57 protein-coding genes (2 of these 57 running past the window's edge) are annotated in these 56532 nt (G+C 64.0%); 14 read left to right on the top strand and 43 right to left on the bottom strand.

Annotated features, from left to right (window positions below):
• A protein-coding gene (locus tag AC1C2N_RS04750) for an aminoglycoside phosphotransferase family protein (RefSeq protein ID WP_495433052.1) crosses the window boundary here: on the bottom strand, positions 1–526 show its 5' portion. The gene continues 380 nt to the left of window position 1, outside the view; 526 of the gene's 906 nt are visible here — the first part of the coding sequence; its start codon is at positions 524–526; its stop codon lies off the left edge, out of view.
• Positions 527–1026: 500 nt separating this feature from the next.
• Between AC1C2N_RS04750 and AC1C2N_RS04745 the strand changes: the two genes are divergently transcribed.
• Positions 1027–1413 carry a tautomerase family protein gene (locus tag AC1C2N_RS04745; RefSeq protein WP_483405860.1) on the top strand — a complete coding sequence of 129 codons (387 nt, stop codon included), beginning with the start codon at positions 1027–1029 and terminating at the stop codon, positions 1411–1413.
• A 102-nt stretch (positions 1414–1515) separates the two neighbouring features.
• The gene (gene zapE / locus AC1C2N_RS04740; RefSeq protein ID WP_495433050.1) at positions 1516–2553 is read left to right on the top strand and encodes a cell division protein ZapE; all 1038 of its coding nucleotides are present in this window, start codon (positions 1516–1518) and stop codon (positions 2551–2553) included.
• Between the two features lie 185 nt (positions 2554–2738).
• Here the strand turns inward: zapE and AC1C2N_RS04735 are convergent, their stop codons facing one another.
• Together AC1C2N_RS04735 and AC1C2N_RS04730 are read right to left on the bottom strand one after the other, a co-directional pair.
• On the bottom strand, positions 2739–2978 hold the full coding sequence (locus tag AC1C2N_RS04735) for a hypothetical protein (RefSeq protein ID WP_495433049.1): 240 nt from the start codon (positions 2976–2978) through the stop codon (positions 2739–2741).
• Positions 2979–3921: 943 nt separating this feature from the next.
• On the bottom strand, positions 3922–4302 hold the full coding sequence (locus AC1C2N_RS04730) for a hypothetical protein (protein ID WP_495433048.1): 381 nt from the start codon (positions 4300–4302) through the stop codon (positions 3922–3924).
• 292 nt (positions 4303–4594) lie between these two features.
• On the opposite strand from AC1C2N_RS04730, the gene AC1C2N_RS04725 reads away from it, so the two are divergent.
• The gene (locus tag AC1C2N_RS04725; protein WP_483405856.1) at positions 4595–5083 is read left to right on the top strand and encodes a GNAT family N-acetyltransferase; all 489 of its coding nucleotides are present in this window, start codon (positions 4595–4597) and stop codon (positions 5081–5083) included.
• A 354-nt stretch (positions 5084–5437) separates the two neighbouring features.
• On the opposite strand, the gene AC1C2N_RS04720 is transcribed toward AC1C2N_RS04725, so the two are convergent.
• The 3 genes from AC1C2N_RS04720 to gad all read right to left on the bottom strand — a co-directional run bounded on the left by AC1C2N_RS04720 (position 5438) and on the right by gad (position 9300).
• Positions 5438–5944 carry a GNAT family N-acetyltransferase gene (locus AC1C2N_RS04720; protein ID WP_495433047.1) on the bottom strand — a complete coding sequence of 169 codons (507 nt, stop codon included), beginning with the start codon at positions 5942–5944 and terminating at the stop codon, positions 5438–5440.
• A gap of 434 nt (positions 5945–6378) precedes the next feature.
• Positions 6379–7914, bottom strand: coding sequence for a glutamate/gamma-aminobutyrate antiporter GadC (gadC, locus tag AC1C2N_RS04715; protein ID WP_483405854.1), 1536 nt, complete (start codon positions 7912–7914; stop codon positions 6379–6381).
• Between the two features lie 9 nt (positions 7915–7923).
• Positions 7924–9300 carry a glutamate decarboxylase gene (gene gad, locus AC1C2N_RS04710; protein ID WP_495433046.1) on the bottom strand — a complete coding sequence of 459 codons (1377 nt, stop codon included), beginning with the start codon at positions 9298–9300 and terminating at the stop codon, positions 7924–7926.
• Positions 9301–9671: 371 nt separating this feature from the next.
• Between gad and AC1C2N_RS04705 the strand changes: the two genes are divergently transcribed.
• The 7 genes from AC1C2N_RS04705 to AC1C2N_RS04675 all read left to right on the top strand — a co-directional run bounded on the left by AC1C2N_RS04705 (position 9672) and on the right by AC1C2N_RS04675 (position 13789).
• On the top strand, positions 9672–10166 hold the full coding sequence (locus AC1C2N_RS04705) for a WapI family immunity protein (protein WP_495433045.1): 495 nt from the start codon (positions 9672–9674) through the stop codon (positions 10164–10166).
• Positions 10167–10261: 95 nt separating this feature from the next.
• Complete coding sequence (locus tag AC1C2N_RS04700) at positions 10262–11068, top strand: alpha/beta fold hydrolase (protein WP_495433044.1); 807 nt, start codon at positions 10262–10264, stop codon at positions 11066–11068.
• Between the two features lie 422 nt (positions 11069–11490).
• Positions 11491–12252, top strand: a complete 762-nt coding sequence (locus AC1C2N_RS04695; protein WP_495433043.1) for an SDR family oxidoreductase — start codon at positions 11491–11493, stop codon at positions 12250–12252.
• 100 nt (positions 12253–12352) lie between these two features.
• Complete coding sequence (locus AC1C2N_RS04690) at positions 12353–12766, top strand: hypothetical protein (RefSeq protein ID WP_495433042.1); 414 nt, start codon at positions 12353–12355, stop codon at positions 12764–12766.
• Positions 12763–12906 carry a hypothetical protein gene (locus tag AC1C2N_RS04685; RefSeq protein WP_495433040.1) on the top strand — a complete coding sequence of 48 codons (144 nt, stop codon included), beginning with the start codon at positions 12763–12765 and terminating at the stop codon, positions 12904–12906. Before AC1C2N_RS04690 ends, AC1C2N_RS04685 begins: the two co-directional genes overlap by 4 nt.
• 56 nt (positions 12907–12962) lie before the next feature.
• Positions 12963–13466 (top strand): hypothetical protein, encoded by a 504-nt coding sequence (locus tag AC1C2N_RS04680; RefSeq protein ID WP_495433039.1) that lies wholly within the window; start codon positions 12963–12965, stop codon positions 13464–13466.
• Positions 13463–13789 carry a transcriptional regulator gene (locus AC1C2N_RS04675; RefSeq protein ID WP_483405846.1) on the top strand — a complete coding sequence of 109 codons (327 nt, stop codon included), beginning with the start codon at positions 13463–13465 and terminating at the stop codon, positions 13787–13789. Before AC1C2N_RS04680 ends, AC1C2N_RS04675 begins: the two co-directional genes overlap by 4 nt.
• 12 nt (positions 13790–13801) lie before the next feature.
• On the opposite strand, the gene AC1C2N_RS04670 is transcribed toward AC1C2N_RS04675, so the two are convergent.
• The 4 genes from AC1C2N_RS04670 to AC1C2N_RS04655 all read right to left on the bottom strand — a co-directional run bounded on the left by AC1C2N_RS04670 (position 13802) and on the right by AC1C2N_RS04655 (position 20806).
• Entirely contained in the window at positions 13802–14362 is a 561-nt protein-coding gene (locus AC1C2N_RS04670; protein WP_495433038.1) for a dihydrofolate reductase family protein, read from the bottom strand.
• Between the two features lie 101 nt (positions 14363–14463).
• Positions 14464–15309: an alpha/beta fold hydrolase gene (locus AC1C2N_RS04665; protein ID WP_495433037.1), complete on the bottom strand. Its 846-nt coding sequence runs from the start codon at positions 15307–15309 to the stop codon at positions 14464–14466.
• Positions 15310–15427: 118 nt separating this feature from the next.
• Positions 15428–18415 (bottom strand): LAVTG motif-containing sortase-dependent surface protein, encoded by a 2988-nt coding sequence (locus tag AC1C2N_RS04660; RefSeq protein ID WP_495433036.1) that lies wholly within the window; start codon positions 18413–18415, stop codon positions 15428–15430.
• 174 nt (positions 18416–18589) lie between these two features.
• Positions 18590–20806: a glycoside hydrolase family 3 C-terminal domain-containing protein gene (locus tag AC1C2N_RS04655; RefSeq protein ID WP_495433035.1), complete on the bottom strand. Its 2217-nt coding sequence runs from the start codon at positions 20804–20806 to the stop codon at positions 18590–18592.
• Between the two features lie 160 nt (positions 20807–20966).
• Between AC1C2N_RS04655 and AC1C2N_RS04650 the strand changes: the two genes are divergently transcribed.
• Positions 20967–22301: an MFS transporter gene (locus AC1C2N_RS04650; protein WP_495433034.1), complete on the top strand. Its 1335-nt coding sequence runs from the start codon at positions 20967–20969 to the stop codon at positions 22299–22301.
• 100 nt (positions 22302–22401) lie between these two features.
• Here the strand turns inward: AC1C2N_RS04650 and pheT are convergent, their stop codons facing one another.
• The 10 genes from pheT to infC all read right to left on the bottom strand — a co-directional run bounded on the left by pheT (position 22402) and on the right by infC (position 31603).
• Positions 22402–24927, bottom strand: coding sequence for a phenylalanine--tRNA ligase subunit beta (gene pheT / locus AC1C2N_RS04645; protein ID WP_495433033.1), 2526 nt, complete (start codon positions 24925–24927; stop codon positions 22402–22404).
• Between the two features lies 1 nt (position 24928).
• On the bottom strand, positions 24929–25969 hold the full coding sequence (pheS, locus tag AC1C2N_RS04640; protein WP_483405836.1) for a phenylalanine--tRNA ligase subunit alpha: 1041 nt from the start codon (positions 25967–25969) through the stop codon (positions 24929–24931).
• A 27-nt stretch (positions 25970–25996) separates the two neighbouring features.
• The gene (locus tag AC1C2N_RS04635) at positions 25997–26926 is read right to left on the bottom strand and encodes an amino acid ABC transporter permease (protein ID WP_483405835.1); all 930 of its coding nucleotides are present in this window, start codon (positions 26924–26926) and stop codon (positions 25997–25999) included.
• Complete coding sequence (locus AC1C2N_RS04630) at positions 26923–27570, bottom strand: amino acid ABC transporter permease (protein WP_483405834.1); 648 nt, start codon at positions 27568–27570, stop codon at positions 26923–26925. The genes AC1C2N_RS04635 and AC1C2N_RS04630 overlap by 4 nt, the downstream gene beginning before the upstream one ends.
• A 79-nt stretch (positions 27571–27649) precedes the next feature.
• Complete coding sequence (locus AC1C2N_RS04625; protein ID WP_483405833.1) at positions 27650–28513, bottom strand: glutamate ABC transporter substrate-binding protein; 864 nt, start codon at positions 28511–28513, stop codon at positions 27650–27652.
• An 89-nt stretch (positions 28514–28602) separates the two neighbouring features.
• Complete coding sequence (locus tag AC1C2N_RS04620) at positions 28603–29358, bottom strand: amino acid ABC transporter ATP-binding protein (RefSeq protein WP_483405911.1); 756 nt, start codon at positions 29356–29358, stop codon at positions 28603–28605.
• Between the two features lie 140 nt (positions 29359–29498).
• On the bottom strand, positions 29499–30308 hold the full coding sequence (locus tag AC1C2N_RS04615; protein WP_483405832.1) for a TrmH family RNA methyltransferase: 810 nt from the start codon (positions 30306–30308) through the stop codon (positions 29499–29501).
• Positions 30309–30410: 102 nt separating this feature from the next.
• Entirely contained in the window at positions 30411–30803 is a 393-nt protein-coding gene (gene rplT / locus AC1C2N_RS04610) for a 50S ribosomal protein L20 (protein WP_108390635.1), read from the bottom strand.
• A gap of 28 nt (positions 30804–30831) precedes the next feature.
• Entirely contained in the window at positions 30832–31026 is a 195-nt protein-coding gene (gene rpmI, locus AC1C2N_RS04605) for a 50S ribosomal protein L35 (protein ID WP_108390634.1), read from the bottom strand.
• On the bottom strand, positions 31019–31603 hold the full coding sequence (gene infC, locus AC1C2N_RS04600; protein ID WP_108390633.1) for a translation initiation factor IF-3: 585 nt from the start codon (positions 31601–31603) through the stop codon (positions 31019–31021). Before infC ends, rpmI begins: the two co-directional genes overlap by 8 nt.
• A 269-nt stretch (positions 31604–31872) precedes the next feature.
• On the opposite strand from infC, the gene AC1C2N_RS04595 reads away from it, so the two are divergent.
• Positions 31873–32238 carry a DUF1844 domain-containing protein gene (locus AC1C2N_RS04595; protein ID WP_198410458.1) on the top strand — a complete coding sequence of 122 codons (366 nt, stop codon included), beginning with the start codon at positions 31873–31875 and terminating at the stop codon, positions 32236–32238.
• A gap of 261 nt (positions 32239–32499) precedes the next feature.
• Here the strand turns inward: AC1C2N_RS04595 and AC1C2N_RS04590 are convergent, their stop codons facing one another.
• Genes AC1C2N_RS04590 through AC1C2N_RS04565 form a run of 6 tightly spaced genes read right to left on the bottom strand, consistent with a single transcriptional unit; the run spans position 32500 to position 36877 of the window.
• Positions 32500–33267: an SseB family protein gene (locus AC1C2N_RS04590; RefSeq protein WP_495433032.1), complete on the bottom strand. Its 768-nt coding sequence runs from the start codon at positions 33265–33267 to the stop codon at positions 32500–32502.
• Positions 33251–33997, bottom strand: coding sequence for a bifunctional 1-(5-phosphoribosyl)-5-((5-phosphoribosylamino)methylideneamino)imidazole-4-carboxamide isomerase/phosphoribosylanthranilate isomerase PriA (priA, locus tag AC1C2N_RS04585; protein ID WP_483405830.1), 747 nt, complete (start codon positions 33995–33997; stop codon positions 33251–33253). Before priA ends, AC1C2N_RS04590 begins: the two co-directional genes overlap by 17 nt.
• A 58-nt stretch (positions 33998–34055) precedes the next feature.
• The gene (hisH, locus tag AC1C2N_RS04580; RefSeq protein WP_483405829.1) at positions 34056–34706 is read right to left on the bottom strand and encodes an imidazole glycerol phosphate synthase subunit HisH; all 651 of its coding nucleotides are present in this window, start codon (positions 34704–34706) and stop codon (positions 34056–34058) included.
• On the bottom strand, positions 34703–35311 hold the full coding sequence (gene hisB, locus AC1C2N_RS04575; protein WP_483405828.1) for an imidazoleglycerol-phosphate dehydratase HisB: 609 nt from the start codon (positions 35309–35311) through the stop codon (positions 34703–34705). The genes hisH and hisB overlap by 4 nt, the downstream gene beginning before the upstream one ends.
• Positions 35308–36390, bottom strand: coding sequence for a histidinol-phosphate transaminase (locus AC1C2N_RS04570; protein WP_495433031.1), 1083 nt, complete (start codon positions 36388–36390; stop codon positions 35308–35310). The genes hisB and AC1C2N_RS04570 overlap by 4 nt, the downstream gene beginning before the upstream one ends.
• A 40-nt stretch (positions 36391–36430) precedes the next feature.
• The gene (locus tag AC1C2N_RS04565; protein ID WP_495433029.1) at positions 36431–36877 is read right to left on the bottom strand and encodes a LysM peptidoglycan-binding domain-containing protein; all 447 of its coding nucleotides are present in this window, start codon (positions 36875–36877) and stop codon (positions 36431–36433) included.
• Positions 36878–37111: 234 nt separating this feature from the next.
• Here AC1C2N_RS04565 and lexA point away from each other — a divergent pair, with 234 nt between their 5' ends.
• Complete coding sequence (gene lexA, locus AC1C2N_RS04560) at positions 37112–37915, top strand: transcriptional repressor LexA (RefSeq protein ID WP_483405825.1); 804 nt, start codon at positions 37112–37114, stop codon at positions 37913–37915.
• Positions 37916–38024: 109 nt separating this feature from the next.
• Here the strand turns inward: lexA and hflX are convergent, their stop codons facing one another.
• A complete protein-coding gene (gene hflX, locus AC1C2N_RS04555; RefSeq protein ID WP_483405824.1) occupies positions 38025–39575 on the bottom strand; it encodes a GTPase HflX in 1551 nt (516 codons plus the stop codon).
• 36 nt (positions 39576–39611) lie between these two features.
• Between hflX and AC1C2N_RS04550 the strand changes: the two genes are divergently transcribed.
• Positions 39612–40229: a class I SAM-dependent methyltransferase gene (locus tag AC1C2N_RS04550; RefSeq protein ID WP_495433028.1), complete on the top strand. Its 618-nt coding sequence runs from the start codon at positions 39612–39614 to the stop codon at positions 40227–40229.
• A gap of 22 nt (positions 40230–40251) precedes the next feature.
• Here AC1C2N_RS04550 and dapF read toward each other — a convergent pair whose 3' ends face one another.
• From dapF to AC1C2N_RS04470, 16 genes are all read right to left on the bottom strand, one after another.
• Positions 40252–41133 (bottom strand): diaminopimelate epimerase, encoded by an 882-nt coding sequence (gene dapF, locus AC1C2N_RS04545; protein ID WP_495433027.1) that lies wholly within the window; start codon positions 41131–41133, stop codon positions 40252–40254.
• A gap of 16 nt (positions 41134–41149) precedes the next feature.
• Complete coding sequence (gene miaA, locus AC1C2N_RS04540) at positions 41150–42103, bottom strand: tRNA (adenosine(37)-N6)-dimethylallyltransferase MiaA (protein WP_495433083.1); 954 nt, start codon at positions 42101–42103, stop codon at positions 41150–41152.
• The gene (gene miaB / locus AC1C2N_RS04535) at positions 42100–43749 is read right to left on the bottom strand and encodes a tRNA (N6-isopentenyl adenosine(37)-C2)-methylthiotransferase MiaB (RefSeq protein ID WP_495433026.1); all 1650 of its coding nucleotides are present in this window, start codon (positions 43747–43749) and stop codon (positions 42100–42102) included. Before miaB ends, miaA begins: the two co-directional genes overlap by 4 nt.
• 152 nt (positions 43750–43901) lie before the next feature.
• Positions 43902–44795 (bottom strand): regulatory protein RecX, encoded by an 894-nt coding sequence (locus tag AC1C2N_RS04530; protein ID WP_495433025.1) that lies wholly within the window; start codon positions 44793–44795, stop codon positions 43902–43904.
• Between the two features lie 9 nt (positions 44796–44804).
• On the bottom strand, positions 44805–45890 hold the full coding sequence (gene recA, locus AC1C2N_RS04525) for a recombinase RecA (protein ID WP_483405819.1): 1086 nt from the start codon (positions 45888–45890) through the stop codon (positions 44805–44807).
• A 240-nt stretch (positions 45891–46130) separates the two neighbouring features.
• A complete protein-coding gene (locus AC1C2N_RS04520) occupies positions 46131–46355 on the bottom strand; it encodes a DUF3046 domain-containing protein (protein ID WP_483405818.1) in 225 nt (74 codons plus the stop codon).
• Between the two features lie 105 nt (positions 46356–46460).
• Positions 46461–46769: a helix-turn-helix domain-containing protein gene (locus tag AC1C2N_RS04515; protein WP_108390619.1), complete on the bottom strand. Its 309-nt coding sequence runs from the start codon at positions 46767–46769 to the stop codon at positions 46461–46463.
• A 187-nt stretch (positions 46770–46956) separates the two neighbouring features.
• Positions 46957–47499 carry a CinA family protein gene (locus tag AC1C2N_RS04510; protein WP_495433024.1) on the bottom strand — a complete coding sequence of 181 codons (543 nt, stop codon included), beginning with the start codon at positions 47497–47499 and terminating at the stop codon, positions 46957–46959.
• On the bottom strand, positions 47496–48101 hold the full coding sequence (gene pgsA / locus AC1C2N_RS04505) for a CDP-diacylglycerol--glycerol-3-phosphate 3-phosphatidyltransferase (protein WP_495433023.1): 606 nt from the start codon (positions 48099–48101) through the stop codon (positions 47496–47498). Before pgsA ends, AC1C2N_RS04510 begins: the two co-directional genes overlap by 4 nt.
• 3 nt (positions 48102–48104) lie before the next feature.
• Positions 48105–50969: an FtsK/SpoIIIE family DNA translocase gene (locus AC1C2N_RS04500; RefSeq protein ID WP_495433022.1), complete on the bottom strand. Its 2865-nt coding sequence runs from the start codon at positions 50967–50969 to the stop codon at positions 48105–48107.
• Positions 50970–51039: 70 nt separating this feature from the next.
• Positions 51040–51531, bottom strand: a complete 492-nt coding sequence (locus AC1C2N_RS04495; RefSeq protein WP_483405814.1) for a GNAT family N-acetyltransferase — start codon at positions 51529–51531, stop codon at positions 51040–51042.
• Between the two features lie 102 nt (positions 51532–51633).
• On the bottom strand, positions 51634–52851 hold the full coding sequence (locus AC1C2N_RS04490) for an ABC transporter permease (RefSeq protein WP_483405813.1): 1218 nt from the start codon (positions 52849–52851) through the stop codon (positions 51634–51636).
• Entirely contained in the window at positions 52851–53555 is a 705-nt protein-coding gene (locus tag AC1C2N_RS04485) for an ABC transporter ATP-binding protein (protein WP_495433021.1), read from the bottom strand. Before AC1C2N_RS04485 ends, AC1C2N_RS04490 begins: the two co-directional genes overlap by 1 nt.
• A complete protein-coding gene (locus AC1C2N_RS04480) occupies positions 53552–54601 on the bottom strand; it encodes an efflux RND transporter periplasmic adaptor subunit (protein WP_495433020.1) in 1050 nt (349 codons plus the stop codon). Before AC1C2N_RS04480 ends, AC1C2N_RS04485 begins: the two co-directional genes overlap by 4 nt.
• 85 nt (positions 54602–54686) lie before the next feature.
• Positions 54687–55226 (bottom strand): HEAT repeat domain-containing protein, encoded by a 540-nt coding sequence (locus tag AC1C2N_RS04475; RefSeq protein WP_495433019.1) that lies wholly within the window; start codon positions 55224–55226, stop codon positions 54687–54689.
• A 108-nt stretch (positions 55227–55334) separates the two neighbouring features.
• On the bottom strand, positions 55335–56532 hold the 3' portion of the coding sequence (locus tag AC1C2N_RS04470; RefSeq protein ID WP_483405809.1) for a ribonuclease J. 479 nt of this gene lie beyond the right edge of the window; only the last 1198 of its 1677 coding nucleotides appear in the window; its start codon lies beyond the right edge, outside the window; it ends in the stop codon at positions 55335–55337.

Here is a 56532-nt window from a genome sequence, read left to right as displayed (position 1 = left end):
CTAGTCGGTCGAGATTCAAGACCTCCCAATTGCTCAGATCGCGTACGGTGAGCATGTCGCGGGATCTACCCTCGCGTAACAATCTCCACGTGTTGGAACGCCCCTGCATCCGGTCCGCGACAGTAGGGAGCTGGGTGACCGGGCTGGGGGTGAGTGCGGCGGTCATGGCATCCACAGACCGCAAAACCACCTTGAGCTGCGCCGGGTGCCATGGCTCCTCCGGCATCACTCCGGAGGCGAGTTCAAACACCAAGATTGACCATCCGTCGATGACTCCTCCGAAGCACAACGTGGGCGTTGTCACAATCCCCTTCAACGCAGTCGCAACTTTGGCTTCTATGGAGAAGTCGCTCGAAACTGGGTCGCTCACCGGGATCGCTTTCGCGAAGAGGAATTCTCCGAGGAAACCGGTGATGGCACCGCTGTAACCACCACTAACAGACCTGAATCTGCCCTCACCCCCTGACAATGACCGAAGGTTCGTCCGGACCGTGAGCGGCAGATCCTCCCAATTGAGCGAGCCCATAAATTCCTCGGTATCTTAAGCACCGACGGCCTCGACAGTTGCAACCTGTCCATGAAGAGTGGAACGGAGCAAGAACCGGTTCACCGACGTGATTGACCAACCGTGGCGCACCAAGACGGTCCAGTCAACCGACCACAACGGTCGAGTTGGGCTGGTGCGTCCCTGTTCCGTCCGAACGGTTTCCCTAACGTCCCTCCGGGGGTGGCTGTAACGCGAGGATCTGTATGCGACGTGTCGCAAAACCCCAGTGTCTCGAAAGCCATGAGATACGAGACATACGGATCGCTACTCGAGCCATACGAGGTAGCTCGTGAGACATCTCGTGTCACGTAGGAGGTTCCTGAGCGGGAAATCTCACGTGGGCGGGGCTTGCGCCACTTGCGGCCTGGAAACTTCATCGTCGGCAGCGAACAGCGGGAAAGAGTCCGTTGAACATCCGTCTTTCGAGCTTCAGATTCAGGCCCGGGCGACGCGTATCGCGTGGGCTACGAAACTAGAGCATGGCTCAAATCATTGTCTACGGACATAAAGCGGCGCTTGCCCCTCGCATCTCTTCGCTGTCCGACGCGATCCACACAGCGGCGGTATCGGCGCTCCAACTGCCGGTCGAGAAGCGATTCCACCGCTTCATCACTCTGGACCCCGAACAATTCATAACGCCTACAGATCGTTCGATCGACTACACCATCGTCGAGGTGAGCATGTTCGAGGGTCGCTCGACGGACACAAAGAAGGACTTCCTCCGCGAACTCATCAAAAATATTGCGGCGGTCGGCGTCACCCCCAACGACCTTGAGATCACCATCACCGAGACGCCTCGTGCGAACTGGGGAATCCGGGGAGTGCCCGCTGACGAATTGCAGCTCAACTACTCCGTGGAAGTCTGAGCACGCAGGGCGAACGCGGAGACGAGTCCGTTGAACGTCCGGTCTGGGGGGGGGTAGTCGATAGGACGCTTCCGCCACTCCTTATCCCCTAGAGTTCGACCTGTGGCCAGTGTTGGGATCGTGAAAGAAGGGCAACGACTGTCCGCTGCGCTGGATGCCGCAGCAATCCGCGCTGGCATCGCTCTCGACCCTGCACAATTGCTTCTCGTCGACCGGCTCGCAGTCCTCAGCGCCGATATTGAACGCCGAAACTTGCGCCGGTCAACGACGCAGAGCCTCTACATCCATGGACCAGCCGGCCGCGGTAAGTCTTGGCTGGCCGACGCATTCTTCGTCGCCCTCCCGACTGTTCGCAAGACCCGGGTTCACTTCCACAGGTTCTTCGATGATCTTCATCGGAGCATCGAGGACCACCGCTCGGAGCGCGACGCCGTAGAGCGCGCCATCGACGATCTGACCGGCAATAATCAACTGCTTTTCTTTGACGAGCTGCATGTCCACGACTCAGGCGATGCCCGTCTACTTACACGGCTACTTGAGCACGTGTTCCGCCGCAAGCTCACAGTTCTTGCGACATCGAACTATGCCCCCGACGATCTGCTCCCCAACCCCATTTGGCACCACATCTTCGAACCGGGTATCGACCTCATCAAGAACAACATGGAGGTCTACAAACTCGGCGGTGCCACCGACTATCGAACCACTCGCGAGGATCACTCCACCGGGTTCGCGGCCGGCGTTTGGGCGCGCGAATCGCCGACGCCTGAACCGCGTCCGGAGGAGGCAACGAGCGTTGCTGTGCGAGGCCGCCAATTTCCGGTATTAGCGGCACGGCCCGGCGAACTGCGAGCGACGTTCGCCCAGCTCTGTGGATCGCCCACATCCACGATCGAGTATCTCGCATGGGCGCGATCATTCCCTCGATGGGTCGTCAACGACGTCCCAAACTTCGAAGATGCCGATCCAGAGGCGCAACAGAGATTTATCAACCTGATCGATATTCTCGTGGATGCTGACGTGTGCGCCACATTTGTCTCCTCCCACAGCCTCAGCTCGTTTCTCAGCATCGCGTCGCGTCGCCCTGACGCTTTCCGCATGGCGAGCCGGCTGCAACTCCTCCGCGACTCCGACGATTTGTGATCGAGAGGCATTCTGTTCAGAATGCCTCTCGATCAGGGTTCCTGACTGTCTCGAAACCCATGGGATACGAGACGTGTGCCAGGCATCGAGACATGCAGAAAACAGAGCGAGACGTCTCGGATCCTCTATGCATGTGCGACATGTGGCAGGTCCCCGGTTCTTGCGCGGCGGACTGAGTGCTGGGACTATCGGGTGTGGCGATACTCGCTAGCCCCCGCCGCTTCTGGCCAGGATTTGTCGGTGTCGGAATAGCAGCCGCGTTCGTTGCTTTCGTTCTGGTGGCACCGCCCCTCGGCGGCGGTGCCTGTATGGAGTCGTATCCGCTGCAATGCCCGGTAGTAGAGGTCGTGGGAAGCGGCCTTGCCGCAACCGGTGTCGGGCTGATCGCGTGCGTGCTGGTGCTCTTTTTCGCGAGCAAGAGTCATACCCCTAGAGTGCGCGTCTCCAGCATCGTGTTGGGATTCGTGGCTCTCTTCATCGTCATAATTGTGGGCATGAATTTGTCGTTGGCGCACACGGTTGAGCTCCGCTACTACTAATCTGCCTCCCGGCTTCGATCCTTCGAACGTTCGCGTTGCGCGACACTCCTTGCGGCGTAGATGCGTTGGCGCGATGATCACCTGGTGCACTGTCAAGCGAGAGAAGCCGATGGGAGTTGACTCGGACCGATCTGCGGATCGCGTTGTCGTCCCCGACGTGGTCGGCACGATTTTCAGTATCGGTCGGGCTTTGGCGACCGAAGCCGGCGTCACGCTGGCGAACCCCGACCCCGACGGCCTCCCGATCGGTGCTTTGGCGTGGCCGAGCATCTTCATCATCACGCGTCAGGAGCCGGAACCGGGCACCATCCTTCATCGTTGGGCCTCGGTGCAGGTGTGGGTGCGTGCCGATGAGGCATCGAGCAGCGTCACACTTCTCCCCCGCATCGACGCCGCCTTGGCTTTCTGCTCGGCTCGGGCCGCCGCCGGATTCGACGTTCCCAAGCCAGGTCACGTCGCTCGGAAGCTCCGCCATGGATATGAGACCACGGGTCAAACACTAGGGTTCCGAGACAGGAGACGACGAGCTCGAGCTCGTGCGCGTGACCCCGTCATCGGGCTGAATGTCGGGACAGCCAAACGGGTACCGTCACAACTGGGGAGTGGCGGAACATCCAGCCTCCGCGCGAGTACCCGTTGGAGGTGTCCGTCCTGCGGGGCCCATTGTGCATGGTTCTCGGCGGCTTCCTCCCAGCGGCAGAGACGCGAGTTCGCTTGCGCTTGGAGTTTGACGCTCCTCGCTACGCCCCGCAGCCGAAGGCTGCAGCTATCGGTCCGGCGTCAGGGCGTCGTGAAATGATGCGTTCTGGGATGACGGCTGTCTGAGCCTTCACTCGTCGCCCTGCCCGTAACGCTCCCATGCCATGTCGCGTTCATCGCCGGTGAGAAACTCGACCCTCAAAATGACAGGCGCTTTATCGAAGGACTCTTCTGATGCGCGAGGATCGGTGTTCAAACGCCAGGGACTCACCGGCCATTTCTCTGGGTGCGCATCCTCTGCGGTCGGGGCGCTGAGCGGCCCCTCATCTACCCGCTCTTCGGGAGTGTCGGGGTAAAGCCATTCCAAGTACCAGACAATGTCGTACGGATCGGAGTACCTACGCCACCAAAGCGCTCCACCCGTCTGCGTAACAGCCTGCTCCAACGAGAACGACACATAGCCCACCGGTGTTCCGTCGCGCCAAAGACGCCCGACAGTGTTGTCGAACACCGCAAGATGCGACGGATACATGCGATTCTCGGGCAACGAAGGATTCCAGGGCACGTTGGGTCATCTTTCTGAGAGTCCGCATTGGAGCGGGCTTTCGCCTCCCTGAGTCAACATACCGGGCCTCTGGGCGAAGCCGCCGATGTGATCCCTCGCAGCGACTTGCGTCCCACCGAAGATCCCGCCTAGGAGGTTCGCGGAACACCTGACTGTCTTGCAGAGATGACACCCCTGCGAGCATCTTCAGCGGGCGGGGTATCCGGGCATCTCGGGTTCTCAATAGGAGAATGAAGCGGTGCAAACCGAACTGGATTCGATCAACATCCGTCCGGCCGACCTCACCGGGCCTGACAACGACGCGGTGAGTCGCCTCGTTGAGGCGTACTTGAGGCAGACCGAAATCGAGAAAGTCTTGTATTTGGGCGAAGCCCACGTTGGTGCAGGCCTTCCCGATCGGTACCGAGCCGAAGTCGACGATCCTGCGCGCGCGTACGAGAACGCCGTCGTCTACGTCGCGGAGTTGGGTTCGCTGGTGGGAGTCGTCGTCCTCCAGCAGAACATGACAACATCCGAGATCAAGCGCGTTTGGGTCGATCCAAGCGCGCGCGGCCTGAGGGTTGGCTCAGCCTTGATCGATGCCGTTCTCAACCAGCAAACTCGTCCTCTCCGGCTAACCGTCTGGGATTGGCGAGACGATGCAGTGAGGCTCTACCGCACCCGCGGCTTTATCCCGGTCGAGTCCTGGGAAGACAGGCCCCGGCTCCTCTGCATGGAGCTTCGTTAGATTTCAGCCAATAGTGCCCGATGATTGAGCGTCAAACAGGCGCCGGCGCGGTAACGCTCGTGGCACCTTGAGCGCAAAGGTCGGACGGGTTTCGCACTGAGGGTTCTGTCTAAGGGACCCGCAGCGTCGCCGTGCCGCTAAAGACAACGGCGTTGGACCCACACTTTTGAGACACCGGTTCTGGCGAGTCTGGGTGGAGGTCCGTCTATTGCGGATGCCGACCAACGCGGTCACGGACGGAACTCCAGACCGTAATGAGCAAACCCGGCTCTAACCTCCGGAAGGACTGAGTATTCGGGAAAGCTTATGGATCGAGAAGTGCATCCGCCGCGCGGGGGAAATGTCTCAGTCCGGCTAGTGACCCAGTGTGTATCGCCGCTCGGGTCGTCCCGAGGAATTGCGCACCTCCACGTTCGCCGTTCTGGTCCACCCCGCCCGCTCGTAGGAGCTGATGGCCCGATCGTTGTCAGCGATAACCCAGAGTTCGAGTGGTGTCCCGGCTGTCTCGCTTCGCCGCCGGATGAAGTCGAGCAGCTGTCCGGCGACACCCTGCCCCCAAGCTTGAGGATCCACGGCCAGATAAATGAGTTCCACTACCCCGACGCGTGGGATGAGGATTGCGAACGCGATCGGCGCCTCCTCGTTGCGGGCGACAAGGAGCTGTGCTCCTTCCTGTGACAGTGCGCCCTCAACGCCGGGCAGTTTGTCATCAGCGGAAGGAGTGACGGGGAGTTGATCACGGCGTGCTATAGCGCGGGCCCAGATACCCGCGGCCGCGAGCGCTGCATCATGGCCGTGCTGCTCAGGACCGATGCGGAGCGTGTGTGCGAGGGACTGATCCATCGAGCTGCTGCCGGTCATCCCTCAATCGTTTCACATGCTCGAGGCGACCTCACCGAACGCCGTTCGAGGTTCCGCTTCCGGGACCCGCCGCCCCGTTATAGACAGCTGTGCTGAACCGCCACTTCGAGGGAACCGTCACGAAGTCCCTGTGTCTCGTAACCTAACTGCCTCGAAACCCATGAGGTTTGAAAGGGCGCAGCACGAGAAAGGTTCGGGCGAGCACGTCATGGAGTCGTCACTGTGTGTACCGAAATGATGGGCAACTCGTTCTAGGGGCGACGAGCGGCGTGACGTTTGCGCTGACTCAGCAATAATCCGAGGAGAACAGCTACGAGGATGCGAAGGTCTGACAATGCGAGATGCGCCCAGTCCGGCGCCGTGAGCCCCAGAAGGCCCTCGGCGTGCAGAGAGCTCTGCACGCCGAGGGCCTTCCTCGAGCGGTCTCGATGACGTCAGGTGGTGGTGGCTCCCGCCTGTGGCGCGGGAGCATCGTTGTCATCCTCCTCGTGCGCTCCACTCGCGGCCTTCTCTGCCTCGGTCCGCTGATCCCACTTCGGCTTCCGAAGAGCATAGAAGACGAGTGGGGGTGCACCGAGTAGCACGATGACCAGCCCGACGATCCATGGATACGACGCAGCAGGGAAAGCGTTGAATCCTGACGGGGGGATGAACGCCAGGATGAATGCCAGGAGGCACCCGACGAATCCCACCCCGGCGATGAGGTTCATCGCCGGTACCCGGTAGGTGCGCTTGACGTTCGGTCGTTTACGCCGAAGGACGATCGCCGCGGCGAACATCAGCATGTACATGATCAGGTACAGCGCCGCTGCCATGTCTACGAGCGCGACGAATGCCGAACTCACGTTGGGTACGACAACGAAGATCGCCGCGAGGATCGTGACGATGGTGCCTTGGAGCATCAGGATGCCCGACTGGACGCCAGCCTTGTTCCGCTTCTGCAGCGCCGGAGGCAGAAGACCGGACTGGGCAGCGATGAGGAGGCCCTTCGACGGGCCGGCGATCCAGGTGATCACCGACGCCAGCGCACCGGCAGCGATGAGCGCCGACACGATGGCCGTCGCCCAGCTCACTCCCCAGTGATCGAAGTACTCCTGGAAGGCCAGCATGATGCCATTGGTGAGGCCCAGTTCCTTCTCCGGTACCGCGATCGAGATTGCGAGCGTCGGAAGGATGAATACCAGCAGGATCAGGATGGATGCCAGCAGGATCGATTTGGGGTATCCCTTCCCGGGGTCCTTCATCTGGTTCACGTGCACCGCATTGACCTCCATGCCGGCGTAGGCGAGGATGTTCGACACGATCAGCACGATGGAAGCGATACCGGTGAACGGCGGGATGATCGCCGACGCGTCAAGCGGGACCTCGCTTTTCTCCCCGGTTCCCAACCAGATGAACCCGAACACGATGAGCAGTGCGGCCGGGAGCAGCGTGCCGAGGATTCCTCCCCACGAACCCAGTTTGGCGAACAGGTTTCCACCGCGCAGGGTGATCAGTGTTGAACCCCAATACAGCACGAGGATCACGATCGCGGTGTACAAACCTGAGCTGGACAGCGTCGGGTCGAAGAAGACGAATGCGAGGGCCGCCGCGATAAACGCGATCTGTGTTGGGTACCACACCACGTTCTGGATCCATTGCAGCCAGACGGCGGTGAACCCCCACCGATCTCCGAAAGCCTCTCGCACCCAGACGAAGACGCCGCCCTTCCATCCTGTCGCGAGCTCCGCTGCCACCAGTGCGGTCGGGATGAGGAAGAAGATCGCCGGGATGATGTAGAGCGTGACGCTGCCGAGCCCGTAGACCGCCATCGCGGGCAGCGAGCGCAGGCTCGCCACCACAACGACCGTGAGCATTGCGAGCTGGCCGACGCCGAGGAAGGTCGTCACGGCCTTCCGTGAGGTGAGTGGATGGTTGGATGCGGCGTGAGCCGCGGCATCCGGCGTTTGTGCAGACGCGTTGGTTGACATGTTCGACTCCTAGTGGTGGAACGCGGGACGCGGGCCCTCAACGGGCATCGGCGACTCGAGTGCGTCGAGGTAAGCGGTCTCGGTTTCGATGCCTTCAAGCAACTCTTCGGCGAGATCCATGCTGAGCCCGTTGCGCACCACGATGCGCTGCACGGTGAGGTCGGTCAGGTCGTCTGGCATGGGATAGGCGGGAACCAGCCAGCCCTTCATGCGCAGCCTGTCCTGAAGGTGGTAGAGATTCCAGTTCGAGGTATGTCCTTCTTTCAGTCGCCACGCAAAGACCGGGATGTCGCTGCCGTCATTCCACAGTTCAAAAGCGTCCAGTTTCGCGATACCCGCCGAAAGGAACTTCGCGACGTTTTGCGATGCCTGCTGAACGGCGCGGTACCCTTCGAACCCGAGCCGGAGGAACATGTAGTACTGCAGGAGAACCTGGGCGCCGGGGCGCGAGAAGTTGAGCGCAAACGTTGGCATCTTGCCACCCAAATAGCTCACCTGGAAGATGAGGTCCTCTGGGAGCCACTTTGACTCGCGCCACACCACCCAGCCCAGACCTGGGAAGACCAGTCCGTATTTGTGGCCTGACGTGCTGATCGAGTGCACCCTCTCGAGTCGGAAGTCCCAGAGGAGGTCCGGCTGAAGGAACGGTGCAATCATGGCTCCGGAAGCGCCGTCGACGTGGATGGGGATGTCGAGTCCGGTTTTGGCCTGAATGTCGTCCAGCGCCTTGGCGATCTCGGCGACCGGCTCGTACATACCGGTGTAGGTGACACCCATGATGGCGACGACTCCGATGGTGTTCTCGTCGATGTATTTTTCAAGGTCATGCCCGTCGAGTGTCTTGTGTTCCTCGGTGATGGGCACAAATCGGGGTTCGACGTCGAAGTAGTTGCAGAACTTCTCCCAACAGACCTGTACCGCGGAGGACATGACGAGATTCGGCTTCGCGGTGTCTTTACCCGCTGCGCGCCGTGCCTGCTGCCAGCGTCGTTTGAAGGCGAGACCCCCGAGCATGCATGCCTCTGACGATCCGATGGTGGAGGTGCCAATACTCTGGGACGCGTCAGGCGCGTTCCACAGGTTGGCGATCATGTGCCAGCAGTTGTCCTCGATGGCCGCCGTCTGCGGGTACTCGTCCTTGTCGATCATGTTCTTATCGAAGGATGCTTCGTAGACCTGCTTGGCGTCGTCATCCATCCAGGTGCTGACGAATGTGGCGAGATTCAATCGGGAGTTTCCGTCGAGCATTGTTTCGTCGTCGACGATTTGTTTCGCTGTTCCGGGCAGAGATTCCTGCTGCGGGATAACGTGTCGGGCGGCGATTGTGGCTTCTCCCGGTCGGGCGAATTGTGGGATCAGATTGTCGTCAGCCTGGGATGTGCTCATTGGTCCGGCTCCATTTCCTTGTGTTGCAGCGGTCCAGATGGATCGCTGACATACGGTTTTGTGCGCATCGAATCCGATGGAGAAATCCTTTCTTGCCATAGGAAACCCAAACAGTGCCATTCGCCCCCCTCTCGTCGTCAATTAGCTCACGAGCGAGTAGCCGGCCTCCCCCAGCCGCGGGTTCCACTCCTTGACTAAAGCCCTGTGGGGCGCGAAGTGCTCACCGTGCTGATCGGGTCACGAGTTCGTCCGCGATCGGGGCCCTGCCCGAGTCCGGACAATCCTTTCGCCGAACAAGGACTGGTTACAGCTCGACCGTTGCGGCTACAGGGTCGTGCGCCTGGTCCCGAGCGCAATGGGATGATCGTGAAATGGAACTCAAGGACCTTTGTGGCGTACCGCGTGTCGTGCTTCGTCCGGTGGATTACGAGTTCGCATCGGCGACGGGAGATGCTTGGGATGACAACTGGCTTGTCATCGCCGGTGAGGTTACCGCCGATGAACAGAAGTGGTTCTTTCGGCATCCCTCCTTGGTTGTCGATGAAGCAACAGAGATCGCCGAGTGGTTTGAGCGGGTGGCGAATCGGCTTGAAACGCCCACCGCTTTACGCAAGGACGGCGGCATTGACCCGTCCCTTGCTTTCACAGAGCCGAACCTCGCCTTCAGCGTCCAAAGCTACGGCGAGGACACGGTCGTCGTTCGAATTCATTTCGCACTGGAGGCATTGCCTCCGGATCAACGCAGACCGGCAGCCGACTACAGCGCAGAGCTCACGTCGTGGGTCGAAATGAAGATCCTTCTTACAGACGCTGCCAGGGCGGCTGCGACCTGGAGGGAAGAGTATGCATTCTTGCCGCGGCGATGAGAGTCCAGGCGCCCGGCTCAGTACGTGCCTTGTGGCTGTTGGCCCATCAACAAACGCAGCGCCAATTTCGCCGACGACGCCAACGAGGAGAACCGATGAATGAGACCGACACACTCCACGAACTCACCGAAGTGACTGTCGACTCTGGCCACGGAGTTCTTACCGCAGTTGCTCGACGAGGAAACGGCATCCCGATTGTTCTCGTCCACGGCGTTATGGCAGACGCTGCTGCATGGATGCCGGTCGTTGAACGGATCGCACCCGGGCGCCCTGCCCTGATAGTCAACCGGCGCGGACGCACACCCAGCGCCCCACTTGCCCCGGACTATGGCGTCGAGAGGGAGGTCGAGGACTTGCTTCTGTGGCTCTCAACACTTGACGGCCCGGTCGACGTGATCGGCCACAGCTTCGGCGGCCTCATCGCGGTCGAAGCGGTGCGGCGAGGCGCCGATATTCGCTCCCTTGTGCTGTACGAGCCAGTCGTTCGGCCCTTTGGTACCGAAGTTCTTTCACTCCTGTCTTCGGCCATTACCGCTGGTGATTTTGATGCCGCCGTTGAGATCATCAATGTCGATCTCTCCGGCTACAGCCGAGAGCACGTCGCGTCGTTGCGGTCCGGCCCTGCATGGCCGCGGCTGAGAGAACTTGCCGCGCCTGCCTGGGCCGAGTTAGACGCGATCACGAGACATGAATTCACATCTCTCGCCGGCTGGACGGTGCCGACAACGCTGGTTGCGGGCGAAACCAGCAGACATCGCCACCCTTATGGGCCTGGCGTTGACTTCTATCAAGAGGCTCTGGGACTCCAGTCTGTCGTGATCTTGAAGGGGCACGATCACATCGCGCATGTGACCGCCCCGCACGAGCTGGCGCGAACAGTTGAAGAAGGAATTGCGCTCTGAGATTCAGACCTAGTCTGGGCGAACCCCATGAATGCTTGTCGCCGGACGACGTGCACCGTTAGGCTGCGCTAGCTGTACTGCTCAGGAACTTTGGTTGAACCGGTGTGACTGAAATTGGGGACGTCATGTTGTGGGTCGCAATCGTGGGCCTTGCGATAGTCGGACTAGCGACGGGCGCAGTGTCACGTCGTGCTTCGATTGATCGCAAGGTGAGAGACCTACAAGGAAGCGATCCCGAAATCGCTCAGGCGCTACGAGATGCTCAACGAGACATTGACCAGGGACGCTTCTACGGAAAGCTCTGACGCTGCTACTTCGCACAGTCGACTCCTCGCGCTGGGCGGTGAGCTGCTGTCCGCTGGTAGAGACGCGCGCAAGCGTTTCTGGGCGGGTGACCTTCGACTTCGGTGCATACTTGCGGGATGCACACAGAACCCGGGTCACGCGGCGTCGCAGTCATTACTGGCGGGAGCCGTGGAATCGGATCCGCCACCGCGATCGCCGCGGCACGCGCCGGCTGGTCAGTGCTCGTCACTTTTCAGAGTGATGAGCAAGCAGCGGGCAAAGTTGTCGAGACGATTCGAACCGCAGGCGGGCTCGCATCCTCCATCCGCGCAGACATGGCGGACGAAAATGACATAGCGGCGATCTTCGAGGCCGCAGACAAGCTCGGCACCGTTACGGCGTTCGTCGCTAACGCCGGAATCGCCGCCACTCAGTCGAGAGTGGATGAGCTCACCGCTTCACGCGTCGCAGAAATACTCGCGGTCAACGTGGCGGGGCCTCTGCTTGCTTGTGGACATGCGGTGCGACGGATGTCCACACTCCGCGGGGGCGCGGGTGGAGGCATCGTTCTGGTCTCTTCAGCGGCGAGTCGGCTTGGGGCGCCAGGCGAGTACGTGGATTACGCCGCATCAAAGGGCGCGATCGACACTCTCGGCGTTGGCCTCGCTCGTGAAGTTGCCGCTGAAGGCATCCGCGTGAACGTCGTTCGACCTGGAGTCATCGACACGGAACTGCACGGTCGGAACGGTCGTCCTGATCGAGCAAAGGACCTGGCGCACACCATCCCGATGCAGCGACCCGGCGATCCGGTGGAAGTCGCAGCGGCGATCGTTTGGCTGCTCAGTGACGATGCCAGCTACACCATGGGGAGCATTCTGGACGTGGCGGGAGGACGCTAGAGTTCCGACGCCCACCGGCGGCGCTGCCCACGCTCGCACAGCCCGCCTCGATGACGTAACGATCTGTAGCTCGGGACGAGACCCCGTCGATAATGGGCGTGTGATCACTTTGCGCGCTGGCTCCGTCAGCCTGGGAGCCCTACTCGCCGTGTGCTTGTTGACCGGTTGCGGAGGGAACGATGTCGCACAGGACGTGCGACCGGGCGTTCCGGACGGCTTCGACGTCGACCCAACGGACACCACAATCGCCGCGACCTGGCTCGAACGCGGCGAAACGTTTGCCATCGTTACCTGGGGCAGTTCAACGTGTCCGCCCGCCGCATCCGCCCTTACCGCTGAGGGCACGGATCGGATCGCCGTAACGTTTGCGCCGTCGCCGAACGAAGTCTGCACCGCTGATATCGCGCCGACAACTCATGAGTTCGAACTGCCAGACGAGGTAACACGCACCACAGTCACAATCGATGTCAGCTACGAGGATTCGGACGAGACCCGCACGCTCACCCTCGAGTGACTCTCGTCGATACCGCTGTCCCAGCAGAACACCTCGTTCGGCTCTATGGTTCGTGGGGGTTCACGCCGGTCGACACCATCCATTGGCCAGGGAAGACCTACGACAGCGTCGTCATGGCACCGCCCCTTGTGACGGGATAGCGCGGAAAAGAATAAGTCTCTTTCCAAGTGCGCAAGTAACCTATAGAGTTGCCCACATGGAAAATCACTTCACGGGCGATGACTCAGCTGGTCGAGTCCCCGCCCCCTCCCCGTCACAAGCGCGCGATGTTCTCTCCGCACTCGAGGCAGATGGTTCGCGGCTCGCGCAACAGGTTGTGACTCCGTGGTGGTACCACGTGGTGCTGGGAGGCATCGTGGCCCTGTTTGTCGCCTCGCAGGCGCTTCCGCCAGCAGCGGCGAGCGCCGTGGTCGTGCTCGGAATTGTCGCACTCCCTGTGCTCACCACGACATACACCCGGCGCTACGGCGTCTCGCTCAGCCAACCCGCCGGCCCACGCAGCAAACGCCTCCTCATCGTCACGTTCAGCGTTCTGGTGCTGGCGATGATCGGCGGGTTGATGATCAAGCTTGGCGGGCTCGCCCAAGGGTGGGTATTGGTGCCGGCCGCACTTGCCTTCGTTGCCACTGTCGTGCTCGGCCGCCGTTACGACGATGCGCTCCGCAGCGAGATTGCTGGCAGGGACAGTAGAGACGCATGACGGCTCCTACTCCCCCAGCCTTCAACGACGTGATCCATTCGCCGGTACGTTTGCGCATCTGCGCGTTGATGCGGCGTACCACCGAGCTGGAGTTTGCCGTGATCCGCGACACACTCGAACTGAACGATGCCAACCTGTCGAAAAACCTCAAGGTGCTCAGCGAAGCGGGACTCATCTCGGTGCGCAAGGAGAGCTCACCCGAGAGAACCGACTCGCGGCGGCTGACCTGGGTGTCACTGACCGCCAACGGACGCGGCGCTCTCGAAGGCCACCTCGCCGCACTTGCCCAGATCGCAGACAGTACACCCGCCGTCGATGACTGACCTCCTCCGCGGTTATCGCGTCACGCGATACCGGGCGTAGATAACTCCTGATGAGAACGTCCGCGTCTCGACGAGTTCGAGATCCGCGCGCCTCTCCTCGTGCGGGAAGAACGGGATGCCGCCGCCCAGCACCACCGGAGAGATCCTGACGCGATATTCATCGATCAGGCCCAGCTCGGCTGCGGCCGCGGCGAGAGTCGGGCCGCCGATCGCAATCTCGCCATCGCCCTCGGCGCGCAGCCGCTCGATCTCCTCGGCCAGCCCGCCAGACGCCAGCCGGGTATTGCCCTGCACCTCCGTCAAGGTGGTGGAGAAGACCACCTTGGGCAGGGTCTTCCACAGTGCCGCCCACGTGAGGCTTGCGTCGTCGAGCGAGGAGTCCTGATCGGCGGTCTCCCAGTACACCATCGTCTCGTAGAGCCGTCGGCCCAGGAGATGAACGTCCACCCCGCGGATCTCGTCGATGACGAAGCTGAAAACTTCGTCATCGGGAGCGCCCCAGTCGAGGTCGCCGTCCGGGTCCACGACATAGCCGTCGAGCGACACCCCCATCGAATACGTCACAGTGCGCATCAGAAGACCTCCTCGGCAACGGATCCATCGTAAGAACGAACGACAACCGAGGCTAGTGGCGCGCTGGGGTTGTCGGCGAAGGTCGATCCGGGCGCATCAGATCATGGCAACACGTCGGCGATGATCTGGCGGGCAACGACCCCCGGCGCGTTCTCGGGCAGCCAGTGGTTCTCCTCCACCTCCAGAAACCGGTACCTGGCCCGCACGAACGACCCGCTGAGTTCGGCAGCGCGACGTCCAAGGGCCTGATCGCCGTTACCCCAGACATACGTGGTCGGCACCGTCACTGCCCGGGCGCGCGGTGCGTCCCGGTCCGGTAGCCACATTCCCCGGTACCAGTTGAGCCCTCCGGCGAGCCGCCCCCGCTTCGACATGAACCTTCCATATTCATCCGCAGAAGAGGGGTTCAGCCCCATCCGTCGCAGCAGCGCGGCAAGGCGTCCGCGCAGCAGAGCCTCGGGCAAAACGGGCAGTTGGAATACGAGAATGTAGAAGGACCGTAACAACTGGGCGGATGTCACAAGCGAACGAACCAGCGCGGCCGGATGCGGTGTCGACAGAACAGTGAGGCCGGTGAGCCGCTCCGGCGCCGCCGCTCCCAGTTGCCAGGCGATCGCACCACCCCAGTCGTGCCCAACGAGCTGGACGCGCTCGACTCCAGCGGCGTCCAGTAACGCGAGCACATCGCGCTGGAGCTCTGCGGCGCGGTAGTCCCGCCGTCGCAGCGGACGAGCGCCGTCCGAGTACCCGCGCTGGTCCGGGGCCAGCGTCCGGAGCCCAGCCGCGTTCAGGATCGGCACGACGCCGTCAAACGAGTGCCGGTTGGCTGGGAACCCGTGCAACAGCACGACGGTTGGCCCGTCCAGCGGGCCGCTGTCGGCCACGTCGAAGGTGAGGCCGTCCCTGGAGTACGTGCTGATGCGCTTCGCGGTGTTGGGATCGGTCATGCCATCATCTTCGCTGAATTCGTCCACCGGATGCAGGGGGTGAAGTGTTCACCTTTTGACCCCGAGCGCGAAAGAACGCCGGTGCGCACCACTGGGCGCACCGGCGTTCATCGTTCCGCTACTCGGCGACCCTGCGGCGGCGGACCATCAGTGCTGCACCGAGTCCGAGGAGTACAACGGCGACCGTCACCCAACTCAGAACCGACGCGCCGGTGTGGGCCAGGTCGTCGTCGGTGCCTGCAGAGGTACCCGCCTCGTCGGTCGGTTGTTCGACCACGGGACCGTCCACGACCGGGATCGCCGCGCCGGGTTCACCGACGGTCGGCTCTTCACCGCTCGGCGGAATAACCGCTGCCGGATCGAGAACCTCGAACGCAGCCGCCTGCGAATAGCCCGAGCCGAAACCGGTGGCCACGAACTCGTGGGCGCCAACCTCCGCGCCAGCGGGAATCGCGACCTCGAACGACACTGAACCGTCAGGGCTGACAACCGAGCCAACTGTCACCGGTTCCGAGTGGAACACCAGGTCCACCGTCTCCCCGGTACGGAACCCGTCACCGGTTACCGTGACTGTGGTGCCAGCGGGACCGGCAGCGGGCGAAACCTCGAGAGTCCCGAGCTCAGCGAGTGCCTCTTCACAGGCATCGCCCTGCACACCCACCTCTGGCAGAGACGCCCCAGCGACACCGTTGCGATCGACGACGCCGTCGTCTTCGCGCAGGACAATGGCCCCGAAAGCATCGCCAATAGTCGCACCACCCTGCGTGTTCGACACGTTGGTGACGTACGACGCACTCGCTGCGGTGCTCGCCGCGCTGTCGCCCTCGATGGTGATCGTGACAGCCTTGCAGACCTCGCCGGGCGAGAATTCCACTTTTTGCATCGCTGTCCCGACGCGTCCGACACCCGAGCCCAGCGCCGTGAAGTACATCGTCGACGCGGTCTCGGCAGGCTTCGACAACACGACCGGCACGCTCACCGATCCGATGCCATTTCCTTCATCAACGGTCACCTCCGGCACCGACGCGACCGGACGGGTCGAGAGTTCAACGCTTCCAACGCCGGGTGCGGCCAGGAAAGCGAGGTCGGAGAGCAGAACTCCCCCGTCGGCCCGTGCACCGGTGAAGCGAACTTCCCGAACATCAGCGAGATCGACCCCGTCGAATGCCACCACCGGAACCGCGATCTGCTGCAGCAGTGCCTTACGGAGAGGGTTTGTCGAGCCGGGAAGCACGGTAAGCGCGTCTCCGAATTCGGATGCCGTCACCGACGCGGAGCCTCCGGAACCATCGAGAAGAGTGACCGTGACCTCCGTCGAACCAGTCACCGTGTCATCCGGACTCACCCGGAACGACAGATTTTCGTACGCGGAGGCATCCACGGAGCCACCAGGCACCCGCACGCGAAGCTCGCCAGCGGCATCCGATTCTCGAACTGGTTCTGTGTACGAGAAGTGCATCGCCGTCGTGGACGGAACCGAGTTGGCCTTGCCGTTCGAACCGGTGGTGCTCCAGTCCGGCGCCTGGGCGAACTCAAGCCTGGTGATGCAGTACGGAAGCACGCCAGGAACATCCACCGGGCTGAGGCTCTCGCAGACGGCGTACGTGCCCGCACCCGTCACCCGCACCGTTGTGTCGGGAGCTGTGAAGTTGTTGATGTCGAAACGCGCCGACGAGGGGAGAGTTGCGCTCACTCGAACATCGGCACGGCCAGCCGACAGCGGCTTCGCGTCGCTACCGTCAAACATCGGGAGGAACTGCTCGTCACCACCGCCGGTCAGACGGAAGAACGCAGCGATGTACGCGTTGCCGAATGCGTATTGCTCGTCGGCGTTCAACCGGGTCGGAGCGCTCGCGCCACAGGTCGGGTCGGTCTGGTTCCTGTCCATGATCGCCCAGTCGTCACTTGTCGCGACGGGGTACTTGCCCGGGGTCCATGCCGTGTTGAAGTAGTTGTGATTCGTTCCCATCACGAGAACAGACGAACGGAGCACGTCATCGCCATAGGCGTGACGAGAGTCGTCGATGTACTTCTGGCCCATCTGGTCTTCGACGTCGCCGTCACAGTAGGGCAGGATCGTGGCGGTCGGGATGCCGGGAACGGTGATCCGGGTGTAGTCCGTCGGGGCAAGGGGCAGCACACCGGTGATGCCGAACGGCTGCTCGAGTTCTGCGTTGAGCACAGCTGCACGCATCACGCCCTCACCACCGCGGGAGTGGCCCATCAGGCCAACATTGTCGAGGTCGAGCTGACCGGCAAGCGCAGCGCTGAGGCCGACGTCTGTGCCCGCGTTCGCCTGGCGCAGGAGTGAAAGGTGGTCGAGGACCAGCTGTCCGCGGGCTGCCGCACCGGTGTCATCCGCGAGGGAGCCGTCGAGTGCGTTGATGGCGTTCGCCGAAATCGAGACGACAGCGTAGCCCTGGCTGGCGAGAATGGCGGCCGCGTCGTTGTAGCCGAGGTAGCTTTCGACATCGACCTGGTCGGGGTTGCACGGCCACGCAAGCGGGTTGCGGGCCCCGCCGACACAGGAGGTGTGGCGCCCGTGAAGGAACACGACGACCGGGCGCTCGCCCGTTACGCCGGTCGGCATGAACACAGCCGCACGCATCTCGCCCTTCCGGTCAAAGTCCCGAATCTCGACTGCCTCGTCTCCGAGGTCGTAGTCGTAGCGTGCGACGGCATACGGGCCGACTGCCGCTGGGTCATCGGCGAGGACAGCAACGTCGCGGGCCGGTGGTTCGACAGCGCGCAGCCGCGAGCGCTTCTCGGGGATGTCGACGGTCGGGTCGCCGGCCCCGCTCCAGCCCTGGCTGATATCAGAGGCGGTGGTCACCATCGGGTCCGAGGTCGTGACGGTGAGCGTAAGGCCGTCGAGCGACTCGGTCGCGATACCGAGTTCGATTCCGTCAGCCCACAGGGTGGCGGCATCCGCCCGGATCTCGAGGGGTACTGACAGAGTTTTATCGACCTGATAGCCACCGGGAACCGTGGTTACGGACCAGTCGTCGCCCTGGGCGATGACCGGAGATGTCGCTGTGACGGCGAAGGCGGGTGGGGAAATGAATACGGGGGTTGCTGCAAGGCAGAGAGCGGTGGCTATTGCCACACTTCTCCACGGGCGCGCTGATCTGGGCAAGCTGCTCCTGTGTGAATGGGACGGGGTTGCGCACCTCGCCGGTCCGTTCACTCGACGTACAACTGTCGGTCCAACAAGGAGCGCTGCAAACCTATCGGCGCGAATCGGCCGAAACCGGCCAGGAAATCAGACCGAAACAGACTCTTAACCGCGGTGCTCTTTTCGTGACGCCGCGTCGTCGATGATGACCTCCATGTCCCGGCGAGGCAGCGGAAAACCGTCGAGTCGTCCAACGGGGAAATTGCCCAGCAGCTGGACCAGCTCGGGCGGGACCCCTCCCGGACGAGACTCAAGCGCTTCCGTCAGCATGGGGCCAGCCACGGGGTGTGCCAGGACCTCCTCGAACGACGACTCGAGCGAGAGCGGGAGTACGACGTCGTCGCCGTCGAGCTCGAGCGCGGTAGTTGTGCGGATATCGCGGCTCGAGGCGCCGACCTCGATACCGTACGAACCGCGCTCGACAACCCAGCGGTCGATTCGGACGTCCCAGTAGGCCAGCTCGTCGCGACGCACGACGACAACGGCCTCGGCCGTCTCCCCCGGCTCAAGGGACACCACAGCAAAGCCCTTCAGCTCGCGTGGCGGCCGCTGGACCGTCGATGAGGGCAGCGAGGTGTAAACCTGAACGACTTCCCGACCGGCCACCGACCCGGTGTTCGTCACCGACACGGTGACCACGATGTCGCCGTCGGCGCCCACGGTCGCGGACACATCGCCGTACTCGAAGCGCGTGTACGACAGACCATGACCGAAGGGGAACGCCACATCTGCTCGTGCGTCGTCGTACCACCGATACCCCACCAGGAGGCCCTCGCCGTAGCGCACGTGCCCGTGCTCACCGGGAAAGTTACCGAAGGAGGGGGTGTCCTCCAGCCGCAGAGGGATCGTCTCGGTGAGTTTGCCGGAGGGATTGACGGTGCCGAATAAGACATCAGCCGTCGCAGACCCAGTGGCCTGGCCGAGCAGCCATCCCTCCAGAATCGCCGGCACGGAACCGGCGAACGGCAGCGTGACCGCTCCGCCGTTGGAAAGCACCACGACGGTGTTTCGATTGGCTGCAGCAACAGCGTCGATGAGGCGCAGCTGATCGGTGGGGAGCTCCATGTGCTTGCGATCGAACCCCTCTGACTCTTCATCCGCCGGTACCCCGAGGAAGACAACGGCGACGTCGCATTCGGATGCCGCCGCGACGGCATCCGTTCGAAGCGCGTCGGTGTCCCCACTGCCGTCGAGCGTGAAACCGGGAGCGAACACCACGTCGGCGGCCGCTTCGGCGCGGATCGCATCCAGCGCGTTGTCGAGACGGGTTGGGTTGATCTGCGATGATCCCGCGCCCTGATACCGGGGCGTCCGCGCGAACTCACCGATCACCGCGATCCTGGCGTCGCGCGCCAGCGGCAGCATTTCATCGTCATTCTTCAGCAGAACCAGGCACCTGCCGGCAACCTCACGTGCGAGCGCGTGGTGGGCGTCGATGTCCAGCGGACCAGGCGCGGCCGGACGCGCCTGCGCCTTGCGCACCAGATTCACGACCCGACGGGCAACCCGATCGAGTGTATCCTCGGTGAGCGAGCCGTTCCGCACCGCATCGACCACCTGCGCGTCGGTTCGACCGCCACTCGACGGCATCTCCAGGTCCAGACCCGCCGCGACACCCGCGACCCTGTCGTTCACGGCGCCCCAGTCAGACACGACGAGTCCCTCGAAGCCCCATTCGTCGCGCAACACAGTCGTCAGCAGCCAGGGATCTTCCGAGGTGTACACGCCGTTGATCCTGTTGTACGAGCACATGACGGTCCACGGCTGCGCGTCGCGCACCACCCGCTCGAAACCACGCAGGTAGATCTCGCGCAGCGGGCGAGGGTCGACGTCACTCGACACACGAAGCCGATCCGTTTCCTGGTTATTCGCGGCGAAGTGTTTGAGCGAAGCACCGACACCCTGCGACTGGATTCCACGAACGAGAGCGGATGCCATCACGCCGGAAACTATCGGATCTTCCGAAAAATACTCAAAGTTGCGGCCGCACAATGGGGAGCGTTTGATGTTGATGCCAGGGCCGAGAAGAACCGCGACGTCCTCAATGGCCGACTCCACACCGAGAGCCTCCCCGACGCGCTCGGCCGCGTCGACGTCCCAGGACGCGCCCAACCCCACCGCCGGCGGAAAGCAGGTGGCCGGTACGCTCGCCGCCAACCCCAGGTGATCGGTGTCACCGGCCTGTTTTCGGAGTCCGTGCGGGCCGTCGGTCAGCATGACCGAGGGGATGCCAGCTCGGTCAACTGCCTTGGTTCTCCAGAAGTCCGCTCCGCTGGTGAGAGATGCCTTTTCCTCGAGGGTGAGGTCAGAGAGGTCGTCCATGAAAGAGCCCTTCCGTCGGCCGAACCGGCAACGCTGCCGGTTCGGATCGGCACGGAGATCGTGCTTGCGATTCGCAACTCTATAGGGCTACATTTCCACAGACAAGGATCCGTGTCCTCCAGCGACCGGTTCCCCACCCAACCGGCCAAAGGGGGCAGGTATGTCGACATCGAGCGGGTCCGCAGCGGGCATGCCGTCGCGCATGACGACGGCGACAACGGTCGTACGGGAGCACCACTGGATACCTGAACCGACGGAGCCAGCCAAGAAAAGCTATGTGCTCTGGCTGCTCCTCGCGCAGCTGTTCTTCTTCATCGCACTTCTCGGCCCGGCGATCGTCGGAATCGGGATCAAAATCCAGTCGCTCGTGGCGGCGGGCGCAATCCCCGAGAACGGCGCAACCGGAGCGGCAGCCGTACTCGGTGGCTTCGGAGCGCTCTTCGCCACCGTTGCCAACGTGATCTTCGGACGCCTCTCCGACCGTACGACGAGCAAGCTGGGGCGCCGGCGAATCTGGGTCGTCGGCGGCACCGTCATCATGACCCTGGCCTTCGTCATCATGGCACTGGCACCGAGCCTGCTCATCGCGACTGTGGGCTGGTCGATCGCTCAGCTGGGTGCCAACATGACGCTGGCACCGTTCATTGCGACAATTGCCGACCAGGTGCCCAAGTTCCAGCGGGGCAAGATCGCCGCGGCGCTGGGCATCGCGCAGAACGTCGGTATCCTGGGTGGCACCTACGTCGCCGAGTGGTTCGCCGACCAGCTGATCATCATGTTTGTGGGACCGTCCGTTCTGGCGATCATCGTGATGGTCATCTTCGCTTTCGTCCTGCCAGACAAGGTGCTCCCGGTTCACCCACCGCGCGCATCGTTGCGCGACTGGGCCGAGACGTTCTGGGTCAGCCCGGCGAGGTACCCCGACTACGGACTGGCCTGGTGGTCGCGATTCCTCATCACCTTCGCGAGCTTCGGCTTCACCACCTTCCGGTTCTTCTACCTGCTCAACCACATCGGGGTCGAGGAAGAAGACGTCCCCGCCGTGATCTCGACCAGTGTGCTCATCTACACCGTCGCGCTCGTCGCTGTGAGCTATTTCGCGGGCTGGCTCTCCGACAAAATCGGCCGACGCAAGGTGTTCGTCTGGAGTTCGACCGCGCTCTTCGCCATCGGCACGTTCGCCCTGATCTTCGTGGATGACGTCGGTACGTTCTTCATTCTCGAGGCCATTCTGGGAGTCGCGTACGGCATGTACGTTGGCGTCGACCTCGCACTGGTTGTCGACGTGCTACCCAACCCTGATGACTCAGGGAAGGACCTCGGTGTGTTCAACATCGCCAACGCGCTTCCCCAGACGATTGCCCCGCTGATTGGCGGCATCCTCGTTTACGTCGGTGATCCGACCGGCAGCAACTATGGGTTGTGGTTCACCGTCTGTGCTGTCGCCGCGATCATTGGTGCTCTCGTGATTTTCCCGATAAAGAAAGTCAGATAGCGCTTCGCCGCGAACGCGAAAACACCCGTTCCGGTCGAGGACATCCGGCATGCCGGGTGATCTCGACCGGAACGGGTGTTCTCGGTGAAGCTGGGTCTACTTACTCCCGCAGCACAGCGCCGAAGCGCTCGGTGGCCAGCGCCGAACCGGCGAGCTTGGCCTCCGACGCCTCAGCAGCGGTCAGCGTGCGATCCCGGGCACGGAACCGCAGCGCGAAGGTGAGGCTCTTCGCGTCGTCGGCGACACCCTTTCCGCGGTAGTCGTCAACGAGGCGGATGTCTTCCAGCAGTTCCCCTGCACCCTCACGAACAGCGGCGAGCACGTCACCAGCGGGCACCGAGCGCGGCACAACGAGAGAGAGGTCCTGGGTGGCTGCGGGAAGCGTGCCGATCACGCCAGCCGCGATCTCGGCATCCGTCGATTCGAGGATCGCGTCGAGATCCAGCTCGGCGACGGCGACGACCCGCGGCAGGTCGGAGTCGAGGGCGAGCTGCGGAAGCAACTCCCCCGCGTACCCGACGACCCGATCACCAACACGAAGTTCGGCGGTGCGGCCCGGGTGAAGCGACTTGTGGCTGCCCTGGACGACGTCGATGGTCGCACCCGTCGCAAGACCGATCTGCGCGACAGCAGCGAGAGCATCCGCGATTCCGGAGGGAACAGCAGCAAGTCCTGGCTGCTTGGCGACGGCGTAACCGACGATGAGCACAGCGACGTGGCGCGGCTGCGGTGGGATTCCGGCGTTGAGTTCGGCAAGCTGCTCGTCGGTGGGACGCGCCATCCCGGACGGCAGTTCGGCCTGGCCGTACTGCACACCTGGCTCAGGCGTGAAGACCAGTCCGAGCTCGAAGATCGACACGTCGGTCAGCCCACGCGACAGGTTGCGCTTCGCCGCCGAGATCAGACCTGGCAGCAGGCTCGTGCGCAGGTACGGCGCACTGGCGTCGAGTGCGTTCGCGACCTTGATGGCCGGAACCGTGCCCTCGTCGGGCGACCCGAACTTGTCGTTGTCAGCGGCGCTGAGGAACGGGAACGCGAGGATCTCCGTCGAACCGGCGGCCGCGAGAACGTCGGCAACGTTGCGTCGAACACGCTGCGAACGGGTCAGACCGCGCCCCGGAGGAGCAACGGGCAACACCGACGGAATCCGGTCGTAGCCGACGATGCGCGCCACTTCTTCGGCGAGGTCGCTCTTGTCGGTGATGTCGGGGCGCCAGGTCGGCGCCGTCACTCGGAGGCCGCCGTCGGCGTCCTCGACGGTGGCGCCGATCTCGACGAGCGAGTCGCGGATCTCGTCGGCGGTGTACTCGATGCCGATGAGGCCCGAGATGTAGCCGTCAGGCAGCAGGATCGGTGTTGCGGATGCCGCTTCACCGACGATCGAACCGGTTGCGTCGGCCTCTCCCCCGGCCAGTTCGACCATGAGTTCGGCGACGCGCGACGCCGCCGCGACGGCGATCGCGGGGTCGACACCGCGCTCGAAGCGCTTGGACGCCTCGCTCGGCAGCTTGTGCCTGCGCGCCGTGCGCGCGATCGACACGGGGTCGAAGTTCGCCGCCTCGATGAGCACGTTGCGGGTGCTCTCGCCCATCTCTGTGGTCGCGCCACCCATGACGCCGGCGAGGCCGATCGGCCCCGAACCGTCGGTGATGAGCAGGTCCTCGGGGCTGAGCGTGCGCTCCTGGCCGTCGAGGGTCACGAGCTTCTCCCCCGGCTGCGCGCGCCGCACGGTGATGCCGTCGGTGAGCGCGTCGAGGTCGTAGCCATGAATCGGCTGGCCGAGTTCGAGCATCACGTAGTTGGTGATGTCGACGAGGAGCGAAATCGAACGGATGCCCGCAAGCCGCAGTCGCGACACCATCCACGGCGGCGTCGGACGGGAGGCATCCACGTTCCGCACGATGCGGGTCGCGAATACGCGCACACCGGGCTTGCCGTGGATCGGGGCCTGGTCGTCGATCGTGACCGGGAACCCGTCGGTTCCGGTCGGCTGGAAGTCCTCGCGCAGCGCGGGGTCGCGGAAGGCGGCACCGGTGGCGTGGGCGTATTCGCGGGCAACGCCGCGAAGGGAGAACGCGTAACCGCGGTCGGGTGTGACGTTGATCTCGACTGCCGCGTCGTCCAGACCGAGCAGCGCGATGGCATCCGTACCTGGCTCAGCGTCGACGCCGAGCGTCGACAGGCGCAGGATGCCGTCGTGCTCCTCACCGAGGCCGAGCTCTCGTGTCGAGGCGATCATGCCGTCGGAGACGTGGCCGTAAGTCTTGCGCGGGGTGATCGGGAACGGGCCGGGGAGAACCGCGCCGGGCAGGGTCACGACGACCTTGTCACCGACGAAGAAGTTGCCCGCGCCACAGACGATGCCGTGCACGTCGGGTCCGCCGTCGGCGGCGAGCTCGCCCTCGGGCGCAACGCGCACCTGGCACCAGCGGATGACCTTGCCGTTCTTCTGCGGCTCCTCGACGAACTCGAGCACCTCGCCGACGACGACGGGTCCCGTCACGTCGAAGGTGTGAACGTCTTCCTCTTCGAGGCCGACCTTCACGAGTGCAGCGTGCACGTCTTCCGTGGTCGATCCCGGTGCGAGATCGACGTATTCAGCGAGCCAACTGAGGGGCACCCGCATGCTAAACCACCATTCCAAACTGCTGTGAGAAGCGAATATCGCCCTCAACCATCTCCCGCATGTCCTGGACGTCGTTGCGCAGCATCAGGCCACGCTCGACTCCCATGCCGAAGGCGAAACCTGAATATTCGTCCGGGTCGATCCCGGCCGCGCGGAGCACGTTCGGGTTGATCATGCCGCAGCCACCCCACTCGATCCAGCGAGGGCCGTGCTTGAACGTCGGGTGCCAGAAGTCGAGCTCGGCGCTCGGCTCGGTGAACGGGAAGTAGCTCGGGCGCAGGCGGATCTTCGCCTCATCGCCGAAGATCGACTTCACGAAGTGGTCGAGCGTGCCCTTGAGGTGCGCCATGGTCAGACCCTTGTCGACGGCGAGGCCCTCGAACTGCATGAACACGGGCAGGTGAGTCGCGTCGAACTCGTCGGTGCGGTAGACGCGACCGGGCGCGAGCACGTAGACGGGAAGCTCACGAGTGAGCAGTGACCGCACCTGCACCGGCGAGGTGTGGGTGCGCAGCACGAGGTGTGACTCGGGCGGGTCGATGAAGAACGTGTCCTGCATCGCGCGCGCCGGGTGGTCGGCGTCGAAGTTGAGCGCGTCGAAGTTGAACCACTCGCTCTCGACCTCTGGGCCTTCGGCGATCTCCCAGCCCATTCCGGTGAAGATCTCGCTCACGCGGTCCTGGAGGAGGGTGAGCGGATGCCGTGCACCTGCGGTGTAGCGGCTGGCCAGCGCGGTCACGTCAACGGCCTCTGCGGCGAGCTGAGCCGCGTTCTCGGCTTCGACGATTTCCTGCTCGCGAGCGGCAAACGCCGCGTTCACGCGACCTCGTGCCTGGCCGACGAGTTTGCCGAGCGGGGCCTTCTGGTCGGGAGCGACGTTGCGCAGCTCACCGTTGAGCTTCGCCAGCGGCGAGGCCTCTCCGGTGTGCTCGGTACGTACGTGCTTGAGGGCTGCGGAATCGGCTGCGGCGGCAATTGCGGCGAGGGCTGATTCGACTGCCGCGTTCACGGCGGATTCGGTTATTACTTGCGAGTCGGACACGGTCCACAAGTCTACCGAGTGGCGGAACTACACAGCGCCCTCGCCTGACTGCCGAGCCGCTGCCGATGCCTGAGCGATCGCGATGGCGGGGTCCACGTCGACGGGCTTTCTGCCCCTGCGTACCCGGCCTCCACGGCGCGCTGAGTCAGTGCGCTTCGAGAGCCAGCGGGCGACCCACGAGAGTGCGAGGTTCATGATCAGGTAGATCACGAACGTCACGGCGAAGAGCGAGAACAGGTAGCGGTTGCCGTAGAAGCTCGCCAGGTTGTTCATCGTCGAGCGGAGAAGTTCCGGGTAACCGACGATGAATCCGAGCGACGTGTCCTTGAGCAGCACGACCAGCTGGGCGACGATCACCGGCAGCATCTGGCGGAATGCCTGCGGGAATTCGATGAGCATCCGGGTCTGGAGTTCACGCATTCCGAGACTCAACCCGGCCTCGCGCTGTCCGCGCGGCAGGGAGGCAAGTCCTGCCCTGAGCGCTTCACCGATGATGGCGCCGTTGTACAGGCCGAGAGCAAGCACAACAGCGAGGTACGCCCCGCTGGAGAAGCCGAGCAGGATGAAGAGCATCATCAAGAGAACGGGCATGCCTCGAACGAACTCGAGGACAACGGTGATGGGAACCCGGATCCAGGCCGTCTTCGCTGTGCGGAGCAGAGCAAAGATCACGCCGAGAACGAGCGCGAGGACCGCTGCTGCTCCGGCGGCGCGCAGAGTGTTGAGCACGCCCTTGCCAATGAACGTCCAGACCTCTGGGTCGGCGAAGATATTCCACCGGCTTGGATCAAACATGCCGGGAAGGGTAATCCCGCCCGAACTGGGCCGTGGTGCTGCCAGAACCGAGTAAATCCAGTACAGGCCACCGAGGATGAGAATGCCGACCACGATGGAGAGAATCAGCGAGAGCCGCCTGGCCTTCGGACCGGGAGCGTCGAACAGAACGGAACCGCTCATCGCGCCACCACCCACTTCTTCTCGAGCCGCCCGGCAAAGAGCCCCAGCGGAATAGTTATGAGCAGGTAGAAGGTCGCGACGCCCAGGAGCACCGCGATGACAGCGTTTCCGTTGTCGTTCGCGAGTTCTTTACCGATGGTGAAGAGCTCGGCCACGAAGAAACCACCGGCGACCGAGGTGTTCTTGGTCAGGGCGATGATGACGTTGATCAGCGGCGGGATGACCATCCGGAACGCCTGGGGGAACACGACGTATCCGACCGTCTGGCTGAAGCCGAGCCCAAGGCTGCGTGCGGCCTCGGCCTGGCCGATCGGAACGCCGTTGATTCCGGAGCGCAGGGCTTCGGCCACGAACGGCGAGGTGTACACGCTGAGGCCGATCATCGCGAACGTCGCGTAATCGAACCGGACACCGAGGTACGGCAGGATGAACGCGCAGAAGAAGAGGACGAGTGTGAGCGGAGTGTTCCTGATCAACTCGGTGTACACGGCGCCGAAGCCGCGCAATGAGGGGACCGGTGAGATCCGCATGGTCGCGATGATGGTTCCGAGTATCAGGGCGGCAATCGCAGCGACAACGAGGAGTTGCAGCGTCATGCCGAAGCCTGAGAGGTACCGAGGCAGGTTGTCGATGATGACGTCCATGTGGCCTCTTCCGTTTCTGTTGGGGTGGCGCTCACGAACGGGGCGGGGACACGCCCCGCCCCGTTCGTGTGTGGAACTTCTAGTAGCGGTCTACCGCAGGAGGCTCGACGTACTCGAGGACCGTTCCAGCGGTGCTGTCCCAGGCCTCCTCGTACGAACCGTCTTCGTAGGATTCCTCGAGGACATCGTTGATCCAGTCGCGGAACTCGATGTCGTCCTTGGCAAGCCCGATGCCGTAAGGCTCCTCGGTGAACGGCTTTCCGACCACCTTGAACTCGCCCTCGTTCTGAGCAGCGAGACCGGCGAGGATCACGTTGTCAGTCGACACGGCGACGACCTGGCCCGAGCGCAGCGGCTCGAGGCAGTTGGAGTAGGTGTCGGTGAGAACCGGGGTTGCGCCGATTTCAGCCAGCTTCGCCGCGGGTGTCGAACCGGTCACCGAGCAGACGGGCTGACCGACGAGGTCCTTCTCGCTCTTGATGGACTTGTCGTCGGCGAGCGTCAGGATCGACTGCCCGGCCATGTAGTACGGCCCGGCGAAGTCGATGACTTCCTTGCGCTTGTCGTTGATCGTGTAGGTGGCGATGACGAGGTCGACCTCACCGTTCTGGATGTACGGCTCGCGGTTCGCGGAGACCGTTTCCTTCCATTCGATGTCCTCTTCGGCGATGCCGAGCTTCGCGGCGATGATCTTGCCGACCTCGACGTCGAAACCGACGGGCTCTCCGCTCGGGCCGACGAGGCCGAAGAGCGGCTGGTCGAACTTCGTGCCGATGGTGATCTTGCCATCCTCTGCCAGCTCGGCCATCGTTGTGCCGGCTTCAAAGGTGGGGGCTGCTTCCGGTTCGGGGGCTGCGGTGTCTCCGCCGCCTCCCGCACAGGCGGAAAGCGTGAGCAACGCGGCTCCGCCGAGGGCGATCAGTGATAGCTTTTTGCGCTTCATCTCGTTCTCATTCCTTGTGATGTGCTGTGTTTTCCCGGCTGCCGAAGCGGCCAAGGGTGATGAGCCGCGCGCTCAGGGGCGCGCGGCGGTCAGTGGTCGAGGATCTTGGACAGGAAGTCCTGTGCGCGTTCAGACTTCGGGTGGCTGAAGAAGGTCTCGGGAGTGGCTTCCTCAACGATCTCGCCCTCTGCCATGAACAGCACCCGGTCGGCCGCCTTGCGGGCGAAGCCCATCTCGTGGGTGACCACGATCATGGTCATGCCTTCCTTGGCAAGGCCGACCATGACGTCGAGAACCTCGTTGATCATTTCGGGGTCGAGGGCGCTCGTCGGCTCGTCCATCAGGATCAGTTTGGGGCTCATCGCGAGCGAGCGGGCGATCGCAACACGCTGCTGCTGACCGCCGGAGAGCTGTGCCGGCATCTTGTGCGCCTGGTTTGCCACCCCGACGCGCTCGAGCAGCGTCATCGCGCGCTCAGTGGCATCCTTCTTCGACATCTTCTTCACCTTGATCGGTGCGAGCGTGATGTTCTCGAGCACCGTCTTGTGCGCGAACAGGTTGAAGGACTGGAAGACCATACCGACATCGGCGCGGAGACGGGCGAGGTCCGCGCCCTCTTCCGGGAGCTTCTTTCCATCGATGGTGATCGTGCCGGAGTCGATGGTCTCGAGCCGGTTGATCGCCCGGCACAGGGTGGATTTGCCCGAACCGCTTGGACCTATCACGACGACGACCTCACCGCGGGTCACCGTGGTGTTGATGTCCTTGAGTACATGGAGATCGCCGTAGTGTTTGTTGACCGAGTCGACGATCACCAGGGGCTCACCAAGTTTCGCGATGGGCATGCTCGTCGTGTTCGGTATCAGCGTTGGTTCCATGCGTCCAAACTAAAGGACACGGTGTTTCGCCCGTATGACGAGAGGCATCCGTTACTGATTCGTAACCAAGACTACGAACAGAATCGGATGCCTCTGGGCGGGGTGGGTCAGACGGCGCTGCGCTGCGCGAACGCGGACTCGTAGAGACACACCGACGCCGCGGTCGCGAGGTTCATCGACTCGGCGTGGCCGTAAATCGGAACCGTGATCGCGGCATCCGCGAGCGGAAGCTGCTCATCGGTCAGGCCGTGCGCCTCGTTTCCGAACAGCCAGGCGGTCGGCTGGACCAGTTCACCGGAGACGCGGGCGTCGAGCAGGCTCGTGCCCTTCACGTCGGCGGCGAGTACACGGAGTCCGGCCTTGTGCGCCCGCTCGATGACGTTCGGGAGTTCGGCGCCGACCGCGATCGGCAGGTGGAACAGGGACCCCGTCGTCGAGCGGACAACCTTGGGGTTGTACAGGTCGACGCTGCGCCCGGTGAGGATGACGGCGTCCGCACCTGCAGAGTCAGCGGCACGGATGATGGTTCCCAGGTTTCCGGGGTCGCGGACCTCTTCGAGGATGGCAATGAGCTTGGGCTCGCCGTTGAAGATGTCCTTCATCGAGGTCGGGAACTGGTGCGCGACGGCGATGAAGCCCTGCGGAGTCACTGTGTCGCTCATCACTCCGAGGACTTCCTCGGAGACGAACTCGACGTCGAAGTCGGTCTGCTCGTCAGCCATGGCTGCGATGTCGGGGTACCGCTCAAGAGCTGTGGGTGTTGCGTAGAGTTCGACGATCAGCCCGGGGCGGAAGGTCAGCGCCTCTGAGACCGCCTGCGGCCCCTCGAGAAGAAAGAGGCCGGTTTCGAGACGGGCCGGTCGTTTGGCAAGTTTTGCTACCGCTCTGACGCGCGGGGAACGTGGGTTATCAAGCACTCCCCCAGTCTAGGGACAGGCACGTCGGCGGTGGGGAGGCGCGCACAACGAAACAACGGGCACCCCGCCGAAGCGGGATGCCCGTTGAAAGGAGAAAGCTGCTTACGCTGCTGCGTCAACCTTCGGAGCCGAGGTGTCGGCCGGGAGGGCCTTCTTCGCGCTCTCGACGAGGGCCGCAAACGTGGCGGGCTCGTTGACAGCGAGCTCGGCGAGGATACGACGGTCAACCTCGATACCAGCAAGGCCGAGGCCCTGGATGAGGCGGTTGTACGTGAGGCCGTTGGCTCGCGATGCCGCGTTGATCCGCTGGATCCAGAGGCGACGGAAGTCACCCTTCTTCTGGCGGCGGTCACGGTACGCGTAAACCATGGAGTGGGTGACCTGCTCCTTGGCCTTCCGGTACAGGCGCGAACGCTGACCGCGGTAACCCTCAGCCCGCTCGAGGATCTTCCGACGCTTCTTGTGAGCGTTTACCGCCCTTTTAACTCTTGCCATTTGTCTATATTCCTAACGGGTTCAGGTCTTAGTGACCGAGAAGCTTCTTGATGTTCTTGGTGTCAGCCTTCGAGACGAGCTGGTCGGTGTTCAAGCGACGCTTACGCTGTCCGGACTTCACCTCGAGGTTGTGGCGCATGCCCGACTGCTGCTTCTTGATCTTGCCGGAACCGGTGAGCTTGAATCGCTTCTTGGCACCGGAATGGGTCTTCTGCTTAGGCATTGTCTTCCTCCTGCTTCGCTGCTTTATTGGCAGCACGTTGTGCGTTGGCTTCGGCCTTGGCCTCTGACTTGTTTTTCAGAGGGCCGATCACCATGACCATGTTTCGACCATCGATGGTCGGAGTGGACTCAACAGTGCCCAGTTCCGAAACATCTTCGGCAAATTTTTGGAGCAAGCGAACACCCTGGTCGGGTCGTGACTGCTCACGACCGCGGAACAGGATCATTGCTTTGACCTTGTCACCAGCCTTGAGGAAGCCCTCAGCGCGCTTGCGCTTTGTTTCGTAGTCGTGCTTGTCGATCTTGAGACGGAACCGAACCTCTTTGAGGATGGTGTTCGCCTGGTTACGCCTGGCCTCCTTGGCCTTCTGCGCAGCCTCGTACTTGAACTTGCCGTAATCCATGATCTTCGCGACCGGAGGCTTGGAGTTCGGGGCGACCTCGACGAGATCGAGCTCAGCTTCCTGCGCCAGGCGCAGTGCTACCTCAATCTTGACAACGCCGACCTGTTCTCCGGCGGGACCCACGAGGCGGACCTCGGGGACTCGGATACGGTCGTTTGTACGGGGATCGCTAATGCGTTACTCCTCTAACTCAATCTCTGACCTTCAATACAGACGGATGCCTGAATCAAGCGAGAGAGGAGAAGTCACACACCACAACCATGACGGAAAAAAATCCATCACAGTGGCTCGTACCCTGTCTACCTCAGCATGGAAACCATGCGTCTGGCGGAGTACAACAACCCGGTAACCTTAGTGAAGCGGTCAAGCGCGGGTGGGAATTTTCCTCTTTCGTACCGGAACTTTAGTCCCGGAGCCGTCTTAGAGTCTAGCAGAGGTTGGCATTGAGCACTAACGAATCCCCATACGACAACGTCGAGGACGCTGCGTCCGACGCAACCCGCGACATCGCAGACGTCGGCGCCGTCGAAGTCATCACGACGACAGCCGTCCACCTCATGAGCGCGGCGGCGGTCAAATGTGGCCTCGCCGACGACCCTGAGTCGCAGCAGGACCTCGACGAGGCACGCAAGCTGATCAACGCCCTCGCTGGCCTGATCACCGCGGGAGCCCCCGAGATCAGCGACATGCACGCGCGCAGCCTTCGTGATGGGCTTCGCTCGCTGCAGCTGGCGTTCCGTGAGGCATCCGTCATTCCCGACCCCGTGGGCAAGGGCCCCGGCGAGAAGTGGACCGGCCCGGTCAACTAGGTCACCCGCTCCACCCACAGGCGCGGGCGCGGGCGCTACGCGTCGCGCCCGCGCGCGCGTTCCGCGGCGTTCATCTGTCACAGATGCACGGCAAACGCGCCGGAACCATGCATTCGCGACAGTTGAACGCGCACCAACGCGCGAGTGTGTACCAACGCGCGCGTTCCGCGGCGTTCATCTGTCACAGATGCAACGGCAAACGCGCCTGAACCATGCATCAGCGACAGCTGAACGCGCACATACGCGCGCGTTCCGCCCGGATCAGCGGGACGCTTCGAGCCGCACCGCGAGTGAGTCGACCATCGTCGCGATCACGTCGCTCGCCGCCCACCGCTGGGCGAGCCTCGAGAGCACGGCGTCGAGCTCACTGCGCGTGAGGCCGTCGATCAGTTCGAGGTGGGCGATGAGTTCAGGGCCAGCCAGCCGCGCCCGTGCGTCACCCGACTCCAGCCTGACGTCGAGCACCGCCAGCTCGGAGCGCGCACTCGTAAGAAACGCGTCGAGCACATCCGGGTTCGCGTACGCGGGCTGCCACGGCAGCGACTGGGCGATGGCCCACAGCGCCGGCCGCCTAATAGCGAACTCGGTGTCGCTCGTCGGGTCGAGCACGACGAGGTCTGTGTTCTCACTCGCCGCCGCGAGGGCAACGCGGATGCCATCGGCCGGCACCGGTCGCGCGATCGTGTTCCAGGACTGCATGGCGGCCACCGACGAGAAGACCGGCAGCACGTTACGGCCGTCGGGACCGGCGACGGTCACGATGGACAACTCCTGGGTCTTGTCGACTTTCTGGCCATGCGCGTTCACGCCAACGTCGCCGGCGTGGGTCACGAGTGGGATGAGCAGGCGCGACGAGCGGAACGCGTCGACGACGGCATCCTCCCCCGCTCGCCCATCCGCGAATCGCGTGAGCGCGTCGATCAGCTGAGGTGGCGCAGACCCATCGTCGCCGGCAAAAGCGTTCTCGCCGAACTGGCGGCCCTCCCAGGGCTGCCCGGCCGAGTCTGCGGGATTAGTCGGATGCGACATCCAGCGCCTCAGCCAGAGTGAACGCACCCGCGTAGAGCGCCTTGCCGACGATCGCACCCTCGAGCCCGAGCGGCACGAGTTCGCGCAGGGCGACGAGGTCGTCGAGGCTCGACACTCCACCGGACGCGATGACCGGTCGGTTGGTCCGCTCCATCACCTGGCGAAGCAGGTCGACGTTGGGCCCCTGGAGGGTGCCATCCTTCGTCACGTCGGTGACGACATAGCGGGCGCAGCCGGCCCGCTCGAGCCGGTCGATGACCGTCCACAGGTCGCCGCCCTCACGGGTCCAGCCCCGTGCCGCGAGTGTGGTTCCGCGGACATCGAGGCCGACCGCGACGGCTTCGCCGTACTGGCCGATGACGTTCGCAGCCCACTCCGGGTTCTCCAGCGCCGCTGTACCGAGGTTGATTCGCTTGGCTCCGGTCGCGAGAGCTGCCTTGAGTGACGCGTCGTCGCGGATGCCGCCGGAGAGTTCGACGTTCACACCGCGGACCTGCTTGATCACCTTGCGGATCACGCCCGCGTTGTTCCCGCGGCCGAATGCGGCATCGAGGTCCACCAGGTGGATCCACTCGGCGCCCTGGCGCGCCCAGTCAGCGGCGGCGTCGACCGGATCGCCGTAGCTGGTCTCCGTGCCCGCCTCGCCCTGGGTCAGACGGACGGCTTTGCCGCCGGCGACGTCGACAGCCGGAAGCAGCACAAGCTTCGGGGTCGTGTTGAACTCACTCATGAATTGTCCTTGGTTGTGTGGTGCGGCACGAGCGTGCCATTCGGAAGAATGCGGAGGGTCAGTCCGATGTGAGAGAGCCGACCCAGTTGGCCAGCAAGCGGATGCCGGCATCGCCGGACTTCTCCGGGTGGAACTGCGTCGCGCTCAGCGGTCCGTTTTCGACGGCGGCGAGGAACCGGGTTCCGTGTTCGGCCCACGTCAGTGCCGGCTCGTGGAACGGCGGCATCACCTCGAGCTTCCAGTCCTGCGCGGCGTACGAGTGCACGAAATAGAAGCGTTCGTCGCGGATGCCGCGGAAGAGGACGGAGTCTTCGGGCGCGTCGACCGTGTTCCAGCCGATGTGCGGGAGAACGGGCGCGTCGAGTTCCGTCACGACGCCCGGCCACTCTCCGAGGCCCTCTGTGTCGACGCCGCGTTCAACACCGCGCTCGAACAGAATCTGCATCCCGACACAGATGCCCATGACCTTGCGACCACCGGCCAGCCGGCGATCGATCACTTCACCACCGCGCGAGGTGGAGAGCTGTTCCATGACCGCGCTGAACGCTCCAACGCCGGGCACGAGAAGACCGTCGGCCTCGAGTGCCTTGCGGCGGTCACCGGTCAGCTCGACGTCGGCGCCCGCCGCTTCAAGCGCCTTGACCGCGGAGTGGACGTTGCCGCTCCCGTAGTCGAGAACAACAACGCTTGGCCGTGACGATCCCGTCACAGTGCACCCTTCGTCGACGGGATGCCGGTCACAAGAGGATCGAGAGCCTTCGCCTGCCGGAACGCCCGCGCGAATGCCTTGAACTCGGCCTCCGCGATGTGGTGTGGGTCGCGCCCGCCGAGCACCGTGACGTGAACGGTGAGTGCGGCGTTGAACGCAATGGCTTCGAACACGTGCCTCACCATCGACCCGGTGAAGTGACCACCGATGAGGTGGAACTCGAACCCCGCGGGCTCGCCGGAGTGCACGAGGTACGGCCGGCCGGAAATGTCGACAACGGCCTGGACGAGTGCCTCGTCGAGGGGAACGAGAGCGTCGCCAAAGCGCGAAATGCCCTCCTTGGTGCCGAGCGCCTGCTTGATGGCCTGCCCGAGTGCGATGCCAATGTCTTCCACCGTGTGGTGCACATCGATCTCGATGTCGCCGGTGGCCCTCACCGTGAGGTCGACCAGTGCGTGCTTGGCGAACGCCGTCAGGAGGTGATCGTAAAAGGGCACGGTGGTGTGAATATCACTGACACCGGTCCCATCGAGGTTGAGCGTGAGGTCAATGCTCGATTCGCTCGTCTCGCGCTGGATCCGGGCGGTGCGCTGCGGCTGGCTCATGACTTCGAGCTTACCGCCGCAATGGCTTCGAGGAACGCGGTCGTCTCTGCCTCGGTACCCGCCGAAACCCGCATCTGATTGGGCAGACCGATATCTCGGATGAGCACTCCGCGCTCGAGCAGTGACTCGAACAGTGCTACCGGATCGTCAACGCCTCCGAACAGCACGAAGTTGCTGTGGCTCCGGTACGGGCGGTAGCCCAGGTCGGCGAGGCCAGCGCTGATGCGGTCGCGCTGATTCTTGATGTCATCGACCATGGCGAGCATTTCGCCGCTGTGTGCAAGGGCAGCAATCGCCGCGGCTTGCGTGAGTGCGGAGAGGTGGTACGGAAGGCGCACCAGACGAAGCGCGTCAGTGACCGCCGGCGCCGCAGCGAGGTAGCCCACCCGTGCGCCGGCAAATGCGAAGGCTTTGCTCATGGTTCGTGACACGAGCAACCGGTCGCGCCCGTCGAGAAGGGACAGCGCGCTTGGAGTCCCCTCTGGGGCGAACTCGAAGTACGCCTCGTCCACGACCACGATGCCATCGGTCGCGTCATAGACGGCCTCGATGGTGTCGAGCCCAAGCGGGGTCCCGGTGGGGTTGTTCGGCGAACAGAGAATCACGACGTCGGGGCGTTCGCGGCGAACGGCGGCGCTGGCGGTCTCGGGCGAGATCTCGTAGTCGGCGTCACGCTCGGCGGCAATCCACCGGGTTCCGGTGCCTGCGGCCAGCAGCGGGTACATGGAATAGGTCGGGCTGAACCCGAGCACCGAGCGGCCAGGTCCGCCGAAAGCCTGGAGAACCTGCTGCAGAACCTCGTTCGAGCCGTTCGCGGCCCAGATGTGATCGGCACTGAGACCGTGCCCGAGGTAACCGGCGAGGCTGATCCGTAGTTCGGTGAACTCGCGGTCGGGGTATCGGTTCACGCCGAGCACAGCGCGGGCGAGGGCGGTCACGATGTCGTGGGCCACGTCTTCGGGAATCGGATGCGTGTTCTCGTTGACGTTCAGGGCGACGGGCACGACCTTCTGGGGTGCGCCGTACGGGGACTTGCCACGAAGATCATCGCGGATGGGCAGGGCATCGAGGGAACTCACCCCGGAAGTTTACCCGCCGCGCCTTGCGCTTCGGTGTGCGTTACGGAGCCGTGTATCGCTCGGGAATGGCGATGTTCTGCCCGGGAACGACCGTGGACGTTTCGAGCTGGTTGAGGGCCATCACGTCGGCGATCACATCACGAGGGTCGGCCTCGGGAGCCAGCGTGCCCGCGAGGGACCACAGGGAGTCACCGTGTTCGACAGTGACGTACTCGAACGAGGCCGAGCTCGGGGACGACGACGCCGCTGCGGCGCCGGCGTTGAGTCCGAGCCAGGCCGCGAGAGCGATGAACGGAGCAGCGGCGAGCGAGGTCAGGACAACGCGACCGCGCCGGGTGAGTCGGATGCGCCCGGTGGGGCGTGCGATCATCGCTGACGCGTCGCCTCCGGCGGCCTGTGTACGCGAGTTCGATGGGCGCGGCGCCTCGGGGCGCCGTGCGGCCGGACGTGAGAGAGAGTGAATGGGGGTGATGACTGCGGTGCTCATGGTGCGCCTCCGGTTCGTGCTGTGAACTGTTGTGTGGCGATTCGAAGAATTCGTATCCGGCCCTCGGCCGGGAGGGCCGAATACGAACCTGTATTCCGAATCTATATTCGATTGTTCGAAGATTCAAGTCCTTCTTCGGACTTTTTTGCAGAATTTGCCCGACACACTCGAACAAATCTTTGCTGGGGCCCCTCGGGACGGATAGAGTTTCGATTGATGGTTGAGACTCAACCAGTGACCACTGACATTGGCCGGGGCTGCCCGCCAGACGGGAGTGACATGACGCTCGACAACGCGAATATCACGGCTGAGAACGAGCCGGATGCCGCTGTTTCATCTGCCGCTCCAAAGGCACGGAAGGCCAAGCGCGTGCCGGCAGAGAAGCCGACCACGCGCCGCCGCAAGAGCCTGAGCGAGAAGCAGCTGGCGATCCTCGACGTGATCCAGCGCTCCGTGCAGAGCCGCGGTTACCCGCCGAGCATGCGCGAAATCGGCGACGCGGTCGGCCTCGCGTCACTCTCAAGCGTGACGCACCAGCTCAACCAGCTCGAGTTGAGCGGTTACCTGCGCAGGGACCCCAATCGGCCCCGTGCACTCGAGATCCTGATCGACCTGCCCTCCCCCTCGAACGTTGCCGACTTCGAAAGCTCAACACCGGTCGGCGACGCAGCGATGGTGCCCCTGGTCGGACGCATCGCTGCCGGGGTGCCGATTACCGCTGACCAGCAGGTCGAAGAGGTCTTCCCCCTGCCCCGTCAGCTCGTGGGCAAGGGCGAGCTGTTCATGCTCAAGGTCTCGGGTGAGTCGATGATCGACGCAGCGATCTGCGACGGCGACTGGGTTGTCGTCCGTCAGCAGCCGACCGCCGAGAACGGCGACATCGTCGCTGCCATGCTCGATGGTGAAGCCACGGTCAAGGTGTTCCGCCAGCGCGATGGCCACACCTGGCTGCTCCCCCGCAACACGAACTTCGAACCGATCCTCGGCGACGAAGCCGACGTGCTCGGCAAGATCGTCGCGGTCCTCCGCGCCGTGTAGCCACTCACGGTGTGGCGCCTGACGCCTGCTTAACGAACGGATTCCCCGGGTACAGACCCGGGGCATCCGTTCGTTAACAGACCAGACGCGTGACGTCGCCGCGTCGCGTTTACTCGGCGATCGCGAACTCGGACACCTGTGCGGCGAGTTCCTCCGACGCGAGTGCGCGCACCTCGGTGCCGTCTTCCTCGTAGTCCAGTTTCTCGACCTTTCCGCGGCGGTGGAGCATCGAAATGATGTCTCCCCGGTCGTACGGGACGAGCAGGTGAAGCGGGACTGTCGGACTCGGCAGCAGCTCCGCGATGCGGGCCAGGATCTCGTCGATCCCCTCACCGGTGCGCGCCGAAGCGAAGATCGCCTTGGGTTCCAGTCCGCGGAGCACGAGCCGGTCGTCCTCGCTGACGAGATCGCTCTTGTTGAAGACCACGATCTCTGGAATATCGCGGGCGCCGACATCACCGATCACGTCGCGGACAGTGCTGATCTGGGATGCAGGGTCCGGGTGCGATGCGTCGACCACGTGCACGATGACATCCGACTCCGCCACCTCTTCCAGGGTGGAGCGGAACGCCTCGACGAGCTGGTGCGGCAGGTTTCGGACGAATCCGACGGTGTCGGAGAGCGTGTAGAGCCGGCCGTCCTCGGTCTGGGTCTTCCGAACCGTCGCGTCGAGCGTTGCAAAGAGAGCGTTCTCGACCAGCACGCCAGCCTTCGTGATCCGGTTGAGCAGACTCGACTTGCCGGCGTTGGTGTACCCGGCAATAGCGACGCTCGGCACCTCGAAGCGGTTGCGGTTGGCCCGCTTGGCCTCGCGGGCCGGGCCGAAGCCCTTGATCTGCTTGCGCAGCTTCGCCATCCGGGTGTGGATGCGGCGTCGGTCGAGTTCGATCTTGGTTTCACCAGGACCACGTGAACCCATTCCGGCGCCGGCGCCACCCACCTGGCCACCGGCCTGGCGGGACATCGAGTCACCCCAACCGCGGAGTCGCGGGAGGAGGTACTCAAGCTGGGCGAGCTCGACCTGGGCCTTGCCCTCGCGGCTCTTGGCGTGCTGGCTGAAGATGTCGAGGATGACGGCGGTACGGTCGATGACCTTGACCTTCACGACGTCCTCGAGCGCACGCCGCTGGCTTGGCGCGAGTTCGGTGTCGGCGATCACGGTGTCTGCGCCGAGCGCGGCGACGATGCCGCGCAATTCCTCGGCCTTTCCCTTGCCGAGGTAGGTGCTCGGGTCGGGATTCGGGCGGCGCTGCAGCATGCCGTCGAGGACGACGGCGCCTGCGGTTTCAGCGAGGGCAGCGAGCTCGCGGATCGAGTTCTCTGCATCCTCCTGCGCGCCCTGCGGGTACACGCCGATGAGAACGACGTTCTCGATGCGCAGCTGCCGGTACTCGACCTCGGTGACGTCCTCGAGCTCTGTCGACAGGTTGGCCACGCGGCGGAGCGCCTGGCGGTCTTCCCGATCCTGCTGCTCGCCGTCGAATCCATCGTGCCCGGACTCACCGGTCGTGGATCTGTCCTGCAGGGCGTCGGCCTGACTCGAACCGAAGAGCGAATAGCCGCCCGCGCGGGACTCAGCGTTGCGCAACACCCGCGATACTGCATCGTCGTCGATGGGTGTTTCGGTGTTCTCTGGGGTTGATTCGGTGGACTTGCTCATCAGTTAAGCCTAGTTGCTTTGCGGTAACGTTCCCCTATGGCCAGCGATCATTATTTTACGGGCGTACCCGGAACCGAACTCAAGCTCCGCACGGTTTCCGTTCGGCTCTCAGGCCAGGACTACGAACTCACCACCTCGAACGGGATTTTCAGCCCTGACCGGATCGACCCGGGGACGCAGGTGCTCTTAGCGAACGCACCGACTCCGCCCCAAACCGGCAACCTTCTCGACCTGGGCTGCGGCTGGGGACCGATCTCCCTGACACTCGCCCTCGAGGCGCCAGGCGCTCACGTCTGGGCGGTGGATGTCAACGAGCGCGCGCTCGACCTGCTGCGGATGAATGCGGAGAAGCTCGGGCTCACCAATATCACTGCAGTGCAGCCCGATCAGGTTCCCGACGACGTCCGGTTCCAGACGATCTGGTCGAACCCGCCCATCCGCGTCGGCAAGACCGAGCTTCACGCCATGCTCGAGCGCTGGCTCCCTCGCCTGGAACCGGGTTCAGACGCCTGGCTCGTCGTGCAGCGCAACCTCGGCTCAGACAGCCTGCACCGCTGGCTGCAGGAGAGCATGGGCGACGATTTCGAGTTCACCAAAGAGACGATCAGCAAGGGGTACCGCGTACTGCGGGCACTCCGCGCTGAAGCGAACTGACGGATGAACTGACGGACGGACGCTAGCCGAGCTCGAGAGTGCCCGTGTAGACGAGGTCGGCCGGGCCAGACAGTCCGACGTGCTCGCCGTCCTGCGTCGCGAACATCCGCACACCGAGCGTTCCTCCTGGAACGTCGACGCGCCACGCGTTCGGTGCCGCCGACCCGGCCCAGTGCCGCGTCGCGAGAGCCGCGGCTGCGACGCCGGTACCGCACGACAGAGTCTCACCACTCCCCCGCTCGTGAACCCTCATCGAGATGCGGGCAACGCCGTCCTTGATGAGCGGGTCATAGGGCACAACGAATTCCACGTTGGCCCCATCGATGGGTTCCGGTTCGATCAGCGGAATGTAGTGAAGGTCAGCCGACTCAAGCTCTGCCTCGTCTGCGAGAGCGACGACGACGTGCGGGTTTCCGACGTTGATGCCGAGCCCCGGCCGCGCCACCTTGAGCTCCTTGGCCCGCACGAGCGGCTCGCCACCCTCGAGCTTCCAGCGCCCGAGGTCGACCTGGAAACCGTTGGTGGCGCGCTGGACGTCACGGACGCCGGCGCGGGTTCCGATTGCGAGGGTGTCACCCGACTCCAGCTCAACAAGACCCTGCTCGATAAGGTACCGCGCGTAGACACGGATGCCGTTGCCGCACATTTCCGCGATGGATCCGTCGGCATTGTGGTAGTCCATGAACCATTCTGCGCCGTCGTCTTCCGCCAGGGCTGCCGCGCCCTCGTCGATGTTGCGCGACCTGACGGCGCGGATGACGCCGTCGGCGCCGACACCGAAGTGGCGGTCGCACACCGCGACAATCTGCGCGGTGGTCAGTGGGTGGTCGCCCTCAGGGTCCGTGTAGAGCACGAAATCGTTGCCTGTGCCGTGGCCCTTGGTGAACTGCAGAGTGAATCCCATGCGCCCAAGTCTAGGGTCAGCGCGGAACCTGGGGCGTCGCGCCGGTGACGGATGCCATGGCCTTCTCGACAAGGTCAGGCGCGTCGTAATCCAGCCAGACGATGTCTGCATAGCGCTTGAACCAGCTCATCTGCCGCCTGGCGTACCGCCGGGTCAGCTGCTGCGTTTCTTCAATGGCTTCCGTCTCGGTGGCCGCGCCCGCGAGTTGCTTCAGCGCCTGCGCGTATCCGATCGCCCGCGACGCGGTAACACCGCCCTCGAGCCCCGCCGCCCGCAGCGCCGCCACCTCGTCCAGCAGCCCGGCAGCCCACATCCCGTGCACCCGCTGGTCGAGACGTGCGGTCAGTTCCGGCCTCGGCGCCGACAGCCCGATGATGCGCGACTCGCGCCAGTACACCGGCTCGTCCGGCAGCATCCCCGCCACGGGAGAACCGGTGATCTCGGCCACCTCGAGGGCGCGCACGATTCGCCGCGTGTTGTGCGGCCCGATCCGCGACGCAACGTCCGCGTCGAGCGCGGCAAGTCGCTGGTACAGGATGCCGGGACCAAGCGTGGCTGATTCGTGCTCGAGTCGAGCCCGAATCGCGGGGTCAGAGCCGGGGAACTGGAAGTCGTAGAGGACGCTCGAGACATACAGGCCGGACCCACCGACGAGGATCGCGGATTTCCCCCGCGAGAGGATGTCGGTGACCGCAGCCCTGGCGAGAGGCTGGTACCTGGCGACAGTAGCTTCTTCGTCGACATCGAGGATGTCGAGCATGTGGTGCGGGATGCCCCTGCGCTCGTTTTCAGGCAGCTTGGCCGTGCCGATGTCCATCCCGCGGTACAGCTGCATGGCATCCGCATTGACGATCTCAGCGCCACTGCCCGTGCGCGCGAGGGCCTCTGCGATATTGAGCGAGAGTTCGCTCTTTCCGGTACCGGTCGGACCAACTACCGCGATGAGCTGCGGGGCGCTGTGCGGGTTCAGCGTTCGCCGTCCAGTGCGTCGTAAATCGGTGTCATTCCGCCCTGGACCTGAGCTGGCGCGTCGTGGGCCCGAACCGGTGCGTCGTGGACGGGCGTGGGCGGACCGACGCGCAGGGTTGGCAGTCCCAGTGAAACGCGGCCAGGGCTGCTCGGTGAGGCGCCGGGCGCGGGAACGCCGCACGACTCTGCCTGCGCGCGGTCCCATGCGTCGCCGGCGGAGGTCCTTCGCACCACGAGTTCGCTTCCGGCGGGAGCATCAGCGATGAGGTAAAAGGGCGCGGCCTGGGTCACTGTGGCGGTGACGATGTCTCCCGGGCGCGGGATCGCCGAGCCTTCGGGCACCTCGAAGTGCACGAGGCGGGAGTCCTCAGCCCTGCCGGACAACCGGTGGCTGGCGGAATCCTTGCGACCTTCGCCGACCGCGACGAGGATCTCGATCTCGCGGCCGACGACCTTCTGGTTCTCCTCGAGGCAGATGCGGTCCTGAAGGGCGGTCAACCGCTCAAAGCGCTCCTGGACGACCTCCTTCGGAACCTGGTCCGGCATTGTCGCGGCCGGGGTCCCCTCACGGATCGAGTACTGGAAGGTGAATGCCGTAGCGAACCTCGCCGCCTCCACCACACGGAGGGTCTCGAGGAAGTCCTCCTCGGTTTCGCCGGGGAAGCCAACGATGATGTCTGTCGAAATCGCCGCGTGCGGCATTCGGGCCCGGACCCTGTCGAGGATGCCGAGGAACTTCTCGCTGCGATACGACCGGCGCATCGCCTTGAGGATCCGGTCGGAACCGGACTGCAGCGGCATGTGCAGCTGAGGCATGACGCTCGGCGTCTCGGCCATCGCGTCGATGACGTCGTCGGTGAACGCCGCGGGGTGGGGGCTCGTGAAACGAATCCTCTCGAGCCCGTCAATGGCTCCGGCGGCACGCAGCAGCTTGCTGAACGCCTGGCGGTCGCCGAACTCGACGCCGTAGGAGTTCACATTCTGGCCGAGCAGCGTCACCTCGATAGCACCGTCATCGACGAGCGCCTGGATCTCCGCGAGGATCTCACCCGGCCGCCGGTCTTTCTCTTTCCCGCGAAGGGACGGGACGATGCAGAAGGTGCAGGTGTTGTTGCATCCGACGGAGATGGACACCCAGCCGCTGTAGCTGGATTCGCGCTTGGTCGGCAGAGTGGATGGGAAGGTCTCGAGCGCTTCGAGGATCTCGATCTGCGCCTCTTCGTTGTGGCGGGCGCGCTCGAGGAGGTTCGGCAGTGCGCCCATGTTGTGCGTTCCGAAGACAACGTCCACCCACGGCGCCTTCTCGAGGATGACGTTCTTGTCTTTTTGCGCGAGACAGCCGCCAACGGCGATCTGCATGCCCTCATGGCGGCGCTTGACGCTCGCGAGGTAACCGAGGTTGCCATAGAGCTTGTTGTCGGCGTTCTCGCGAACGGCGCAGGTGTTGATGACCACAACATCCGCCTCGGCCCCGCTCTCGGCGGGAACGTAGCCGGCGGCGTCGAGCGAGCCGCTCAACCGCTCGGAGTCGTGCACGTTCATCTGGCAGCCGTAGGTGCGCACTTCATACGTGCGAGCACGCCCGGTCGCGTCGATTGCCGCTGTCGACGGCGTGATGACTGTGGGCGTTTCAAGCAGGCTACTCATGGTTGTCCCAGTCTACGTTCGCACGCGGCTGCGTGGTGGCGGCGCGTTGGCTGCGTGGTGCCCACGGTGCCAGCGGCGGGCAGGTTGTTGCCAGCGGGAGCGCCAGTCGGCGCACGCCCGATCTGGACGGGCGCCAACCGACGGCGAACGAACTACCGGAACCGTACCGTCGAGCTCGGTGACGACGAGCGGCCGGTCAGCACTGGCGCGATAGCCTCTCGCACAATGTTGCCGGGGTAACCGCGTCGCGCGAGGAAACCGGTGAGCCTGCGTTCCAGCGTCTGCTTGTCGAGTCCTGACATCTGCGAGGCGCGCTTGCGGGCGAGTTCGGTCGCGACGCCGAGCTCATCATCCTGCTCGATGTCATCGAGCACCTCGGTGATGATGTCGCGGTCGATCGAGCGACCGGACATGGCGCGAGCGACGACGGCCTTGCTCTGTCCTTTGCGTTCGGACAGCGAGTGCTTGAGCTGCTCGGCGAGGGCGCGGTCATCGACATAGCCCAGGTCACGAAGCCGGTCGAGGATCGTGTTCGCCTGTGCGGCGGTCAGCCCCTCCTGAACGGCAAACGCGAGGACCTCAGCCTCGCTGAGCGACCTCCGGGCGAGCTTCCGTACGAGAAGCGACTCGACGGCTTCGGGGTCGGCAACCTGCTCGACGGGTTCGTCCTCGTCGTGCTCGGCGCCACTGTCCATGGCAGCACCGCCCCTGACAGCACCATCCCTGACAGCACCGTCGCGACCGACCGCCCGAAGGTGCCCGGCCGCTGAACCCCCGGACCGCTTGCGCGGTGAGGAGCGCGTTCCGGGAGCGCGTTCGGACTCCGAACCCGCCCCGGACGTCGTTCGTTCCGCAGCCGGCTCGGGATCAGACCCGAACCAGGAATCGGCGTCGGATCTGGTACCCGTGCGTGCAGGCTCGGGCGTGTGCCCGGCACCGCGCAGGTAGGTCACCGGCGCGATCTTCTCGCCGGGCTTGTCGGCGGGGTTCCCGCCTGCCGGGTCGGTCGGGGTGTCCGGCCGACCCGGGTCGCGAAACGAAACCATAACGGAGGCCTAGGCGCCGCGCTTGGCAGCGAGCTGGTCGGCCGTGGTCTTGACCTTGGCACCTGTGGCAGCGGCTGGTGCCTCCGCCTCGACCTTGGCAACACCGACTCCGAGCTTGGCCTTGATCTTCGACTCGATCTCGTTGGCGATGTCGGGGTTCGTCAGCAGGAAGTTACGCGAGTTTTCCTTACCCTGACCCAGCTGCTCACCGTCGTAGGTGTACCAGGAACCCGACTTTTTGACGATCAGGTGCTCGACACCGAAGTCGATCAGGCTGCCCTCTCGTGAGATCCCTGTGCCGTAGAGAATGTCGAACTCGGCCTGCTTGAACGGCGGCGCCATCTTGTTCTTGACGACCTTCACTCGCGTACGGTTTCCGACGGCATCCGTTCCGTCTTTGAGGGTCTCAATCCGGCGGATGTCGAGTCGAACCGACGCGTAGAACTTGAGCGCCTTACCGCCAGCGGTGGTCTCGGGGCTTCCGAAGAAGACACCGATCTTCTCGCGCAGCTGGTTGATGAAGATCATTGTGGTGTTGGTCTGGCTGAGTCCACCGGTGAGCTTGCGGAGCGCCTGTGACATCAGTCGGGCCTGGAGACCCACGTGGGAGTCACCCATCTCGCCCTCGATCTCGGCGCGCGGCACCAGTGCCGCAACGGAGTCGATCACGATCAGGTCGATGGAGCCCGAACGCACGAGCATGTCAGCGATCTCGAGCGCCTGCTCACCGGTGTCTGGCTGGGAGACGAGCAAGGCGTCGATGTCGACACCGAGCTTCTTGGCGTACTCGGGGTCGAGTGCGTGCTCCGCGTCGATGAATGCCGCGATGCCGCCCGCCTTTTGCGCATTCGCAATCGCGTGGAGCGTGAGTGTGGTCTTACCCGATGACTCAGGACCGTAGATCTCAACGATGCGGCCACGCGGAAGGCCGCCAACGCCGAGCGCGACGTCAAGCGCGATTGAGCCGGTGGGGATGACTGCTACTGGAGCCCGCTCATCGCTGCCGAGGCGCATGACTGAACCCTTGCCGAATTGACGGTCGATCTGGGCGAGTGCCGTTTCAAGGGACTTCTCGCGGTCTGCTACTGATGGCATGTCTGCCTCTTCCTGTGCGATAGCGGTGCGCCTATAGGCTGTCGGGCCGGAACTCGGCTTCAACAAGGCTGGGAGCGTTTTCGTGAACAGTGTCGACTGTATGAGGCACCTCTGACATTGAGTCAGAGGGAGGAAAACAGTGGACGTACTGCCCCAGATGGGCCCTTGTGTAGGAGCCTATCGCAGACCGAACGAGTGTTCGAGAAATATTCTTCGGCGTGTCGAAGGAAGATCCGGGTGCTACTGGACAGGCGGCCGAACCCCGACGCCGTGCCAGCGGTCGCGGGGAACGTCCGATTCCTTGCAGAGCGCCATCCAGACGTTACGCGGAGACTCCCCCGCTGCCAGCGCTTCATCCGCCGTGCGCCCACCGAGTTCGCGCAGCACCAGGTCGCTGGTGAGGACACGCCCGTATGCGCCACCGAACTCGGTGGTGACGGCCAGTCTGAACTCGCTGAGTTTCACTTGTCTCGGCTCACTGTAGATAGAGGGCTCGCGGTCGCGAGCGGACGAGGAATGCCCCGGCTCGCTGTCGCGGGCCGGGGCATCCGGAAATTATGTGTGCCAGCGTCAGCGGGCAACCAGGTCCGCGTCGAGTTCTGCAACGAACTCGTCGGGAACCGTGTCTGGAATGGGCGCGATGCCCTCGATGACGGCGAGACGGTCACCGACTTCGCGCATGATGACTGAGATCGGGGTGTCCAGTGCGTCTGCGACCGAGGCGAGGATCTCGCTCGATGCTTCCTTCTGGCCGCGCTCAACCTCACTGAGATAACCGAGTGCAACACTTGCCTTGCTTGCAACCTGGCGAAGAGTCCGCCCCTTTTGCAGCCGGAAGTCGCGCAACACGTCACCGATTTCCTGACGTACGAGAATCATGGGACCCCTCCTTCTCTGCCGATCAGCCTGACCACTGGTAAGCCCGTGGTTGGATAACATTACTACACCCATCCGTCTGAAAAACCTTACTGTCGCTCACTGATTTTTTCTTGTGAATACCTAGTGTGTAACTGGGTTGTAACACCACGTATTCCCGCGGAAACCCGGGCGACGACGCGCGAGTTTCTCAAAGGTCGGCGACAGGTGACGTTGTACTCTTCTCTGAATCCGCGATCAGTGCGATCGCGGCAGCAACCGTCGCACTTCGGATCGTGGTCCTGTCGCCGTCGAGCTGCAGTTCGAGCGCCCGCGCACCGTCGCTCGTCGACAGCCCCACGTATACCGTTCCGGGTGCCTTTCCGCTTTGGGGGTCAGGACCGGCCACACCCGTGGTGGAAATTCCGATGTCGGCGACGCGTCCGTCGACCGCAAGCGCGGTACGCACACCGGATGCCATCTGGCGGGCAACCTCCGGATCCACCGGCCCGAACTGGGCGAGCAGTTCGCCATCCACTCCGAGGACGGTGCGCTTCAGCTCAGTGGCGTAGGCGACAACACCGCCGAACACGACGGCAGACGCGCCGGGTGGCCTGATGAGTTCGGCGACGAGGAGTCCACCGGTCAGCGACTCGGCAACGGCCACCGTGAGGCCGCGCTCAGCGAGCCGCGCGATGAGCGCCGCGGTCGCGTCAGCCGGAGCCGGAGCCGGAGCCGGAGCCTCGGATGTCATCGCGCCCGCCGAGCCTTGAGCTCGGTGATCACGTAGTCGATACCGCTAGCGACAGTGAGCAGGACGGCGATGGTCATGAGCACGCCGTTCACCCAGAAGATCCAGTCACCGACGACCGTGTTGAGGGGAACCAGAGCAAACGAAATCGCGATGGACTGCGCGACGGTCTTGAGCTTTCCCATCCACGCCGCGGCGACGACGTGGTCTGTCGCCACGATCATCCGGTGGACCGTGATGCCGACCTCACGGACGAGCACGAGGATGGTGACCCACCAGGGCAGTTCGCCGAGGATCGAGAGAGCGACGAGGGCACCTCCGGTGAGGACCTTGTCGGCGATGGGGTCGAGGAGCTTACCGAGGTCGGTGATCAGACCGTGCTTTCGTGCGATGGCGCCGTCGACCCAGTCGGTGGCGATCGCGACGATGAACAGGATCGCTGCGGCCCAGCGGAGGCCGCCGTCCTGCCCGTCGTCGGCAAGCAGCATCCAGATGAAGACCGGAGCGGCCAAAATCCGGACGATGGTGATTGCGTTCGGAACGTTGAGATTCGCCGATCGGGCGGGCCTCGCTGATCCGTTCGGTGGTGTGGCCGGAATGGCCATGTACTACTCCTTGCCTGTGAGTCCCCAGGCGTCTTCGTCGGAATCGCCGTCAACCACATCGTACCCATCGAACTGCTTCTCGACCGGGTCGCCCTCGTACTGGTCGCTGTCGGCCAGCGACGGCGACGCCGCCGGCATTGGGGCGTCCTCCCCACGGAGTTTGGCGAGCAGACCGGGCAGTTGCTCGGCCGTCACGAGGACGTCGCGTGCCTTGGAGCCCTCGGAGGGCCCGACGATCTCACGCGATTCCATCAGGTCCATCAGGCGGCCGGCCTTGGCGAAGCCGACACGGAGCTTGCGCTGCAGCATCGACGTCGACCCGAACTGGGTACCGACGACCAGCTCGGCCGCAGCGAGGAGCAGATCGAGGTCGTCGCCGATGTCGGCGTCGACTTCCTTCTTTTCGACGACGGCAGCGACATCCTTGCGGTACTCGGGTCGTGCCTGCTGGGTGACGTGTTTGACGACCTTCTCGATCTCGTCTTCCGACACCCATGCGCCCTGCACACGGATCGCCTTGTTCGTACCCATCGGCAGGAACAGCCCGTCTCCCTGCCCGATGAGCTTGTCTGCACCCGGCTGGTCGAGAATGACCCGAGAGTCGGTGACGCTCGTCACAGCGAACGCGAGCCTGGACGGCACGTTGGCCTTGATGAGGCCGGTGACGACGTCGACGGACGGGCGCTGGGTCGCGAGAACGAGGTGAATTCCGGATGCTCGTGCCAGCTGCGTGATCCGCACGATCGAGTCTTCGACGTCACGCGGCGCGACCATCATGAGGTCGGCGAGCTCGTCGACGACGACCAGCAGGTACGGGTAAGGCTTGAGCACCCGTTCGCTTCCGACGGGGAGAACGATCTCCTCGTTCACGACGGCCTTGTTGAAGTCGTCGATGTGCCTGAAGCCGAAACTGGCCAGGTCGTCGTACCGCATGTCCATCTCCTTCACCACCCACTGCAGCGCCTCGGCTGCTTTCTTGGGGTTGGTGATGATGGGCGTGATGAGGTGGGGCACTCCGGCGTACGAGGTGAGCTCGACCCGCTTCGGGTCGATGAGTACCATGCGCACGTCACTCGGCTTTGCGCGCATCAGGAGGCTCGTGATCATCGAGTTGATGAAGCTCGACTTACCCGAACCGGTCGAACCCGCGACGAGGAGGTGGGGCATCTTGGCGAGATTCGCCACAACGAATCCGCCTCCGACATCCTTGCCAACGCCGATCGTCATCGGGTGAACGCTCTTCGTTGCGTTGGCTGAGCGGAGGACATCACCGAGGGTGACGATCTCGCGGTCGGTGTTGGGGATCTCGACGCCGATGGCGCTCTTGCCCGGGATCGGGGCGAGGATGCGGACCTCGTTGGATGCGACGGCGTACGCGATGTTGTTGGTCAGGGCTGTGATGCGCTCGACCTTGACACCAGGGCCGACCTCGATCTCGTACTGGGTCACTGTCGGACCACGGGAGAACCCGGTGACCTTCGCGTCGACCTTGAACTGGTCGAGAACACTCGTCACGGCAGCGACGACCTCGTCGTTCGCGGCCGACCGCGTCTTCGCGGGATCGCCGGCGCCGAGGGTCGATGCTGCCGGGAGCCGGTACGGAGCGGTCGGCTGGATCGGCCGCGCCATTTGCGAGGCATCTGTGGTGCCGTCGAGAAGCCCGAGGCCTTCCATGCCGGGGAGCGCCTCGGTCTGGTTGTCGGGGCCGTCGTCGTGGAGACCTGACAACGATGGTTTCGCCGGACCCGCTCCGGCGAGAGCCGCCTCTGCCCGGGACAGGTCGCCGATGACCTCGGTCATGGAATCGTCGGCGTCGAGCGGGTTACCGAACATGTCGACGTTCTCGACAACGGGCGGCGGGCTTTCGATTGCCGAATCGAACTCGCCCCTGCCCCGCTTCGGCTTGAGCCCGAGCAGCTCGGTGACGTCCGCCGACTCAGAGTCGAAGGCCGGATCGACCTCACGCTGGCTCTTGTTGCGGCGCCACCACGGGAGGGAGTCGTCGTCTGTGCCGTCTTCGACGCCATCGATGCCGTCGAGTTCGACCTGTCTGGTCTTCTCCGTCTTGGCCAGTTCGCGCTCTTCGGGGGTCACAACTTCGGTGCCGAACGTCCAAGCGTACAGCTGCCTGAAGCGCTCACCGATCTTGTTCGGTGGGGTCTTCGTGATGATGAAAATGCTGAGCAGAGCGAGCAGGCCAAGCACGATGCCCGCCCCGATCGGCGTGATCAGTGCGACGAGGGGCGCGCCGACGATCCAGCCGACGAGCCCTCCGGCCTGGGCGAGTGCCGGCATTCCCTGGCTCGGGTTCGGCTGTCCTCCGAAGGCATGGCAGAGCCCGGAGACCGCGACGAGGGCGATGATGAGACCGATCCCGATGCGTCCGTTGTCGTCGACGCTCGACGGATGCCGGAAGAGCCAGATGGCGAGCAGCACCATGATGACGGGCAGCGCGAAGGCCAGGCGTCCGAAGATCCCACCGAAGGTGAATGCCGTGAGGTTCTGGGCCACGGCGTCGTTGACGCCGAACCACTCGACCACCATGCCGACGATGGCGAGGAGGAAGATGAGAAACGGGACACCGTCCCTGCGCTGGTCTTTCTCGAACCGTTCGGCCCCAAAAGCCCTCGCGGCCCCTCCGACGAGGTGAGCAAGTCCCATCCACATCTTGACGAGTGCGTTGTCGCCGCCGGTCGCTGCGGCGGGATATGCAACGGTTTTGGCGGTCGTTGTCGGTACCGCCCTGGTGCGCGAATTCTTCGCGGGCGCTTTCGCCGGTGTCTTCGCTGGAGTCTTGGAAGTGCCTGTTGTTCCTGAGCGCGCCGACGTACTCCGGCCGCCGCTGGAGGATTTACTCGTCGTAGCCATGGCCTCAACGGTACTTGGCCGCACCGACGTTGCCCGGTATTGACGCGGGAGTTCCCGCTATCGCGCCCGGTCAGCGGAGCGTGCGGACCATGACGAACGAGGTTTCGTCCCGGATCACGGGAACAAAGCCCTCAGCCAGGTACAACCTCGACGCGAAGTTGGCTTTGTCGACGTGCAGGCTCAGCCGGTTGTGACCCTGCTGCCGCGCCTGAACGACCACCGCGTGGAGCAACTGGCGGCCGACGCCCTGCGCTCGCCAGACGCTCACGACGCCGAGCGTCAGCTCCGGTACACCGCGCTCCACAAATCCAGAGCCAGGGCTGTGCTCGGGAAAGAGCCGATACCAGCACGCGCCTATCGGACTCCCCGCGTCGTCGACAGCGATCGTGCCGGCATCCCCCGGCCGTTTCCACCCCTCGATGTAACGGGCAACCAGAGGATCCGCTATCGCGTCCACCCGGACCACCGAACGCGACGGCGTCCAGTTGCGTGCCTCCACGAGCATGTCGCCGAGGAACCGCGCGTCACTTCGCGTCGCTTTGCGGAGCCGGTAATTGGCCATATACGGATGCTAAGGCATCAGTGTTTCGAGAAGATGACGGTTCCTCAATCAGTCGCGGCGTGAGCTCGGATCGGGCGCAACTCCTGCCGTGCCCCGCACAGGTCAGTAGCGAATGGCATCGATCACCCTGACCCGCACCGCGATGATCGCGGGGATCAGACCGGCGAGAGCACCGACCACCGTCGCAACGACGAGTCCGAAGATCGCGGCTGACGCCGGGAACGGCGGGACGTCGCTGACCCCGCCGAAGCTCACCAGGTCTGACATGATCGGACTCTGCACGAGCAGGATCGCCATGATCACGCCCACAATTCCAGCGACGAACGTTGCGACAACGCTCTCCATCATCACGGCGAAGAAGACCCTGCCACTCGTCGCTCCGAAACTGCGCCTGATACCGATCTCGCGAATCCGCTGCCGGACAGTGACGAGGGCGATGTTGAGCAGGCTGAGCGCTCCGAGCAGCAGGATGATGCCGCCGATTCCCATCGTGATGAGCCGGAGGATCGCGGTTGGATCGTCCATCTGGGTGCCCCAGTCGGTGCGATCGACCGTGACGGATGCCCCGTTGCCGAGGGCGCCACCGAGTTCGGATTGGATCCGGGTCGCGAGCTCCGCCGCCAACTCGGTGGGAACCCACATCTCGTACGACGGCAGCAGGCCGCTTCCCGGAGCGTCCGCGGCGGCGTGGAAGTGGCTCGTGAGCATGTACATCGACGGCCAGGTGTCCCAGACACTCGTCGCGTAGACGCCGATCACTGTCGCTTTGGTTCCGCCGAGACTCTCGATCGAGACAACCGGATGCGTCGCCAGGTTCGGAGAACCCAGTTGCTCCCAGAACGCCGTGTTCACGACGATCGCCGGGGCAAGCCTCGAGCTGTCGCCGACCTGGAACCAGTTGCCCTCGGCCATGCGGGTCCGGTGCATCTCGGCGTACGGCTGGTCAACGACCTGCATACTGACCTCCTGAACGCTGTCAGGGAACTGCACACGGCCCGATTCCCACAGCACGCGCGTCGCGTAGGAGATCTCGTACCGATCCATCACGTCGAACCACGCCTGTTCAGCGGCCTCCGTCCCTGCCGCTGTTCCCGACGACGACTGCATCGACATCGTCAGGGTCGCCGGACGACCCCCCGCGCTGTCTGCCTGCTCGATGGTCGCCTGCTGGGCGATGGCGGACAGGGCCATTGCACCGCTGAGGGCGCACACCGCGACGGCGACGCCGACGAGCGAGAGAAGCACGCGTCCCTTGTGGATGCGGACCTCCTGCCAGGCCTCGGCACACGCGCCGACGATGCCGGAGAGAAAGCCGCCCATCAGAGAACCACTGCGGTGGGGTAGGAATCGGTGGTGAGTACGCCGCGGTCAAGCCGGAAGTGGGTGTCGCTTCTGGCGGCGATCGCCGGGTCGTGGGTGATGGTGACGAGTGCGGCGTTCTCCTCGCGCACGATGTCGTCGATGAGCGTCATCACGCTCTGGCCGGTTTCAACGTCGAGGGCGCCCGTCGGCTCATCGGCGAGGATGAGTTTCGGCTGGCGGACGAGGGCCCGCGCGATGGCCACGCGCTGCTGCTCCCCTCCGGAGAGGCTTGCGGGCAACGCTGAGAGCCGGTGTCCGAGCCCGACCCGGTCGAGCATGTCCGCGGCCAGTCGCTCCCTCGCCCAAAACCGCGGACCCCTCGCGTAGAGCAGGGGCATCGTGACATTTTCGAGCGCGGTCCGTCCGTCGAGCAGGTTGAACTGCTGGAAAACGAAGCCGACGTTGGCGCCGCGCACCCGGTCACGGCGGCCGGATTTCATGGCAGCCACCGATTCGCCCTCGAAAGTGAGCTCCCCCGTGCTCGGAAGGTCGAGCATCCCCAGCAGGTTGAGGAGTGTCGATTTTCCCGAACCGGATCGTCCGACGATGCTGACCCGCTCTCCCGGCTCAACCCTGAGATTCACTCCATCGAGGATCGTGAGCGGATCGGAGTCGGGGATCAGGACCGTGCGCGTGACGTCCGTCAGCTCGATGAGGCTCAACTGACGACACCTTCCTCGCAGTACACCGATCCGTCCGGCTGCTCGATGCAGCCATCAACGGCAGGATCGGTCGCGTCAACCACAGGAACGAACTCGAGAACCTCATCGCCTTCGGCAACGCCGTCCACAATCTGGACGACGGTTCCGTCATTAAGGCCGAGGGTCACGGCGCGCTCCTCGTGAGCGCCATCCTCGCCGACCACCCAGACTGTTCCGCTCGCCGCATTGCCCTTGACCGCCGTCACCGGAAGCGTCATTGCGTTATCGACGCTTCCGCCCGCGATGGTGAGCTTCGCCGTGAGGCCGGCGAAGACCCGCACGTCGGCAGGGACCGCGCAGCGCACCGTCGCTCCCGTCGACGGTGCTGGCCCTGCCCCGGTCTGGTCAGGGACGGATGCTTCCGCTCCGGCGAGTGGGCTGGTGATCGTCAGTCCGGTGCAGGTGAATGCACCGGGCCCTCCGATCACTTCCACCTGCGCGTCTGCCGGCTGGGTCACGAGCTTGAACTGGTCCTCGGGCAGCATGGGCCCGGTCACGCTGAAGGTGGGCGGCGCCACACTGGCCAGGACGTCACCGACCGCGACGATCTGGCCGACGAGCACCGGGATATTGGACACGACCCCGGCGACGGGAGCCGTCACCGTCGCCGTCTTGTACCGGGGTTTCGGCTGCGTCATCGTGACGTTGCCGTCGGCATCCGTCGTGGCCACAGGGTCCTGCAGGATCTCCTGCCGGATCGTGGCGAGCGAATCGCCGGCGGAGACGGCCTGGCCCTGACTCACCGGAATGGCACTCACCTCGCCGGCGAGCGTCGCCTTGCCCGGCGACGCCGGGTCTGCGCTCACCGAACCGTCGACCACAACGGTCGTCACGATCGAGCCAAGTGCCACCTGGATGACGGGCTCGGTGATCGAACCGGTGGCCATCGCCGGGTCGGCTTCGGCCGAGGCATCGGGAAAGAACGCCACCTTCACGAGCGCGACGGCGATCACCGCGAAGATCGTTACTCGGAGGATCGGAAAGATCCACTTGCGCCAGACACCCATGTGAACCCCGATCGTCTCGAATGGCTCGAGTCTAGGGATGCGGATGTCTCGGGCGCGTCATCCTCCCGGATGACGTGGCGCGACCTCAGGCGTTGCGGGGAGAAAGCCGGTCTTTGAGGACCGCGAGCGAGTCGCCTGCTGCACGACGGACATCCTTCTGGGGATCCCTGAGGAGCCGACCGATGATCTCTTCGCTGTCGGGACCGCCGACCTTCGCGAGAGCCCGTGAAGCTGCTGCGCGGACCCGCGGGTTCTCATCGGTTGTGAGCTTCGCGAGTTCAGACTCGGTGCCGATGCTGCGCTCGGCGCAGACTTTGAGGCACATCTCGCGCACGCGCCATGCCCGGTTGGTGGTTCCACGGAGCACGGCGGGCGTTGCCGCGTCGTTCCAGACGTGCAGAAGCGCACGGGCGCCCCAGAGTTCGGGCCAGTAGAGCGCTGGAGCTCCGTCGAGTACTCCCTGGGCGTGGCGACCACCGACGTAGAGCAGAACGTCATCGCCTTCGTTACGCCCGTCGAGCAGGCCGAGGACCTTGGTCACGAAGGCTTCTTCGCCGTAGCGGGCGACCGCAAGGTCGATGCGTTCGCCGAGGGGTGAGTCGATGGGGATGTCAGTATTCGTCATATCCTGATCAACGGTATCCCACGTCTACCGCCCGAACATGCGAAAAGCCCGGTCCGACCCGGCCCTGGACTTCCAGAACCGGTCCGAACCGGGCTTGCGCGAGGGTGCTTACGCCTCGATGACCAGCGGGACGATCATCGGACGGCGACGGTACGAGGTGTTCACCCAGCGGCCGACGGTGCGACGAACGATCTGCGAGAGCGCGTGGGAGTCGCGCACACCGTTGCGTGCGGCATCCGCGAGTGCCTGCTCGATCTTCGGCTTGACGCCGTCGAACACCCTGTCGTCTTCGGCGAAGCCCTTGGCGTGGATCTCCGGGCCGACGATGACCTTTCCGGTCTGGGCCTCGACCACGACGATGATCGAAATGAAGCCTTCCTCACCGAGGATCCTGCGGTCCTTGAGGTCGGCATCCGTGATCTCGCCGACACTCGAACCGTCGACGTAGACAAAGCCGAGGTCGAGCTGACCGACGACCTCGACGTTGCCATCACGCATGTCCATGACTGTGCCGTCCTCGGCCAGGAAGGTGTTCTCTTCAGGCACGCCCGTGTCGATGGCCAGCTTCGCGTTGGCAACGAGGTGACGGTATTCGCCGTGCACGGGGAGCACGTTCTTCGGCTGGATGATGTTGTAGCAGTAGAGCAATTCACCGGCTGCGGCGTGGCCGGAGACGTGCACCTTGGCGTTGCCCTTGTGCACGACGTTGGCACCGAGCTTGGTGAGGCCATCGATCACGCGGTAGATAGCATTCTCGTTGCCGGGGATCTGGCTCGACGCCAGGATGACGGTGTCACCCTCGCCGACCTCGATCGCGTGGTCCATGTTCGCCATGCGGCTAAGGACAGCCATCGGCTCGCCCTGCGACCCCGTCGACATGTAGACGATCTTGTTGTCGGGGATGTCCTTGGCCTTCTTGTACTCGACGAGTACGCCCTCTGGCACCTTCAGGTAACCGAGGTCGGCGGCGATGGTCATGTTGCGCACCATCGAGCGCCCGAGGAACGCGACGCGACGCCCATTAGCGTGAGCAGCGTCGAGCACCTGCTGGACGCGGTGAACGTGGCTGGAGAAGCTCGCGACGATCACACGGCGCGATGCACGGCCGATGACCTGGTCGAGCACAGGGCCGATCGAGCGCTCGAGCGGCGTGAATCCGGGGACGTCGGCGTTGGTGGAGTCGACGAGGAAGAGGTCGACGCCTTCTTCGCCGAGCCGGGCGAACTCGCGGAGGTCAGTGAGGCGGCCGTCGAGAGGGAGCTGGTCCATCTTGAAGTCACCGGTGGCGAGGACGGTTCCTGCCTCG

The sequence above is a fragment of the Mycetocola sp. Y791 genome, assembly GCF_059445325.1.
Note: the sequence above shows the minus strand (reverse complement) of the source record. Positions and strands in the feature narration are given on the sequence as shown.

Bases quoted from the DNA above. Each gene is read 5' to 3' on its own strand.
- AC1C2N_RS04745 (WP_483405860.1), top strand. From the start codon at position 1,027: ATGGCTCAAATCATTGTCTACGGACATAAAGCGGCGCTTGCCCCTCGC.
- AC1C2N_RS04735 (WP_495433049.1), bottom strand. From the start codon at position 2,978: ATGACTCTTGCTCGCGAAAAAGAGCACCAGCACGCACGCGATCAGCCC.
- AC1C2N_RS04720 (WP_495433047.1), bottom strand. From the start codon at position 5,944: ATGACCGGCAGCAGCTCGATGGATCAGTCCCTCGCACACACGCTCCGC.
- gadC (WP_483405854.1), bottom strand. From the start codon at position 7,914: ATGTCAACCAACGCGTCTGCACAAACGCCGGATGCCGCGGCTCACGCC.
- gad (WP_495433046.1), bottom strand. From the start codon at position 9,300: ATGAGCACATCCCAGGCTGACGACAATCTGATCCCACAATTCGCCCGA.
- AC1C2N_RS04705 (WP_495433045.1), top strand. From the start codon at position 9,672: ATGGAACTCAAGGACCTTTGTGGCGTACCGCGTGTCGTGCTTCGTCCG.
- AC1C2N_RS04700 (WP_495433044.1), top strand. From the start codon at position 10,262: ATGAATGAGACCGACACACTCCACGAACTCACCGAAGTGACTGTCGAC.
- AC1C2N_RS04695 (WP_495433043.1), top strand. From the start codon at position 11,491: ATGCACACAGAACCCGGGTCACGCGGCGTCGCAGTCATTACTGGCGGG.
- AC1C2N_RS04680 (WP_495433039.1), top strand. From the start codon at position 12,963: ATGGAAAATCACTTCACGGGCGATGACTCAGCTGGTCGAGTCCCCGCC.
- AC1C2N_RS04675 (WP_483405846.1), top strand. From the start codon at position 13,463: ATGACGGCTCCTACTCCCCCAGCCTTCAACGACGTGATCCATTCGCCG.
- AC1C2N_RS04670 (WP_495433038.1), bottom strand. From the start codon at position 14,362: ATGCGCACTGTGACGTATTCGATGGGGGTGTCGCTCGACGGCTATGTC.
- AC1C2N_RS04665 (WP_495433037.1), bottom strand. From the start codon at position 15,309: ATGACCGATCCCAACACCGCGAAGCGCATCAGCACGTACTCCAGGGAC.
- AC1C2N_RS04655 (WP_495433035.1), bottom strand. From the start codon at position 20,806: ATGGACGACCTCTCTGACCTCACCCTCGAGGAAAAGGCATCTCTCACC.
- AC1C2N_RS04650 (WP_495433034.1), top strand. From the start codon at position 20,967: ATGTCGACATCGAGCGGGTCCGCAGCGGGCATGCCGTCGCGCATGACG.
- pheT (WP_495433033.1), bottom strand. From the start codon at position 24,927: ATGCGGGTGCCCCTCAGTTGGCTCGCTGAATACGTCGATCTCGCACCG.
- AC1C2N_RS04635 (WP_483405835.1), bottom strand. From the start codon at position 26,926: ATGAGCGGTTCCGTTCTGTTCGACGCTCCCGGTCCGAAGGCCAGGCGG.
- AC1C2N_RS04630 (WP_483405834.1), bottom strand. From the start codon at position 27,570: ATGGACGTCATCATCGACAACCTGCCTCGGTACCTCTCAGGCTTCGGC.
- AC1C2N_RS04625 (WP_483405833.1), bottom strand. From the start codon at position 28,513: ATGAAGCGCAAAAAGCTATCACTGATCGCCCTCGGCGGAGCCGCGTTG.
- AC1C2N_RS04620 (WP_483405911.1), bottom strand. From the start codon at position 29,358: ATGCCCATCGCGAAACTTGGTGAGCCCCTGGTGATCGTCGACTCGGTC.
- rplT (WP_108390635.1), bottom strand. From the start codon at position 30,803: ATGGCAAGAGTTAAAAGGGCGGTAAACGCTCACAAGAAGCGTCGGAAG.
- rpmI (WP_108390634.1), bottom strand. From the start codon at position 31,026: ATGCCTAAGCAGAAGACCCATTCCGGTGCCAAGAAGCGATTCAAGCTC.
- AC1C2N_RS04590 (WP_495433032.1), bottom strand. From the start codon at position 33,267: ATGTCGCATCCGACTAATCCCGCAGACTCGGCCGGGCAGCCCTGGGAG.
- priA (WP_483405830.1), bottom strand. From the start codon at position 33,997: ATGAGTGAGTTCAACACGACCCCGAAGCTTGTGCTGCTTCCGGCTGTC.
- hisB (WP_483405828.1), bottom strand. From the start codon at position 35,311: ATGAGCCAGCCGCAGCGCACCGCCCGGATCCAGCGCGAGACGAGCGAA.
- AC1C2N_RS04565 (WP_495433029.1), bottom strand. From the start codon at position 36,877: ATGAGCACCGCAGTCATCACCCCCATTCACTCTCTCTCACGTCCGGCC.
- hflX (WP_483405824.1), bottom strand. From the start codon at position 39,575: ATGAGCAAGTCCACCGAATCAACCCCAGAGAACACCGAAACACCCATC.
- AC1C2N_RS04550 (WP_495433028.1), top strand. From the start codon at position 39,612: ATGGCCAGCGATCATTATTTTACGGGCGTACCCGGAACCGAACTCAAG.
- dapF (WP_495433027.1), bottom strand. From the start codon at position 41,133: ATGGGATTCACTCTGCAGTTCACCAAGGGCCACGGCACAGGCAACGAT.
- miaB (WP_495433026.1), bottom strand. From the start codon at position 43,749: ATGAGTAGCCTGCTTGAAACGCCCACAGTCATCACGCCGTCGACAGCG.
- AC1C2N_RS04530 (WP_495433025.1), bottom strand. From the start codon at position 44,795: ATGGTTTCGTTTCGCGACCCGGGTCGGCCGGACACCCCGACCGACCCG.
- recA (WP_483405819.1), bottom strand. From the start codon at position 45,890: ATGCCATCAGTAGCAGACCGCGAGAAGTCCCTTGAAACGGCACTCGCC.
- AC1C2N_RS04515 (WP_108390619.1), bottom strand. From the start codon at position 46,769: ATGATTCTCGTACGTCAGGAAATCGGTGACGTGTTGCGCGACTTCCGG.
- AC1C2N_RS04510 (WP_495433024.1), bottom strand. From the start codon at position 47,499: ATGACATCCGAGGCTCCGGCTCCGGCTCCGGCTCCGGCTGACGCGACC.
- pgsA (WP_495433023.1), bottom strand. From the start codon at position 48,101: ATGGCCATTCCGGCCACACCACCGAACGGATCAGCGAGGCCCGCCCGA.
- AC1C2N_RS04500 (WP_495433022.1), bottom strand. From the start codon at position 50,969: ATGGCTACGACGAGTAAATCCTCCAGCGGCGGCCGGAGTACGTCGGCG.
- AC1C2N_RS04495 (WP_483405814.1), bottom strand. From the start codon at position 51,531: ATGGCCAATTACCGGCTCCGCAAAGCGACGCGAAGTGACGCGCGGTTC.
- AC1C2N_RS04490 (WP_483405813.1), bottom strand. From the start codon at position 52,851: ATGGGCGGCTTTCTCTCCGGCATCGTCGGCGCGTGTGCCGAGGCCTGG.
- AC1C2N_RS04480 (WP_495433020.1), bottom strand. From the start codon at position 54,601: ATGGGTGTCTGGCGCAAGTGGATCTTTCCGATCCTCCGAGTAACGATC.
- AC1C2N_RS04475 (WP_495433019.1), bottom strand. From the start codon at position 55,226: ATGACGAATACTGACATCCCCATCGACTCACCCCTCGGCGAACGCATC.